At 72.0% G+C, this 56,770-nt stretch carries 50 protein-coding genes and 7 tRNA genes (1 of these 57 running past the window's edge); 40 read left to right on the top strand and 17 right to left on the bottom strand.

All coding sequences use genetic code 11. The features are described from left to right. From cobT to ACIGQF_RS05295, 3 genes are all read left to right on the top strand, one after another. A protein-coding gene (gene cobT, locus ACIGQF_RS05305) for a nicotinate-nucleotide--dimethylbenzimidazole phosphoribosyltransferase (protein WP_399705742.1) crosses the window boundary here: on the top strand, nt 1–1,457 show its 3' portion. It extends 2,893 nt beyond the left edge of the window; 1,457 of the gene's 4,350 nt are visible here — the last part of the coding sequence; its start codon lies off the left edge, out of view; it ends in the stop codon at nt 1,455–1,457. 416 nt (nt 1,458–1,873) lie between these two features. Next, the gene (gene cobA, locus ACIGQF_RS05300) at nt 1,874–3,115 is read left to right on the top strand and encodes a uroporphyrinogen-III C-methyltransferase (protein WP_399705740.1); all 1,242 of its coding nucleotides are present in this window, start codon (nt 1,874–1,876) and stop codon (nt 3,113–3,115) included. A 335-nt stretch (nt 3,116–3,450) separates the two neighbouring features. Beyond that, a complete protein-coding gene (locus ACIGQF_RS05295; protein ID WP_399705738.1) occupies nt 3,451–4,272 on the top strand; it encodes a TrmH family RNA methyltransferase in 822 nt (273 codons plus the stop codon). A 108-nt stretch (nt 4,273–4,380) separates the two neighbouring features. Here the strand turns inward: ACIGQF_RS05295 and ACIGQF_RS05290 are convergent, their stop codons facing one another. Continuing rightward, nucleotides 4,381–6,144 (bottom strand): protein kinase, encoded by a 1,764-nt coding sequence (locus ACIGQF_RS05290; protein ID WP_399705735.1) that lies wholly within the window; start codon nt 6,142–6,144, stop codon nt 4,381–4,383. A 713-nt stretch (nt 6,145–6,857) separates the two neighbouring features. Between ACIGQF_RS05290 and ACIGQF_RS05285 the strand changes: the two genes are divergently transcribed. From ACIGQF_RS05285 to ACIGQF_RS05275, 3 genes are all read left to right on the top strand, one after another. Next, nucleotides 6,858–7,067 (top strand): hypothetical protein, encoded by a 210-nt coding sequence (locus tag ACIGQF_RS05285; RefSeq protein ID WP_399705732.1) that lies wholly within the window; start codon nt 6,858–6,860, stop codon nt 7,065–7,067. Between the two features lie 261 nt (nt 7,068–7,328). Then, complete coding sequence (locus tag ACIGQF_RS05280) at nt 7,329–8,315, top strand: phosphotransferase family protein (RefSeq protein WP_399705730.1); 987 nt, start codon at nt 7,329–7,331, stop codon at nt 8,313–8,315. A gap of 114 nt (nt 8,316–8,429) precedes the next feature. Continuing rightward, nucleotides 8,430–8,723: a zf-TFIIB domain-containing protein gene (locus ACIGQF_RS05275; RefSeq protein ID WP_399705727.1), complete on the top strand. Its 294-nt coding sequence runs from the start codon at nt 8,430–8,432 to the stop codon at nt 8,721–8,723. A gap of 101 nt (nt 8,724–8,824) precedes the next feature. Here ACIGQF_RS05275 and ACIGQF_RS05270 read toward each other — a convergent pair. The 5 genes from ACIGQF_RS05270 to ACIGQF_RS05250 all read right to left on the bottom strand — a co-directional run bounded on the left by ACIGQF_RS05270 (nt 8,825) and on the right by ACIGQF_RS05250 (nt 9,334). Beyond that, nucleotides 8,825–8,896: transfer RNA gene (locus tag ACIGQF_RS05270), tRNA-Val, on the bottom strand. Nucleotides 8,897–8,939: 43 nt separating this feature from the next. After that, nucleotides 8,940–9,011, bottom strand: a tRNA-Val gene (locus tag ACIGQF_RS05265). A gap of 68 nt (nt 9,012–9,079) precedes the next feature. Beyond that, nucleotides 9,080–9,151, bottom strand: a tRNA-Val gene (locus ACIGQF_RS05260). A 1-nt stretch (nt 9,152) separates the two neighbouring features. After that, nucleotides 9,153–9,226, bottom strand: a tRNA-Cys gene (locus tag ACIGQF_RS05255). Nucleotides 9,227–9,261: 35 nt separating this feature from the next. Then, nucleotides 9,262–9,334, bottom strand: a tRNA-Gly gene (locus ACIGQF_RS05250). 188 nt (nt 9,335–9,522) lie between these two features. Here ACIGQF_RS05250 and ACIGQF_RS05245 point away from each other — a divergent pair. The 3 genes from ACIGQF_RS05245 to ACIGQF_RS05235 are packed head-to-tail and all read left to right on the top strand — an operon-like array spanning nt 9,523 to nt 12,286. Beyond that, nucleotides 9,523–10,578, top strand: a complete 1,056-nt coding sequence (locus ACIGQF_RS05245; protein WP_399705725.1) for a chorismate-binding protein — start codon at nt 9,523–9,525, stop codon at nt 10,576–10,578. After that, complete coding sequence (locus ACIGQF_RS05240; protein WP_399705723.1) at nt 10,575–11,399, top strand: aminotransferase class IV; 825 nt, start codon at nt 10,575–10,577, stop codon at nt 11,397–11,399. Before ACIGQF_RS05245 ends, ACIGQF_RS05240 begins: the two co-directional genes overlap by 4 nt. A gap of 56 nt (nt 11,400–11,455) precedes the next feature. Next, the gene (locus tag ACIGQF_RS05235) at nt 11,456–12,286 is read left to right on the top strand and encodes a GNAT family N-acetyltransferase (protein ID WP_399705721.1); all 831 of its coding nucleotides are present in this window, start codon (nt 11,456–11,458) and stop codon (nt 12,284–12,286) included. Nucleotides 12,287–12,304: 18 nt separating this feature from the next. Here the strand turns inward: ACIGQF_RS05235 and ACIGQF_RS05230 are convergent, their stop codons facing one another. Then, complete coding sequence (locus ACIGQF_RS05230; protein WP_399705718.1) at nt 12,305–12,832, bottom strand: DsbA family protein; 528 nt, start codon at nt 12,830–12,832, stop codon at nt 12,305–12,307. 176 nt (nt 12,833–13,008) lie between these two features. Between ACIGQF_RS05230 and ACIGQF_RS05225 the strand changes: the two genes are divergently transcribed. Then, the gene (locus tag ACIGQF_RS05225) at nt 13,009–13,455 is read left to right on the top strand and encodes a hypothetical protein (protein ID WP_399705716.1); all 447 of its coding nucleotides are present in this window, start codon (nt 13,009–13,011) and stop codon (nt 13,453–13,455) included. A 69-nt stretch (nt 13,456–13,524) separates the two neighbouring features. Further along, nucleotides 13,525–13,695 (top strand): hypothetical protein, encoded by a 171-nt coding sequence (locus tag ACIGQF_RS05220; RefSeq protein ID WP_361565174.1) that lies wholly within the window; start codon nt 13,525–13,527, stop codon nt 13,693–13,695. A 63-nt stretch (nt 13,696–13,758) separates the two neighbouring features. On the opposite strand, the gene ACIGQF_RS05215 is transcribed toward ACIGQF_RS05220, so the two are convergent. Further along, a complete protein-coding gene (locus tag ACIGQF_RS05215) occupies nt 13,759–14,325 on the bottom strand; it encodes a CGNR zinc finger domain-containing protein (protein ID WP_361565176.1) in 567 nt (188 codons plus the stop codon). Between the two features lie 336 nt (nt 14,326–14,661). Further along, nucleotides 14,662–15,075 carry an SsgA family sporulation/cell division regulator gene (locus ACIGQF_RS05210; RefSeq protein WP_003959770.1) on the bottom strand — a complete coding sequence of 138 codons (414 nt, stop codon included), beginning with the start codon at nt 15,073–15,075 and terminating at the stop codon, nt 14,662–14,664. Nucleotides 15,076–15,261: 186 nt separating this feature from the next. On the opposite strand from ACIGQF_RS05210, the gene ACIGQF_RS05205 reads away from it, so the two are divergent. The 4 genes from ACIGQF_RS05205 (at nt 15,262) to ACIGQF_RS05190 (ending at nt 16,515) form a co-directional block, all read left to right on the top strand. Next, nucleotides 15,262–15,693 (top strand): TIGR02611 family protein, encoded by a 432-nt coding sequence (locus tag ACIGQF_RS05205; protein ID WP_399705713.1) that lies wholly within the window; start codon nt 15,262–15,264, stop codon nt 15,691–15,693. 70 nt (nt 15,694–15,763) lie between these two features. Continuing rightward, nucleotides 15,764–15,835: transfer RNA gene (locus ACIGQF_RS05200), tRNA-Val, on the top strand. Between the two features lie 77 nt (nt 15,836–15,912). Continuing rightward, entirely contained in the window at nt 15,913–16,383 is a 471-nt protein-coding gene (locus tag ACIGQF_RS05195) for an SRPBCC family protein (RefSeq protein ID WP_399705710.1), read from the top strand. 60 nt (nt 16,384–16,443) lie between these two features. After that, nucleotides 16,444–16,515, top strand: a tRNA-Val gene (locus ACIGQF_RS05190). 162 nt (nt 16,516–16,677) lie between these two features. Here ACIGQF_RS05190 and ACIGQF_RS05185 read toward each other — a convergent pair. Then, entirely contained in the window at nt 16,678–17,403 is a 726-nt protein-coding gene (locus tag ACIGQF_RS05185; RefSeq protein WP_399705709.1) for a 3'-5' exonuclease, read from the bottom strand. Nucleotides 17,404–17,635: 232 nt separating this feature from the next. Here ACIGQF_RS05185 and ACIGQF_RS05180 point away from each other — a divergent pair, with 232 nt between their 5' ends. Both ACIGQF_RS05180 and ACIGQF_RS05175 read left to right on the top strand, forming a co-directional pair. Next, nucleotides 17,636–18,229: a DUF4365 domain-containing protein gene (locus ACIGQF_RS05180; protein WP_399705706.1), complete on the top strand. Its 594-nt coding sequence runs from the start codon at nt 17,636–17,638 to the stop codon at nt 18,227–18,229. Further along, a complete protein-coding gene (locus tag ACIGQF_RS05175; RefSeq protein WP_399705704.1) occupies nt 18,229–19,404 on the top strand; it encodes a hypothetical protein in 1,176 nt (391 codons plus the stop codon). Before ACIGQF_RS05180 ends, ACIGQF_RS05175 begins: the two co-directional genes overlap by 1 nt. An 82-nt stretch (nt 19,405–19,486) precedes the next feature. On the opposite strand, the gene ACIGQF_RS05170 is transcribed toward ACIGQF_RS05175, so the two are convergent. Continuing rightward, nucleotides 19,487–19,915, bottom strand: coding sequence for a DinB family protein (locus ACIGQF_RS05170; protein ID WP_399705702.1), 429 nt, complete (start codon nt 19,913–19,915; stop codon nt 19,487–19,489). 159 nt (nt 19,916–20,074) lie between these two features. Here ACIGQF_RS05170 and thrS point away from each other — a divergent pair, with 159 nt between their 5' ends. After that, on the top strand, nt 20,075–22,054 hold the full coding sequence (thrS, locus tag ACIGQF_RS05165; RefSeq protein WP_399705699.1) for a threonine--tRNA ligase: 1,980 nt from the start codon (nt 20,075–20,077) through the stop codon (nt 22,052–22,054). 99 nt (nt 22,055–22,153) lie between these two features. Continuing rightward, the gene (locus ACIGQF_RS05160) at nt 22,154–22,714 is read left to right on the top strand and encodes an HIT family protein (RefSeq protein ID WP_399705698.1); all 561 of its coding nucleotides are present in this window, start codon (nt 22,154–22,156) and stop codon (nt 22,712–22,714) included. Between the two features lie 77 nt (nt 22,715–22,791). Here ACIGQF_RS05160 and ACIGQF_RS05155 read toward each other — a convergent pair whose 3' ends face one another. After that, entirely contained in the window at nt 22,792–24,444 is a 1,653-nt protein-coding gene (locus tag ACIGQF_RS05155; RefSeq protein ID WP_399706372.1) for a hypothetical protein, read from the bottom strand. 205 nt (nt 24,445–24,649) lie between these two features. After that, entirely contained in the window at nt 24,650–26,857 is a 2,208-nt protein-coding gene (locus tag ACIGQF_RS05150; protein ID WP_399705695.1) for an elongation factor G-like protein EF-G2, read from the bottom strand. Between the two features lie 364 nt (nt 26,858–27,221). Between ACIGQF_RS05150 and pgsA the strand changes: the two genes are divergently transcribed. The 15 genes from pgsA (at nt 27,222) to ACIGQF_RS05075 (ending at nt 43,506) form a co-directional block, all read left to right on the top strand. Beyond that, nucleotides 27,222–27,872, top strand: a complete 651-nt coding sequence (pgsA, locus tag ACIGQF_RS05145) for a phosphatidylinositol phosphate synthase (RefSeq protein ID WP_361565203.1) — start codon at nt 27,222–27,224, stop codon at nt 27,870–27,872. Further along, nucleotides 27,872–28,795 (top strand): phosphatidylinositol mannoside acyltransferase, encoded by a 924-nt coding sequence (locus ACIGQF_RS05140; protein ID WP_399706370.1) that lies wholly within the window; start codon nt 27,872–27,874, stop codon nt 28,793–28,795. Before pgsA ends, ACIGQF_RS05140 begins: the two co-directional genes overlap by 1 nt. Then, entirely contained in the window at nt 28,792–29,952 is a 1,161-nt protein-coding gene (locus ACIGQF_RS05135) for a glycosyltransferase family 4 protein (protein WP_399705692.1), read from the top strand. Before ACIGQF_RS05140 ends, ACIGQF_RS05135 begins: the two co-directional genes overlap by 4 nt. Before the next feature lie 738 nt (nt 29,953–30,690). Next, a complete protein-coding gene (locus tag ACIGQF_RS05130) occupies nt 30,691–31,233 on the top strand; it encodes a hypothetical protein (protein ID WP_399705690.1) in 543 nt (180 codons plus the stop codon). 156 nt (nt 31,234–31,389) lie between these two features. Beyond that, a complete protein-coding gene (gene pdxS, locus ACIGQF_RS05125; RefSeq protein ID WP_361562191.1) occupies nt 31,390–32,301 on the top strand; it encodes a pyridoxal 5'-phosphate synthase lyase subunit PdxS in 912 nt (303 codons plus the stop codon). Between the two features lie 49 nt (nt 32,302–32,350). After that, nucleotides 32,351–32,947: a pyridoxal 5'-phosphate synthase glutaminase subunit PdxT gene (gene pdxT, locus ACIGQF_RS05120; RefSeq protein WP_399705687.1), complete on the top strand. Its 597-nt coding sequence runs from the start codon at nt 32,351–32,353 to the stop codon at nt 32,945–32,947. A 64-nt stretch (nt 32,948–33,011) separates the two neighbouring features. After that, nucleotides 33,012–33,770 carry a YebC/PmpR family DNA-binding transcriptional regulator gene (locus tag ACIGQF_RS05115; protein WP_361562193.1) on the top strand — a complete coding sequence of 253 codons (759 nt, stop codon included), beginning with the start codon at nt 33,012–33,014 and terminating at the stop codon, nt 33,768–33,770. A 234-nt stretch (nt 33,771–34,004) separates the two neighbouring features. Beyond that, entirely contained in the window at nt 34,005–34,634 is a 630-nt protein-coding gene (ruvC, locus tag ACIGQF_RS05110) for a crossover junction endodeoxyribonuclease RuvC (RefSeq protein WP_399705685.1), read from the top strand. Then, nucleotides 34,631–35,251, top strand: a complete 621-nt coding sequence (gene ruvA / locus ACIGQF_RS05105; protein ID WP_399705683.1) for a Holliday junction branch migration protein RuvA — start codon at nt 34,631–34,633, stop codon at nt 35,249–35,251. Before ruvC ends, ruvA begins: the two co-directional genes overlap by 4 nt. 67 nt (nt 35,252–35,318) lie before the next feature. Next, complete coding sequence (gene ruvB / locus ACIGQF_RS05100) at nt 35,319–36,419, top strand: Holliday junction branch migration DNA helicase RuvB (protein ID WP_399705680.1); 1,101 nt, start codon at nt 35,319–35,321, stop codon at nt 36,417–36,419. 163 nt (nt 36,420–36,582) lie between these two features. Continuing rightward, nucleotides 36,583–37,119 (top strand): preprotein translocase subunit YajC, encoded by a 537-nt coding sequence (gene yajC, locus ACIGQF_RS05095; protein WP_399705679.1) that lies wholly within the window; start codon nt 36,583–36,585, stop codon nt 37,117–37,119. Between the two features lie 151 nt (nt 37,120–37,270). Beyond that, a complete protein-coding gene (gene secD, locus ACIGQF_RS05090; RefSeq protein WP_399705676.1) occupies nt 37,271–39,028 on the top strand; it encodes a protein translocase subunit SecD in 1,758 nt (585 codons plus the stop codon). Between the two features lies 1 nt (nt 39,029). Continuing rightward, on the top strand, nt 39,030–40,172 hold the full coding sequence (secF, locus tag ACIGQF_RS05085) for a protein translocase subunit SecF (protein ID WP_399705673.1): 1,143 nt from the start codon (nt 39,030–39,032) through the stop codon (nt 40,170–40,172). Next, entirely contained in the window at nt 40,169–40,717 is a 549-nt protein-coding gene (locus ACIGQF_RS05080; protein WP_399705671.1) for an adenine phosphoribosyltransferase, read from the top strand. The genes secF and ACIGQF_RS05080 overlap by 4 nt, the downstream gene beginning before the upstream one ends. A 257-nt stretch (nt 40,718–40,974) precedes the next feature. Beyond that, nucleotides 40,975–43,506: a RelA/SpoT family protein gene (locus ACIGQF_RS05075; RefSeq protein ID WP_399705669.1), complete on the top strand. Its 2,532-nt coding sequence runs from the start codon at nt 40,975–40,977 to the stop codon at nt 43,504–43,506. Between the two features lie 70 nt (nt 43,507–43,576). Here the strand turns inward: ACIGQF_RS05075 and ACIGQF_RS05070 are convergent, their stop codons facing one another. Both ACIGQF_RS05070 and ACIGQF_RS05065 read right to left on the bottom strand, forming a co-directional pair. Next, complete coding sequence (locus ACIGQF_RS05070) at nt 43,577–44,806, bottom strand: DUF349 domain-containing protein (protein WP_399705667.1); 1,230 nt, start codon at nt 44,804–44,806, stop codon at nt 43,577–43,579. A gap of 231 nt (nt 44,807–45,037) precedes the next feature. Beyond that, nucleotides 45,038–45,862, bottom strand: a complete 825-nt coding sequence (locus tag ACIGQF_RS05065) for a peptidylprolyl isomerase (protein ID WP_399705664.1) — start codon at nt 45,860–45,862, stop codon at nt 45,038–45,040. Between the two features lie 181 nt (nt 45,863–46,043). On the opposite strand from ACIGQF_RS05065, the gene ACIGQF_RS05060 reads away from it, so the two are divergent. From ACIGQF_RS05060 to ACIGQF_RS05040, 5 genes are all read left to right on the top strand, one after another. Next, a complete protein-coding gene (locus ACIGQF_RS05060) occupies nt 46,044–46,760 on the top strand; it encodes an MBL fold metallo-hydrolase (protein WP_399705662.1) in 717 nt (238 codons plus the stop codon). 11 nt (nt 46,761–46,771) lie between these two features. After that, nucleotides 46,772–48,034: a histidine--tRNA ligase gene (hisS, locus tag ACIGQF_RS05055; RefSeq protein ID WP_399705660.1), complete on the top strand. Its 1,263-nt coding sequence runs from the start codon at nt 46,772–46,774 to the stop codon at nt 48,032–48,034. Nucleotides 48,035–48,216: 182 nt separating this feature from the next. After that, nucleotides 48,217–48,864, top strand: coding sequence for a vitamin K epoxide reductase family protein (locus ACIGQF_RS05050; RefSeq protein WP_399705658.1), 648 nt, complete (start codon nt 48,217–48,219; stop codon nt 48,862–48,864). 65 nt (nt 48,865–48,929) lie between these two features. Continuing rightward, nucleotides 48,930–50,297 carry a replication-associated recombination protein A gene (locus ACIGQF_RS05045; protein ID WP_399705655.1) on the top strand — a complete coding sequence of 456 codons (1,368 nt, stop codon included), beginning with the start codon at nt 48,930–48,932 and terminating at the stop codon, nt 50,295–50,297. A gap of 114 nt (nt 50,298–50,411) precedes the next feature. Beyond that, nucleotides 50,412–52,634 carry an NADP-dependent isocitrate dehydrogenase gene (locus tag ACIGQF_RS05040; RefSeq protein WP_399705653.1) on the top strand — a complete coding sequence of 741 codons (2,223 nt, stop codon included), beginning with the start codon at nt 50,412–50,414 and terminating at the stop codon, nt 52,632–52,634. Between the two features lie 132 nt (nt 52,635–52,766). Here ACIGQF_RS05040 and ACIGQF_RS05035 read toward each other — a convergent pair whose 3' ends face one another. After that, complete coding sequence (locus ACIGQF_RS05035) at nt 52,767–53,519, bottom strand: DUF2470 domain-containing protein (RefSeq protein ID WP_399705651.1); 753 nt, start codon at nt 53,517–53,519, stop codon at nt 52,767–52,769. Nucleotides 53,520–53,707: 188 nt separating this feature from the next. Here ACIGQF_RS05035 and rpsD point away from each other — a divergent pair, with 188 nt between their 5' ends. Then, entirely contained in the window at nt 53,708–54,319 is a 612-nt protein-coding gene (gene rpsD, locus ACIGQF_RS05030) for a 30S ribosomal protein S4 (protein ID WP_052868130.1), read from the top strand. 80 nt (nt 54,320–54,399) lie between these two features. Here rpsD and ACIGQF_RS05025 read toward each other — a convergent pair whose 3' ends face one another. After that, nucleotides 54,400–56,583: an ATP-binding protein gene (locus tag ACIGQF_RS05025; protein ID WP_399705649.1), complete on the bottom strand. Its 2,184-nt coding sequence runs from the start codon at nt 56,581–56,583 to the stop codon at nt 54,400–54,402. Nucleotides 56,584–56,770 lie beyond the last annotated feature (187 nt).

Raw genomic sequence — 56,770 nt, 5'->3', positions numbered from 1 at the left:
AGTTCCGCGAGCTGAAGATCGAGGCGATCCTCGACACCCCGGTCAACATCGTCGTCACGGCCGACCCCACCCGTGGCGGCCGCCACACGCTCGGCCGGTACACCCAGCCGCAGATGGCGCCGTACAGCTCCGCGCTCGCCGTGGAGAACCTCTGGCTCGCCGCCCGTGCCGAGGGCCTCGGCGTCGGCTGGGTCAGCTTCTTCGACGAGCGCGAGATGGTCCGAGAGCTGGGCCTGCCCGACCACCTGGAGATCGTCGCGTACCTGTGCGTCGGGTACGTCGACGAGTTCCCGGAGGAGCCCGAGCTGATGCAGGCCGGGTGGTCCAAGCGCCGCCCGCTGTCCTGGGTCGTGCACGAGGAGACGTACGGGCGCCGCGCGCTGCCCGGCGCCGAGCCGCACGACCTGCTCCAGGAGACCCTGCAGGGCATCCGCCCGCTGGACGCCAAGGCGCTCGGCGAGGCGTGGGAGCGGCAGAAGCGGATGACCAAGCCGGCCGGCGCGCTCGGCATGCTGGAGATCATCTCGGCGCAGCTGTGCGGCCTGTCGCGGAAGTGCCCGCCGCCCATCCCGGAACCCGCCGCCGTGGCGATCTTCGCGGGCGACCACGGCGTACACGCCCAGGGCGTCACCCCGTGGCCCCAGGAGGTCACCGGCCAGATGGTGGCCAACTTCCTCGGCGGCGGCGCGGTCTGCAACGCCTTCGCGAACCAGGTCGGCGCCGAGGTCTGCGTCGTGGACGTCGGCGTGAAGTCCGAGCTGCCGGCCACCCCCGGCCTGCTGCCGCGCAACGTGCGCCCCGGTACGGACGACATGACCGCCGGGCCCGCGATGTCCCGCGAAGACGTGCTCAAGGCCATCGAGGTCGGCATCGAGACCGCCCGTGACCTGGTGTCGGCCGGGAACAAGGCGCTGCTCACCGGCGAGATGGGCATCGCGAACACCACCGCGTCCGCGGCGCTGATCTCCGTCTGCACCGGCAGCGACCCCGCCGAGGTCACAGGGCGTGGCACGGGCATCAACGACGAGACGCACGCCCGCAAGGTCGACGTCGTCCGCCGCGCCCTCGAACTGCACCAGCCGGACCCGGCCGACCCGATCGGCGTCCTCGCGACCGTAGGCGGCCTGGAGCACGCCGCGATGGTCGGCCTGATCCTCGGCGGCGCGTCGCTGCGTACGCCGGTGATCCTGGACGGCGTGAGCGCCGGCGCGGCCGCGCTGGTGGCGCGGGCCGTGGCGCCCGAGGCGCTGGCCGCCTGCATCGCGGGCCACCGCAGCGCCGAGCCGGGGCACGTCGCGGCCCTGACCAAGCTGGGCCTGCGTCCGCTGGTCGACCTCGACCTGCGTCTCGGCGAGGGCACGGGCGCGCTGCTCGCCCTGCCGATCGTGCAGAGCGCGGCGCGTGCGATGCACGAGGTGGCCACGTTCGACGCCGCCGGAGTCACCGAGAAGGGCTGACGGCCCGCGGGGAGGGGCGACGGCCCGCCGGTACGGAGCTCACCGAGACCCGCACCGAGCCGGGTCGCCGCCCCTCACCACCGCCACAGGCGCAGGGCGTGCCCGTTCGGCCGTGCCCTGCCGGCCCTGGCGCCGTCCCGCCCCGGAATCTCGTTCCTCCGGGCCCGCCGACGCACCCACAGGGCCCGTCGGCACTCCCACAGGCCCCGTGCCCCGTGGGGGTGCCGGGCATTCCCACGGGGCCCGTCGGCACACCCATGGACCCGTCTCAGGGCCGCCCGCGCATGACCCCGGGCCCGCGGCCAAATAGGCTGTGGGCCGGAACGCGTGGCCGCCCGTACCGGCCGCACCACCACCCTCACGCCGCTCCAGTGCCGAAGCGGCCCCGCATCACCCGCACAAGGAGCCGTACCGCCATGGCCGTTCCCTCCGAGCACGCCGCCTATCCCGTCGGCCTGCGCCTGACCGGCCGCCGGGTCGTGGTGCTGGGCGGCGGCCAGGTCGCCCAGCGCCGGCTGCCCGCGCTGATCGCCGCAGGCGCCGACGTCCTGCTGATCTCGCCGTCGGCCACGCCCTCCGTCGAGGCCATGGCCGACGCGGGCGAGCTGGCCTGGGAGCGGCGTACGTACCGGCCCGGTGACCTCGCGGCCGCCTGGTACGCGCTGATCTCCACCGACGACGACGCGGCCAACGCCGCTGCCTCCCAGGAGGCCGAGGAGCACCGCGTCTGGGCCGTACGCTCCGACGACGCCGAGGCGGCCACCGCCTGGACGCCGGCCACCGGCCGCAGCGAAGGCGTCACCGTCGCCGTCCTCAACACCGACGCCGCCGGCCGCGACCCGCGCCGCGCCGCCGCGGTCCGGGACGCCATCGTCGAGGGCCTGCGGGACGGCACGATCGCCGCGCCGCAGCACCGGCGGCGTACGGCGGGCGTCGCCCTGGTCGGCGGCGGTCCCGGCGACCCCGACCTGATCACGGTGCGCGGCCGCCGGCTGCTGGCCGAGGCCGACGTGGTGATCGCCGACCGGCTCGGCCCCCGCGACCTGCTGGACGAGCTGCCGCCGCACGTCGAGGTCATCGACGCGGCGAAGATCCCGTACGGCCGGTTCATGGCTCAGGAGGCCATCAACAACGCGCTCATCGAGCACGCCAAGGCCGGCAAGGCCGTGGTGCGCCTCAAGGGCGGCGACCCGTTCGTCTTCGGGCGGGGCATGGAGGAGGCCGAGGCACTGGCCGCCGAGGGCCTCACCTGCACGGTGGTGCCGGGCATCTCCAGCTCCATCAGCGTCCCCGGCGCGGTAGGAGTGCCCGTCACCCACCGCGGCGTCGCGCACGAGTTCACCGTGGTCAGCGGCCATGTCGCGCCCGACGACGAGCGTTCGCTGGTCGACTGGGCGGCGCTGGCGAAGCTGCGCGGCACGCTGGTGATCCTGATGGGCGTGGACAAGATCGGCGCCATCGCCGCGGCCCTCGTCCAGCACGGGCGCGGCGCCGACACGCCGGTCGCCGTGATCCAGGAGGGCACGATGGCGACCCAGCGCCGCGTCGACGCCACGCTGGAGACGGTCGGGGCGCGGGTCAAGGAAGAGGACGTCCGCCCGCCCGCCGTCATCGTCATCGGCGACGTGGTGAACGCCGCGAAAACCTTCAAGCCGTGAGGCGCGAGGGCCGTCGAGCCCGGGACCTCCGAGCCGGGACCTCCGAGCCCTGCGCCTTCGCTCTGTGGCCAGGTACGCCGTGAAGTGACGCTTCGCCACCTGGCCCCCCTTTGTTGGGGTTATACAGGGGTGTGGCGGACGGCGGCGGGTTGTCCACAGGCCGACCCGCCGCCGTCCGCCGAGCCGACCGGTCCGGCACCGGTGAGTCTCCCGGTCCGGCACCGGCGAGCCGTACAGTGAGCCGCCCGCCCTCCCCGTACCGATGGCCGTAACCGTAGGTAACAAAACCGGCTCCCGGCATGGGAACCACAACGACGACAAGGCACCATCGACCCGTGGCAGACATCATCACCGTCGACGACCCCGACGACCCCCGGCTGCGTGACTACATCGGCCTCACCGACGTGGAACTGCGCCGCAGGCGCGAACCGGCCGAGGGGCTCTTCATCGCCGAGGGCGAGAAGGTGATCCGGCGCGCCAGGCACGCCGGGTACGAGATGCGGTCCATGCTGCTCTCCGCCAAGTGGGTCGACGTCATGCGGGACGTCATCGACGAGGTGCCGGCCCCGGTGTACGCGGTGGACCCCGAGCTCGCCGAGCAGGTGACGGGCTATCACGTACACCGTGGCGCGCTCGCCTCGATGCAGCGCAAGCCGCTTCCGGAGCCCGGCGAGCTGCTCGCGTCCGCGCGCCGCGTCGTCGTCATGGAAGCGGTCAACGACCACACCAACATCGGCGCGATCTTCCGCAGCGCCGCGGCCCTCGGCATGGATGCCGTGTTGCTCTCGCCGGACTGCGCCGACCCGCTCTACCGGCGGTCGGTGAAGGTGTCGATGGGCGCGGTCTTCTCCGTGCCGTACGCGCGCCTGGAGCACTGGCCGCGGAGCCTGGAGACCGTACGGGAGGCCGGCTTCAAGCTGCTCGCGCTCACCCCCGACGACAAGGCCACCGCCATCGACGAGGCGGCGCCGCACCGGCTGGAGCGGGCCGCGCTCATGCTCGGCGCCGAGGGCGACGGACTGTCCCGGCAGGCCCTGGTCGCGGCGGACGAATGGGTGCGCATTCCGATGGCGCACGGCGTCGACTCGCTGAACGTCGGCGCGGCCGCGGCGGTCGCCTTCTACGCGGTCGCCACGGGACGCCCGGGCACGGCCTGAGAAGGGGCAGGGCCCGGGAACGGGCGGGACCTGAGAACGGGCGGGACCTGAGAAGAGGCAGGGCCTGAGAACGGGGCGGGGCCTGAGAGCGGGGGGCGCGGTCCGGTTCTACGGGCGTTCCTCGGCCCCCGTCGAAGCCCCCGCCACGTCGCCCGCGCCCGTCCCACGAGACTCATGCGCGTGGGCGTCGTGCGCGCGGGCCTCATGCACGTGCGCGGCCGCCTGCGTACCCGCCGCCCGCGCGCCCACCGTGTGCGTCCCCTGCGCCGCCCGGTCGTGGGCCGAGCCGAGTACGCCCAGGCCGCGGGTGGGCCCCTGGCAGCCTTGGGCGGCGGCGATGCCCAGGGCCACGAGCAGCGTCACCGTCACGAACACGATGAGCCGCTGACGGAGCAGCCGGCGGTCCGGGCCCGCCGGGCGGCGGCCGCCCGACGTGGAGCGCGCGGCCGGGCGTGAACCGTTTCGCCCAGTCGAACGCGCGCCCGGCACGCGCCCCGAAGCGCGGCCCCCCGAGCGCCCCTCGGAGTGCGGCCCGGCGGACCTGCCGTGGGAACCGGAACCGGACCCGGAGGCCGAACCGGCGCCGGACCGGCCCTGAGAAGCGGACGCCGACCGGCCGTTCGGGCCTGCCGGCGCGGAGCGGCCGTTCGACCCGGCGGCCGAGCGCCCGTTGCTGCTCGCGGGCGCCGACCTGCCGTTGGAGCCCGACGCCGCGGCACCGGAACGCCCGTTGGAGGAGGACGGGGGAGCGGCGGACGCGGAACGCGCACCGCTGCCGCCCGTCGCGGGCCGCCCGCCGCTCTGGCCCGGGGCCGACGGCCAGCCGCCACCCGTGCCCGCCGAGCGGGAACCGGCCGGGCGGGACACGGAAGGCCGGGAGGAGGACTGCGGACGCGGCGTACTGTGCCCCTGGCCCGGCGTGCGCCGCTCGTCCCCGCGCTGGCGTGCGAACTCCTCCGCCCGGCGGCCCGAGGAGCGGTCCGGCGTGCCCCGGTCCGTCCGTACCAGCGCCTCACCCGGCAGCCCGTCCACCGGACCGTCGGTCAGCCCGTGCGCCTCCCGCGCGGCGATCTCCTTCAGCCGCAGCGAGAGCGACAGCGTGCTGGGACGCTCGGCCGGGTCCTTGGCCAGGCACGACTCGATCAGCGGCACCAGCGCGTCGGGCACCCCGGCCAGCTGCGCCTCCTCGTGGACCACGCGGTAGAGCATGACCTCGGAACTGCCGTGCCCGAAGGGTGAGTCCGCGGTACAGGCGTACGCCAGCGTCGCGCCGAGCGCGAAGATGTCCGTCGAGGGCGTGACGGCCGCGCCGCGCACCTGTTCGGGCGCGAGGAAGCCGGGCGAACCGACGGCCGTGCCGACGTGCGTGAGCGTGCTCGCGCCGGTCGCCCAGGCGATGCCGAAGTCGATGATCCGCGGGCCCTTCGGGGACAGCAGGATGTTCGACGGCTTCAGGTCACGGTGGACCACGCCCGCGTCGTGCACGGCTAGCAGCCCCTCGGAGAGCGCCGCGCCGATCGTGGCGACCTGCGCCGGCGGCAGCGGGCCCTCGTCGTTGACCTTGTCGTGCAGCGAGGGGCCGGGGACGTACTGGGTGGCGAACCACGGGCGGTCCGCGTCCAGGTCGGCCGCCACCAGCCGCGCCGTACAGCCGCCCCGGATCCGCCGTGCCGCCTGCACCTCGCGCGCGAAGCGGGAGCGGAATTCGTGGTCCTCGGCCAGATCGGGGCGGATCACCTTGAGGGCCACCCGCTGGCCGCGCTTGTCGGACCCGAGGTAGACCACGCCCATCCCGCCGGCGCCCAGCCGCCGGTGCAGCCGGAACGAGCCGACGACCCGCGGATCCTCGCGCCGGAGCCGCATCATCGCCATGTCCGTCCCCTACCTGCGGTGGGGAGGCCCCACTCCGCTGCATCCGTCTGACGTGCCACAGCTTACGGATTGCCGGCGCGCTGCGCTGTCAGGCCGCGCATGCGTCGGCCATGGATTGTCGGCGGCGCGGGTACGGCGCTGGCCGCACAGCCGGAATGTGCCTGCGTACGTGCGGAGTTCCGCGGCCCGGGCCCAAGGGTCGGCGACGGCAGGGGGTTTGGCGGCCAGCGGGCGGCGTCGCGCGGGCGGCGTCCCCAGCAGCGGAACCGGGGCGGGCGCCGCGGCGTCCCGAGACGGCCCGCCGACCGGCCCCGGCCGGTGGCGGGCGGGAGAGTGGCGGAAGTGACCGAAGTCACGCGAAGCGGTGGTCCCGGGACACAGTCGGGCATCCGGGAACGGGGGCGGGCGTACCGGCACCCCGGCCTCGGGCCGGGCGTACGGACAGCCGGGCGGCATCCGGCGGTACCCAGTGGCATTCAGGGAGATCCCGGTGGGCCGTCCCGTCCGGGATCTCCCTGAATGCCGGTGCCGGGTCTCCACCCAGGGGAGTAGACGCCGGGGTCTCCCGTCATCCTCCTGGAGGCCGGTGGATCAGTACGTCGGGCTGACGCCTCGCGGCCGCTCGCTGCCTAATGTGGAGGTCAAGCGGTGGGCGCGGTACTCGTCCCCCGAGGTCGGACGCCCACCGCTTTCGGAACGAGGGGAGCGGGGCGATGGCCGACACGGCGGGACGGACGGTTCTCCGTACGCAGGGGCGCAGGGCGGCCGCCGCGTTCGGCGGGCACCGGCCCTCCGGCACCCGCCACCCGCTGGTGGCGGTGGCCATGGTGCTGCCGCTGGCGGTGCTGCTGGCCGTCGTCTTCGGCGGCTGGGAAGCCGTCGTCACACAAGCGTCGTCCGTGGCCGGATTGCTGGGGTACTGAGGCCCGGGTCCCGGAAGAGCGGTCCGGGACCAGGGTGCTCACAGCGCTCCGGGAACAAGTCTCCGGCCGATTGACCCCGTGGGGACGGGGGTACGGCGGACGGCACGAATGGCCGGGCATCTGGGGAGATGCCCGGCCTTCGCGCGTCCGGGGCACGTCGGGGCGGGTCGGGGAGTCGCGCGGGCGGTGCGTACGATCCGAGCGGCGGAGCCGGCCGGTGCGCTCTGCGCCAGCCGGGTCCGTACGAACCGAGGGGGAACGATGTCCCGCGCCCTGATACGCCGCCTGGCGGCACTCTCCGAGGAGTCCACGGCGCCCGCCGCTTCCCGAACCCCCGAGGCCCCCGATGACCCAGACGCCTCCCACACCCCCTCACCCCCCACAGTCCTCGCCGACCGTCCCGACGGGACCGTGGTGCGCGGCGGGCGGGCCGTCGCCAAGGCGCACGCGGCCGACTGCGACGCCGCCGCGCTCGCCGTCCGGCTGCGCATCGCCGCCCATCCGAGCCTGCACGGCACGCTGCTGCCCCCGTTGCCGGTGACGGGCCCCGACGGCTACCTCGTCCGGCACGACGACGGCCGCCCACTCACCCGCTGGCCGTACGGCCTCCCGGTCGCGCCGGACGACCCGGACGGTGCGCCCTGGGAGGACGCGGCCCGGCTCCTCGCCCGGTTGCATGCCGTGGACCCGGCGACGCTGCCCGGCCCGGTGCCGCCGATGCGCGGTCCCGCCAAGGCCGCCCGCGCGCTGGCCCGGATGCGGGCCGCGCCGACCGGCGCCGTGCCGTCGCTGGCCGCCGCGGCCCGCACGGTGGCGGCCGGCTGGGCCGCGCTGCCGGCCTGGGCGCGCGACGAGGCGCCCGCGCCGGGGCCCGAGCTGCTCTGCCACGGCGACCTGCACCTGGGCCAGCTCGTGCGGTACCCCGTGCCCGACGGGCGCTGGCTGCTCATCGACGTCGACGACCTCGGTCTGGGGGAGCCGGGGTGGGATCTCGCCCGGCCCGCGGCCTGGTTCGCGAGCGGGCTGCTCGCCGGGGACGTCTGGGCGCGCTTCCTCGGCGCGTACCGGGCCGCCGGCGGCCGTGCCGTACGGCCCGAAGGTGATCCATGGCCGGAACTGGACGTGCCCGCCCGCGCCCTGACGGTCCAGACCGCCGCCCTCGCCATCGCCAAGGCCGCCCCGGAGGGCCGTCAGCTGGACGAGGTGGAGAGCGCTCTCGTCGAGTCCTGTGCGCGGATGGTCTGGTGACAAGCTGTTACGTACCGGGGCAGTTGAGGTGCGTTTTTGCGTCGTAGGGTGAACACACCAACGGTGGACGGAGGTTCGTTGCCGCCGCCGTGCGATCACAGGAGTTGAGCCGACATGCAGTGTCCCAAGTGCCATGCGCCGATGCATACGTACAACCGGAACGGGGTCCAGATCGAGCAGTGCTCCGGCTGCCGCGGAATCTTCCTGGACTACGGCGAGCTGGAGTCGCTGACCCGGCTGGAGTCCCAGTGGTCGCAGCAGGCCCCGCCGCCTCCGCCGGCGCCCGCCCCGCAGGCCTACCCGGCGGCGCCGGCCTGGGGCGCCCCGCACCACGGACAGCACGGTCACCACGGCCACCATGGTCACCATGGCCACCGCAGCTTCGGCCGGATGCTTTTCTCCTCCTGATCGCCGGTGCCCGCCCGGTCCCCGGAGGGCCGGGCGCCCGGCGCGCCGCCACGGCAACGACGAAGGGCCGGAGCTTTCGCTCCGGCCCTTCGTCTGTCGTGTGGACGATACTGGGATTGAACCAGTGACCTCTTCCGTGTCAGGGAAGCGCTCTCCCGCTGAGCTAATCGTCCTCGGGACCATGGTCACTCCGTGAAGTGAGTCATGGGCACTGCGTGCGCGATACTGGGATTGAACCAGTGACCTCTTCCGTGTCAGGGAAGCGCTCTCCCGCTGAGCTAATCGCGCGGGGTGATCGTCATTAGATCATGGTCTTCGGGGGCCGGATCCCGGGGGTTCCGATCCTTGCGGACCAGTGGACGATACTGGGATTGAACCAGTGACCTCTTCCGTGTCAGGGAAGCGCTCTCCCGCTGAGCTAATCGTCCTTGGAGGTGGAGACGGGATTTGAACCCGTGTAGACGGCTTTGCAGGCCGTTGCCTCGCCTCTCGGCCACTCCACCAGGAGCGTAGGGGTTCGGGAAGATCCCCCACTCAGAGCGGACAACGAGGCTCGAACTCGCGACCTCAACCTTGGCAAGGTTGCGCTCTACCAACTGAGCTATGTCCGCAGGTGCCTCCCCCAGACTAACGCCTGAGAGCTGCTGTCTTCGGTCGGCTTCCGCTTTTCGCTTCCGCGTCCCGGCGACGTGTTGAACTCTAGCGGATTCCTGGGCCAGTACAAAAACGCGTTTGTGCAGCGTGCTGCGTACTCGTTCGACCGGGGCGGCGCCGGGGGCGCCGTCCTAGACTCGACGGCGTGCCCGACCTGCCTCCGCTGGCCCGCTTCGGCGGCCTCATCGCCACTGACCTGCGCGACGTCACCAGTGACCCCGCCGCCCTGGACTCCGCGGGCTGGTGGGCCGTGGTCGCCGACTTCGAGGGCCGCCTCGTGTGCGCGCGCTTCGGCGACGTACGGGAGGACCCCGGCAACGGCCCCCGCGGCGCGTGGCGCGGGCCCGCGCGCGAGGCCTGGACCTCCTCGCTGGACCGGGCCGCCTACACCGCGGGCGTCCGCCGGATACGCGAGCACATCGCGGCGGGCGAGGTCTATCAGGCGAACCTGTGCCGAATTCTCTCCGCGCCGCTGCCCGACCCCGAGCGCGCCGACGTCGACGCGCTGACCGCATTGCTGGCCCGCGGGAACCCGGCGCCGTATGGCGGAACGGTTCGCCTGCCCGCGCACGGCGTCGAGGTCGCCACCGCCTCGCCCGAGCTGTACCTGCGCCGCACCGGCCGCACGGTCGAGTCCGGCCCGATCAAGGGCACCGGGCGCACGGCGGAGGACCTGCTGGAGAAGGACCACGCCGAGAACGTGATGATCGTGGACCTGGTCCGCAACGACATGGGCCGGGTGTGCGCCACCGGCTCCGTGACGGTGCCGGCCCTGTGCGCGGTCGAGCCCCACCCGGGGCTGGTGCACCTCGTGTCCACCGTGCGCGGTGAGCTGGCCGAAGGGGCGGGCTGGCCCGAGCTGCTCGTCGGCACCTTCCCGCCCGGCTCCGTCACCGGCGCGCCCAAGCGCAGCGCCCTGGACATCATCGAGACCCTGGAGACCGCGCCCCGCGGCCCGTACTGCGGAGGCGTCGGCTGGGTGGACGCCGACCGGCGCACCGGCGAGCTGGCGGTGGGCATCCGCACCTTCTGGGTCGACCGGCAGGCCGCCGCGGGCCCCGTCCTGCGCTTCGGCACCGGCGCCGGCATCACCTGGGGCTCCGACCCCGACCGCGAGTGGGACGAGACCGAACTGAAGGCGGCCCGGCTGCTGGCGGTAGCGTCGGAGACGTACGAAACGACTGGAGGAACGACGCGATGAAGATCTGGCTCGACGGGGAACTGCGGGACGCGGACAGCGCCCGGGTCTCCGTTTTCGACCACGGACTGACGGTCGGGGACGGTGTCTTCGAGACCCTGAAGGCCGAGGACGGCCGCGCCTTCGCGCTCACCCGGCACCTCCACCGACTGACCGCCTCGGCCCGCGGCCTCGGCCTGCCCGACCCGGACGAGGACGAGGTACGCCGCGCCTGCGACGCCGTCCTGGCCGCCAACCCCATGCCGCTCGGCCGACTGCGCGTCACCTACACCGGCGGCCACTCGCCGCTCGGCTCCGACCGCGGCGAGGCAGGCCCCACCCTCGTCGTCGCGCTCGGCGAGACCACCCGCCGGCCCGACACCACGGCGACCATCACCGTCCCCTGGACCCGCAACGAACGCGGCGCGCTCACCGGCCTGAAGACCACCTCGTACGCCGAGAACGTCGTCGCGCTGGCCCGCGCACGCCAGCAGGGCGCCAGCGAGGCGCTGTTCGCCAACACCGTGGGGCAGCTGTGCGAGGGCACCGGCTCCAACGTGTTCGTCGTCCTCGACGGCGAACTGCACACCCCGCCGGTGGAGTCCGGCTGCCTGGCCGGCATCACCCGCGCGCTGACCGTCGAATGGACCGGCGCCAAGGAGACCGACCTGCCGCTGGAAGCGCTGGAGCGGGCCGAGGAGATCTTCCTGACCTCCACCCTGCGCGACGTCCAGGCCGTCACCCGCAACGACGGCCGGCAGCTCGGGGACGCCCCAGGGCCGGTCACCGCCAAGGCCATGCGGATCTTCGCCGAACGCGCTGCGGCCGACTTCGACCCGCGCTGAGGCCCGCCTGACCAGGCCGATGTCTGAGCGGGCGCGCGCGGGGACAGAACAACACCGTGACCACAACGCTGCGCCCCACCGGTCCGGACGAGCATCTGAAGGGCGGCGCCCGGGCCCGTACGTTCGACGTCTGCGTCAACAGCCGTCCCGTGGGCCGGCTCCGGCTCGCCACCGACCCGCGGTCGGCGCTGCCCACGGGCCGCCTCGCCGACCTGTGGATCGACGAGCCCGACCGGCGGCGGGGCCGCGCCACCGTCGCCGCCCTGGCCGCCGAGGAAGTGCTGCGCGGCTGGGGCTGCCGGCGCATCGAGTTCTTCGTGCCCGCCGACGCCACGCCCGCGCTGCGGCTCAGCGCGGCGCTCGGCTACACCGAGCGGGCCCGCCGGATGCGCAAGGCGCTCACCACACCGCCCGCGCTGCCGCCCGGCAGCACCGACCGGCCGCTGGACGAGTCGGAGTACCCGGCCTGGCGCGAGGCGGCGCAGGCCGAGTTCGTCCGCGTCATGGCCGCGCAGGGCGAGCCGGCCGGCCGGGTCGCCGAGCTGGCGGCCGACAGCCACCGCCGGCTGCTGCCCGAGGGTGTCCGCACGCCGGGGCAGAGCCTGCGCGTCCTGAGCCACGAGGGGACGGACGTGGGGACGCTGTGGACCGCGCTCGTCGTACCGGGGGAGGCGGGCGGCTACGTGTACGACGTCCAGGTCGCCCCGGAGCACCGCGGCCGTGGCCACGGGCGCACCCTCATGGGCATCGCCGAGCGGGAGTGCCTGGCCGCCGGGCACCGCGTGCTGGGGCTGAACGTGTACTCCGACAACGCGGTGGCACGCCGGCTGTACGAGTCCCTGGGGTACCTGACCACGGACCACCTGCTGTGGAAGCCGCTGCTGTGAGCGGCAGGGCGGCCGGGGCTACTCGGCCGCCGCCAGCAGCCGGTCCGCGATCTCCTCGATGCGGGCACGCAGCCCCTCCTGGCTCTTGCTGCCGTCCAGCCGCTCGCCGCCGATGACGTACGTGGGCGTGCCGGTCACGCCGATCGCCTTGCCCTCGGCCTGGTCCGCGTCGACGATCAGCAGGTGCCGCCCGTCGATCAGCGCGGTGTCCAGCTCCTCGGCGTCCAGGCCCAGCTCCCCGGCCACCTTCACCAGCAGCTTCTCGCCCTGCTTCGCCAGTTCCGCGGTACGGCCGAGCACGGCCTCCACGTACGGCCACCCCTGGCCCTGCTCGATGGCCTCCTCGGCGGCCTGCGCGGCGGCGTAGGCGTGCTTGTGCTTCTCCAGCGGGAAGTGGCGCAGCCGGATGTCCAGCCGGTCGCCGTAGCGCGCACGGAGCGCGTGCAGGTCGGCGAGGGCGGTGTGGCAGTCCGGGCACTGCAGCTCGCACCAGACGTCCAGGACGATGGGGAGGGCGGCCTCGGCGGGGGAGGGGGCGTCGTTCATGGGGCCAGTCTTCCAGCCTCCGCGGCCCCGGCCGCACAGCCCCCGAGGCGGCTGCCCACCGGCACTTGCGGAGGATCCGGACCCCGAGATGTCCCCGAGGACGCCCCGGACCATGGCCGGTACGGCGTGCGAGGGGGCACGATGGAGGGGAAACCGCATCACAGCAGGAGGATCCGATGCTGACCTCGACCGTCTGCGCCGCTCTGTCGGTGGCCGGCCTGGGCATCGCCGCGCTGACCGCCTTCCGCAGGCGCTTCCTGGCCGCGACGCGCATCGCCGCCTTCGCGCTCATCCCCGCCGGGCTGGTCATGACCGGCATCATCGACTGGATCACGGGGCTGGTGCTCAAGCCGACCGTGTGGGCGGGCTTCGGCCTGCTGGCCCTCTCGGTCCTGCTGTTCCTCGTGAGCCGCTTCGCCGAGCGCCGCTCCGGGCGGCGGAGGGAACGCCGGGCGGCCGCCCCGGCGCAGCCCGGTACCGCGGTGGCCCCGGGCGCCTCGGTGCCTTCCTTGGGTGCGGGACGTGAGCCCGCCCGCCGACCCGCCGCCGAGCCGGCCCGGCAGGGCGGCGGCGAGGACGACTTCTCCGATATCGAAGCCATCCTGAAAAAGCACGGGATCTGAGGAAGTCCCCCTCTCCCGGGGGAACCGCCCGCCGCTCGCGGAGACCTGCTGCGTCATGATCTCCGCGAGATGAACGACGAGTGCGCCCTGCCCCGGGAGAACACTCCCCGGGCCACCGACCCTGTTTCTCCGTCCCGCGGCTGCCTGTTCGCGCTGTCCCAGCCGCCCCTGATGCTGTTCCTCACCGTCATCGGTGTCCTGCTCATGATCGGCGCCGTGCACGACCTCTTTTGGCTGTGAGGACGGTGAGCGGACCGTGCCGGGCGGGGCTGCGAGCGGCCGGGTCCCGCCCCCCCCGCCGGCTCAGCCCGCTGCCTCCCGGCGGCGCGCCCGATAGGCGGCGACGTGCAGGCGGTTTCCGCAGGTCCGGCTGTCGCAGTAGCGGCGCGAGCGGTTGCGCGAGAGGTCGACGAAGGCGTGCCGGCAGTCCGGTGCCTCGCAGCGCCGCAGCCGCTCCCGCTCCCCGGCGACGACCAGGAACGCCAGCGCCATCCCGCCGTCGGCCGCGAGGTGGTCGGCCACCGAGGCGCCCGGCGCGAAGTAGTGCACGTGCCAGTCGTACCCGTCGTGGTCGGTCAGCCGCGGTGTGGTCCCGGCCGCCGCGACCAGGGCGTTCAACAGTTCCGCCGCCGACCGGTCGTCGTCGGCCGCGAAGACCTCGGCGAAGCGCGCCCGTACGGACCGCAGGGAAGCGAGGTCCCGTTCGCCGAGCGTGCCCACGTCGCTGATGCTGTTGCGCGCGACGAATTCCCTCAGCTCCGCCACGTCGCTGAGCCTGTCGGGGGCCGCCGGGGCCCCGTCCTCGGGCGCGGTGTTCAGGAGGTCGACGACCGCCTCCAGCGCGCACCGGCTGTCGTGGGTGATCATCACGGTTGCTCCCAGGCCGGGAGGGGCGGGCCCTGCCGCCCCCGGGATCAATGGGCGGTGGCCGGCGATCTGCAGCGATCGGCCGGCCACCCCCTTGTGCCGAATGGTCGCCGACTCTAGCGCTTCCAACAAGGCCGGGCGGACACGGTGGCGGAGGCGTGCGCGGTGTGCGGGGCACGGCGTCCGGGCCGGTCAGCGCGGACGGCGCCGCCGCCACGGTGGATTCCGCGGCGGCGGCGCCGGTGCTTGCCGTATGAACTTGTCCGTCCTGCGCCGTCTCCCCGAGTCGGACGGCGCGAGTGGTGAGCGGGTTGACGCGGTTTGCGGCCGCGGGTCTCCTCAGCTCTCCGCGAGGATGTGGGAGAGCTCCGTGTCGAGATCGAAGTGACGGTGCTCGGTGCCCGGCGGAACCGCGGCATCCGTGCGCTTCAGGAAGGATTCCAGGGCCCGCGCCGGGGCTTCGAGCAGTGCCTCGCCCTCCGGAGAGCTCAGGGCGATGCAGACGACGCCCTGACCATGACTCCGGGACGGCCAGACGCGGACGTCGCCGGTGCCGGTGGGCCGGTGCAGGCCCTCGGCGAGGAGGTCACGGGCGAATACCCACTCGACCGTCTCCTCGGCTCCGGTGTGGAAGGTGGCGTGCACGGCATAAGGATCGGCCGTGTCATACCGCAGGCCCGCAGGTACAGGCAGTGAGGACTCGCTCGACACAACGAGGCGCAGGTGCAGCTCGCAGCTGACCGTGGTGTTCATACGCCAGGGCCTTTCGCTCAGTGTGCGCTCGGGGGTTCGCACGTCGGCGAAATCGACATGCCACCTACGGTGGCGTTGTAAACCCCTCTGACTGTTTTGGGTGGCTTCGAGTACCTCTTACGGCGGAGTCCCGGATCCTCCCGAGCGTTCATGCGGGGGAGTGGAGCGTCGGGTAGGTTTGCGAGTATGAGTGCGGAGAGTGACGGGGGCCGTGGCGCGAGCACCGGAGGTGCGACGGCAGTCCCGCAGAAGCTCGGGTCCAAGGCGCCGCATTTCGTGAAGCGCTCCCGGACCCTCCACATGAGCTGGCAGGTGGCGATCTTCATCGTCGGGCTCGCGGTGGTCGTCGGCGGCATCATCATGCTGCCGCTGCCGGGCCCCGGCTGGCTGGTGATCTTCGCCGGCATGGCGATCTGGGCGACCGAGTTCGTCTGGGCGCAGCTCGTCCTGCGCTGGACCAAGCGCAAGGTCACCGAGGCCGCCCAGCGGGCCCTCGATCCCAAGGTCCGCCGCCGCAACATCATCCTCACCACGGTCGGCGTCGTGATCGTGGTCGCGGCCCTCGCGGTGTACGTGTGGCAGTTCGGCTTCGTCATGCCCTGGAAGATCAGTCGGTGACCGTGGTCATGAGCCCCGCTGACATGCGGTAATGTTGGCGGTGCGCCAGGCCGAGAGGCACCGGCGCCCCGGGCGATTAGCTCAGTGGGAGAGCGCTTCGTTCACACCGAAGAGGTCACTGGTTCGAACCCAGTATCGCCCACCCGGATCAAGAACCCGGAGGTCTCGTACCTCCGGGTTCTCGGCGTTTCCGGACCTCCCGCGCGGCACACTGGTCCCATGTCCGACCGGCCGGTCCGCCCGCATCACTACCGCTTCCGCAGCGTCTGGCTGCTGGACGCGCCGCCCGACGCCGTCCTCGCCGCCCTGGAGCGCCCCGAGACCTACCCGCGCTGGTGGCCCCAGGTCGCCGAGGTGCAGCAGACCGGCGAGCACTCCGGCACCGCCCGCATCCGCTCCGTGCTGCCCTTCAGCCTGCGGATCGCCGCCCGCGAGGCCCGCCTGGACCGGGCGGCCGGCGTCCTGGAGACGGAGCTGCACGGCGACATCGACGGCTGGGCCCGCTGGACGGTCGGCCCGCACGGCTCCGGCACCCGCGCGCTCTACGAGCAGGAGGTCGAGGTGCGTAGGCCGTTCATGCGCCTGCTGGCCTACCCCGGACGCCCGTTCTTCCGCCTCAACCACGCCCTGATGATGCGGGCCGGCCGGCGCGGACTGGCCGCCTGGCTCGACGGCCGGCAAGGAATTTGAACGGAGCCCCCCGCGACCTGTATTGTTCAGCTCGTTCGCGGGGGACACCCCAAGAACCCCGGGCGATTAGCTCAGTGGGAGAGCGCTTCGTTCACACCGAAGAGGTCACTGGTTCGAACCCAGTATCGCCCACAAGTGCGAGGGTGAAGCGTGCTTGCCAACAGTGCAAGCCGCTTCGCCCTCGTCGTGTTTTACATGGCTTCGCCACCCGCACCCCCCGCACATAGGGCCGGACCGGCATCAACGGTCAGGCCTTCTGCATGCGTTCACCCGCGCAAGCTCACTCGCGTACGTTCACGCCGCCGCCGGCAGGTCCGGGCGGAGCGGCCAGTGCGGGTCGACCGGCTCCTCCGTGCCGTTGCGCGCGAACCACGCCTGCAGGCCCCGCGCCTGCGCCGCGTGCCACACCGCCTGCAGCGCGTGCAGCTCCGCCACGCTCAGCCCTTCGAGGCGCGTCGCGAACATCTGCCCCACGGCCCGTACGACCTGCAGCGCCGCCGTCGCGTCCGCCGCCGCCTCGTGCGCCCCCGACAGCTCGACGCCGTACTGCTCGCACAGGTCCGTCAGCGTCCGGCGGCCCTTGCGGTACCGGTCCAGATGCTTGTCCAGCACCCGCGGATCCAGCACGCACAGCGACTGCGTACCGAGATATGTCGCCAGCGACGACGCGCGGTGCCGCCGCAACTCGCGGTCCAGCAGCGTCAGATCGAACGGCGCGTTCATCACGACCAGTGGCCGCCCCGCCATCGCCTGCTCCGCCAGGGACCGCGCTATCTCCTCCATCACCGGCGCAGGCCACCGGCCGTTCATCGCCAGATGCCCGGCCGTCAGGCCGTGCACCGCCGTCGCCGCCTCCGGGATGTCCACACCGGGATTGACCAGCCAGCGCATGACCCGCGGAGTCGAGCGGGGCGTCTCCTGGACGACGAGGGCGGCGGAGACGATGCGGTCCTGCTCCACATCGATCCCCGTGGTCTCCGTGTCGAAGGCGGCAAGTGGCCCGTCGAACCAGCTCGGCATTGTCCCAACTCCTCGCGCTCCTGCGGCGGGTGGCCTGCCCCGGGCCGCCCGAGCTGGTGATACCCGGCCCTCACGGTTGTCGAACCGCCCTTGTTTGCGGACCACTTGACACGGAGACAACACAGAGGAGACCGCCGCCTCAGCCGCGGTCCGCCGGACCGCCGTGCGGCCCGGCCACTCCCTTCCACCCACCCGACCCGCACCACCGCAACGCCCGGAAGGCACAGGAGCGATGACGCTCGCGCAGCCCGAACCGGGTGGGCTGTCAGCCGCAGGCGGGCGGTACCCCCGGTCCGAAGGGGGTCCGGTACCGCTGCGCGGCCAGCTCGCCACCACCGCCTCCATGGAGACCCTCCAGGTGGGCTACCTCCACGCCGTGGCCGCTGCCGCGGGCTGTTCGCTCGCCCAGCCCTTCCCGGACAACGGCATCGACTGGCACGTCAGCCACAGCGCGCCCGGCCACACCATCGACGACGAAGTGACCATCAAGGTGCAGCTCAAGTGCACCTACCAGGTCCGGCCGCGCCCCCCTGGGGCGAGCTTCGGCTTCACGCTGGACAACGAGCACCTCGTGAAGCTGGCCCGGACACCCGTGGCGGTGCACAAGATCCTCGTCGTGATGCTCGTACCGCGCAGCCCCGAGGACTGGCTGCTGGCGAGCCACGACCGGCTCGAACTGCGGCACTGCTGCTACTGGATCAACCTGGCGGGCCGGCAGGCCACCGGCAGGCGCAAGACCACAGTGCGGATCCCGACCACGCGGGTCTTCGACGACCGCGCGCTCAGCGAGATCATGACGCGGGTCGGGGCGGGAGGGAGACCCTGATGTACCGGCCGACCGAAGACCACCCCTTTCCCGTTCCCGACCCCGCCCGGGTCGACCCGGGCGTGCTCACCGCTCTGCTGGCGCGGCACGGCTGGCGGCGCCGGGGCGGCCCCCAGGGCCGGTACGCGCGCTGGACCCCGCCCGGCGGCGCCGGCGGCACCAGCCTCCTCGTGCCCGGGGCGGCCGGCTACCCCGACAGCGCCGATCTGCTCGCCGAGGCACTGGACGCGCTCTCCCGCAGCGCCGCGCCCTCGGCCCGCGAGGTCCTCGTCGGCCTCGCGCTGCCCAGCGACGAGGTGCGCTGGGAGCGCGACACCCCCGACGAGGGCTCCGGCGCGACCCTGTGGACCGCGCAGGAACGGCTGCGCGCCGCGGCCCGCTCCCTGCTGGTCGCCGGCGCGCTCGGCACGTACGGGAAGGCCGGGTACTACGGCGCCCGGCACAAGCGGCAGGCCGAGGCGTTCCTCGACCAGGTGCTGGTCGGCCCGGCCCCCGCCGGCCGCCGGCTCACCGCGTACGTACCGGTCCGCGCGGGCCGCGGCTCGGTCGCCGGACTCCAGCGGGCGCTGCACGCGGCGCGCGACGCCACCGACTACCAGCGCGCGACGGGCGGCATGGAGGCCTACGAGGCGGCCGTGGAGCTGGGCGTCTGCCACGAGCTGACCGAGGCGCTGATCTCCCTGGTGCGCGGCGCCGAAGGGGTCCGTATCTCCCTCGCCTGGTCACCGGCCGAAGGCCCGCCGCCGGGCTGCCCGGCCCGGCCCGAACCGGTCGAGTTCACCCCCGGCGACCTGCCCGCGCTGCAGCAGGCCGCCCAGCGGTACGTACGGGACGAGCCCTCACTGGCCGTGCGGGTGACCGGCACGGTCGTACGGATGCGCCGCGACCGTCCCGACGGCCCGGGCGCGGTACGGCTGCGGGTCCTGGCGGGCGCCGATGTGGCGCAGGTCAGGGTCGCGCTCGGCGAGGAGGACTACCGGATCGCGGGTCATGCGCACCTCCTCGGGCTGCCGGTCCGGGTGACCGGCCGGCTGGAGAGCCGCGGCGGCTTCCGCCGGATAACGGGCGCCCGCGACCTCACGCCCGTCCAGGTCGACGAGGCCGAGCGGGACCGGCTGCTGAAGTCGCTGCAGGAGAACCTGGACCACTTCGAGGAGGCGTGCGGCGGGGAGTGAGCCGGCGGGGCGCGCCGCCCTCGGCCGCGGCGCGCCCCGCTTTCGTGCGCCGGGGTGCGTCGCCTTCGTACGCCGGGCCCCGTCAGCGGTGCGCATACAGGTCGCGCAGCAGGGCGATCTCCGCGCCGTGGTGGATCGCCTCCCGGTTGATGTGGAGCACCGGCTCGGCCGTCGGCGACTCGGCGAACTCGTCCTCCGCCGGGCCGCAGGGCCGCGCCAGCCCCTCCTCGCCCAGCCCGCGCACGCCGTCCCGCCAGGCCGCGTACGCCGCGTCGAGCTGCTCCAGCGCGCCCTGCGCCGAGCCCGCGTACGCGAAGCTCTCGTAGTCCGTTTTCGGCCCGCCGAAGTGGTTCGCGACGCGCATCCCAAAGACCCCGACGATGATGTGGGCGTCCGCCACCGGCTCCCAGAAGTACTCCTCGCCGGTCAGCCCCTCCAGGCGCCCGCGCAGCTGGTGGCGCCAGTGCCGGTCGAGCTGCTCCGTCAACCTGTCGTTCCGGCGGATGGCCATGGCCCGACGGCAGGGGCGCCCCGCCCGGCGCGTGGCGGAACGCGCCGGGCGGGGGAGGCGCCGCCGGAATACCGTTTCGCGAGGCGGCCCGGTGGCTCGGTACGATTCGGGGAGCGCAGCGATCGCTGCCGCCCAGCAGACATACGTCAGGAGAGACCGGTGTCAGACGTCCGTGTGACCATCCAACGCGATTCCGAGCGGGAAGAACGCGTGGTGACCACGGGCACTACGGCCGCCGACCTCTTCCAGGGCGAGCGCAGCATCGTCGCGGCGCGGGTGGCCGGAGAGCTCAAGGACCTCGCGTACGAGGTCGCCGACGGCGAGACCGTCGAGCCCGTGGAGATCACCTCCGAGGACGGTCTGAACATCCTGCGGCACTCCACCGCGCACGTGATGGCGCAGGCCGTGCAGGAGCTGTTCCCGGACGCCAAGCTCGGCATCGGCCCGCCGGTCAAGGACGGCTTCTACTACGACTTCGACGTCGAGACCCCGTTCACCCCCGAGGACCTCAAGCGCATCGAGAAGAAGATGCAGGAGATCCAGAAGCGGGGCCAGCGTTTCTCGCGCCGGGTCACCACCGACGAGGACGCCCGCGAGGAGCTGGCGGCCGAGCCGTACAAGCTGGAGCTGATCGGCCTCAAGGGCAACGCCGGCGAGGCCGCCGAGGGCGCGGACGCCGAGGTCGGCGCCGGCGAGCTGACCATCTACGACAACCTCGACGCCAAGACCGGCGAGCTGTGCTGGAAGGACCTCTGCCGCGGTCCGCACCTGCCCACCACCCGGAACATCCCGGCATTCAAGCTGATGCGCTCCGCCGCCGCCTACTGGCGCGGCAGCGAGAAGAACAAGCAGCTGCAGCGGATCTACGGCACCGCCTGGCCGACCAAGGACGAGCTCAAGGCGTACCTGGAGTTCCTCGCCGAGGCCGAGAAGCGCGACCACCGCAAGCTGGGCGCGGAGCTGGACCTGTTCTCCATCCCGGAGGAGATCGGCTCGGGCCTGGCGGTCTTCCACCCCAAGGGCGGCATCATCCGCCGGGTCATGGAGGACTACTCCCGGCGGCGCCACGAGGAGGCGGACTACGAGTTCGTCTACAGCCCGCACGCCACCAAGGGCAAGCTGTTCGAGAAGTCGGGCCACCTGGACTGGTACGCCGACGGCATGTACCCGCCCATGCAGCTCGACGAGGGCATTGACTACTACCTCAAGCCCATGAACTGCCCGATGCACAACCTGATCTTCGATGCGCGCGGCCGCTCGTACCGTGAACTGCCGCTGCGCCTCTTCGAGTTCGGCACGGTGTACCGGTACGAGAAGTCCGGCGTGGTGCACGGCCTGACCCGCGCCCGCGGCTTCACCCAGGACGACGCGCACATCTACTGCACCAAGGAGCAGATGGCGGACGAGCTGGACGCCACGCTCACCTTCGTCCTGGACCTGCTGCGCGACTACGGCCTGACCGACTTCTACCTGGAGCTGTCCACCAAGGACCCGGAGAAGTTCGTCGGCTCGGACGAGGTCTGGGAAGAGGCCACCGAGACGCTGCGCAAGGTCGCCGAGAAGCAGGGCCTGCCGCTGGTCCCGGACCCGGGTGGCGCCGCGTTCTACGGCCCGAAGATCTCCGTGCAGACCAAGGACGCCATCGGCCGTACCTGGCAGATGTCCACGGTCCAGCTGGACTTCAACCTGCCGGAGCGCTTCGACCTGGAGTACACCGCGCCGGACGGCTCCAAGCAGCGGCCCGTCATGATCCACCGTGCCCTGTTCGGCTCCATCGAGCGGTTCTTCGCGGTGCTGCTGGAGCACTACGCGGGTGCGTTCCCGGTCTGGCTGGCCCCGGTCCAGGCGACCGGCATCCCGATCGGCGACGCGCACGTGCCGTACCTGGAGGAGTTCGCGGCCGAGGCCAAGAAGAAGGGCCTGCGCGTCGAGGTCGACTCCTCCTCGGACCGGATGCAGAAGAAGATCCGCAACGCGCAGAAGTCCAAGGTCCCGTACATGATCATCGCGGGTGACGAGGACGTCGCGAACGGCGCGGTCTCCTTCCGCTACCGCGACGGCTCGCAGGAGAACGGCATCCCGAAGGACGAGGCCATCGCCAAGATCCTCAAGGCGGTCGAGGAGCGGGCCCAGGTCTGATCCGCAACCGCCGCCGACGGCCCCCGGAGCGCGCCCCGCGTCCTCCGGGGGCCTTCTGCTGTCCGGACCCGCCGACGTCAGGTCGACGGGTGAAGTCATATGCTGCTCAACATGACGACTGAGCCGGAGCAGCAGATCGGAGTCGGGACCCAGGACGCCTTCCAGCGCCTGTGGACGCCGCACCGGATGGCCTACATCCAGGGTGAGAACAAGCCGACCGGCCCGGGTGCCGACGACGGCTGTCCGTTCTGCACGATCCCCGCGAAGTCGGACGAGGACGGGCTGATCGTCGCCCGCGGCGAGCACGTTTATGCGGTGCTCAACCTCTACCCGTACAACGGCGGCCACCTGATGGTCGTGCCCTACCGGCACGTCGCCGACTACACCGAGCTGGACGACGCCGAGACGGCGGAGCTGGCGAAGCTCACGAAGCAGGCGATGGCGACGCTGCGCGCGGCGTCGGGCGCGCACGGCTTCAACATCGGGATGAACCAGGGCGGCGTCGCGGGCGCGGGCATCGCGGCGCACCTGCACCAGCACGTCGTCCCGCGCTGGGGCGGCGACACCAACTTCATGCCGGTCGTGGGGCACACCAAGGTGCTGCCGCAGCTGCTGGCGGACACCCGCGCGATGCTGGCGGACGCCTGGCCGGCGGCCTGACGCGGCACCACCGGTCATGAGGGTGGCCGGTACGGATTCCCGTACCGGCCACCCTCATGCCGTGTGTGCCGCCGCGCTCACGCGTCGTACGCGTCCGCCTTCCGCGGCGTCGGGTCCTGCACCGCACCGCTGAGGACCAGCGAGCGGTTGTCGAAGCGGGTGATGTCCACGCCGTTCTCCTGCAGGACGCTCATCGCCGCGGAGTGCACCACGCGCAGGACGGGCGTGGCGGCGCGCAGCGCGTCGTCCGCCATGAAGCGGTGCCGCCAGGGCTTGTCGGCCCAGACGTGGCGCAGCCCGAACGGCTCGGGGAGCGCGAGCTTGCCGCCGAGGAAGTCCAGGACCGGGGGGAACCAGGTCAGCGGGGCGCGGGCGGCGAGGCGGACCACCTCGCTCGTGTCGATGAGCGGCAGTGTGGAGGTCCTGGTCTCCCAGAACTTCACCGTCTTGTTGACCGTGACGGTCTTGGGGCTGGGCTTGCCGAGGAAGAGGCCGTTGACCGGGCCGAGGGCGTGGCCGGTGACCTCGATGCGCAGCGTCTCGTGCAGCACGGTGACGGTGATCAGCAGGGTCAGTACGAGCTGGCCGTCCCAGAGGACGAACTGCACGCCGAGGTAGTGGCGGTTGCCGGCGCCGAACTGCTGCTCGTTGCAGATCCGCTCTATCTCGTGCGGGCGGATCTGGTACGCGTCGGTGTCGGTGCCCTCGGGGCGGGCGACCGTGTCGGCGCCCTCGGCGACGGGGACGACGACCCAGTGGCGTACGGAGGGGGCCTGGCCGAAGCCGCCGGTGTGCAGCGGGCTGCGCTCCAGGAGCTTGAGCCGGTCGTGGATGACGCGGATGACGTCCCAGCTGCGGAAGGGGTGGATCTCGGAGCCCTCTTCGGCGGGCCGCAGCTCCTCGGCGAGCTGCCAGCTGCCCCAACGGGTGCCCATGCCGAGTATGCCCTTGGGGCCGGCGTAGAAGACGACGTTGCTGTTCTGCTCGGCGCTGAGCTTGGCGAGGTTCTGGCGGAGCTGTTCGGCGGCGGTCTGGGTGGGGTCCTGGGGCACCGCCTCGGGGATCTTCGCGCCGATGCCGCCGCCGCCCAGGATGCCGCTCCAGGCTTCGCGGAGGTCGACCGCGGTGCGCTCGCAGATCCGCTTGGCCCACCACCAGCCTATGACGGGGGCGACGAGCATCAGCCGGACGTAGATCATCCAGAAGCTGTCGAAGGGCAGCTTGATCAGGAAGATCAGGATGATGCCGCCGAGCGCGACGAGCAGCACCGTGCCGAGCGCGCTCTTGCCCTTGTGGGTGGACTTGTCCAGGATGCGCTTGAGCTGGAAGAGGCCGAGCCAGAGCAGGACACCGGGCAGGAAGAGCAGCCCGAAGACGACCATGAGGATCGTCAGCTTGGTGTCCCGCTCCTTGCGGATGCGGCTGGCGGCGAGGCAGTGCTCGACGACGGTCTGCGGCTCTATGCCGAAGGACTGGATCAGCGCCTTGCGGCCGCCGCCGAGCATGCGGACCTGGACGGCGCGGGAGAACGCCTCGCCGAGGTTCGGTTCGAACAGCGAGAGCTTGGGCTTCTTGATGTCCGACGTGGCGGTGTCGGAGTCGGCCTTGGAGATGTCCGAGAGCGGACTGTCCCGGTAGGCGGCCGAGGCCAGCGCCTGGGTCGCGGCGGTCTGGCCCGCGCCGCCGGCGATCGGTACCTGTGCTCCCGGACTGAAATCGAAGCCGTCCATCGTCGTCACCAAGGCCCCCTCGCCGCCGTCTGCCCCTGCCGTGGGCGCGCTTCCCGGAGGACGCCCCTAGGCGCCCTTCCCACCGGCCGCCCCCGGCACACCTGCTGAGCTGGACCTCAGCGTACAGCCGGCGTGCTGCCCAAGGGAGTTGAGCGTACGCCCCGGGGCAGGACGCCGGCCGTTCCGCCGGCCTCGGACGTGCGAACTAGCCGCCGTTCTCCTGCTTTTCGCGCTCCTCCCGGATCCTGGCCGCGAGCTGCGGCGGCATCGGTTCGTGCCGGGCGTAGCGGCGCTGGAAGCGGCCGGTGCCGTGCGAGAGTGACCGGAGATCGACGGCGTAGCGGCCGATTTCGTACTCCGGGACCTCGGCGCGCACCACGGTGCGGCCCGCGCCGGACTGCTCGGTGCCCACGACGCGGCCGCGCCGCCCGGACAGGTCGCTCATCACCGGGCCCACGTAGTCGTCGGCGACCAGGACGGTGACCTCGGCGACCGGCTCCAGGAGGTGGATGCGCGCCTCGGCGGCGGCTTCGCGCAGCGCGAGGGCGCCCGCGGTCTGGAACGCGGCGTCGGAGGAGTCGACGGAGTGCGCCTTGCCGTCCAGCAGCGTCACCCGTACGTCGACGAGCGGGTACCCGGCCGCGACGCCGCGCGTCGCCTGGGCCCGTACGCCCTTCTCCACGGACGGGATGAACTGGCGGGGCACCGCGCCGCCCACGACCTTGTCCACGAATTCGATGCCGCTGCCGCCGGGCAGCGGCTCCACCTCGATCTCGCAGATCGCGTACTGGCCGTGGCCGCCCGACTGCTTGACGTGCCGGCCGCGCCCGGCGGCCTTGGCGCCGAACGTCTCCCGCAGCGAGACCTTGTGCGGTACGGCGTCGACCTGCACCCCGTACCGGGAGCGCAGCCGCTCCAGCGCCACGTCCACGTGGGCCTCGCCCAGGCACCACAGGACGACCTGGTGGGTGTCCTGGTTCTGTTCCAGGCGCATCGTGGGGTCCTCGGCGACGAGCCGTGCCAGGCCCTGGGAGAGTTTGTCCTCGTCCGCCTTGCTGTGCGCCTGGATGGCGACCGGCAGCAGCGGGTCGGGCATGTCCCAGGGCGCCATGAGCAGCGGCGCCTCCTTGGCGGAGAGGGTGTCGCCGGTCTCGGCGCGGGTGAGCTTGGCGACGCAGGCCAGGTCGCCGGCGACGGCCTTGGTGAGCGAGCGCTGCTGCTTGCCGAAGGGCGCGGACAGCGCGCCGATGCGTTCGTCGACGTCGTGGTCCTCGTGCCCGCGGTCGGCGAGCCCGTGCCCGGAGACGTGCACGGTCCGGTCCGGGAGGAGGGTGCCGGAGAAGACCCGTACGAGCGACAGCCGGCCGACGTACGGGTCGGACGAGGTCTTGACGACCTCGGCGACCAGCGGGCCCTCGGGGTCGCAGGTCAGGGCGGGCCGGGGCGCGCCCTCGGGGGTGGTGACGGCGGGGGCCTCCCGCTCGGCGGGGGTGGGGAACCCCCGGGTGATCAGCTCCAGCAGCTCGACGGTGCCCAGTCCCTCCTTGCTGCCCTCGGCGGCGGGCGCGGCGGCGAGCACCGGATGGAAGCTGCCGCGTGCCACGGCGGTCTCCAGATCACCGATGAGCGTCTTGATGTCGATGTCCTCGCCGCCGAGGTAGCGGTCCATCAGGGACTCGTCCTCGCTCTCGGCGATGATCCCCTCGATCAGACGGTTCCTGGCCTCCTCGATGAGGGGCAGCTCCTCGGGCTCGGGGTCACGCTCCTTCCGGACGCCGGTGGAGTAGTCGTACACCCGCTGCGTGAGCAGCCCGATCAGGCCGTGCACGGGGGCGTGGCCGTCGGCACCGGCCGCGCCGTACAGCGGGAGGTACAGCGGCAGTACGGCGTCGGGATCGTCGCCGCCGAAGGACGTGCCGCAGGTCCCGGTCATGCTGTCGAAGTCGGCGCGGGCCGCTTCGAGGTGGGTGATCACTATGGCGCGGGGCATGCCGACCGCCGCGCACTCGTCCCAGACCATGCGGGTGGCGCCGTCCACGCCGTCCGCAGCGGAGACAACGAAGAGGGCCGCGTCCGCTGCCCGCAGACCGGCCCTCAGCTCCCCGACGAAGTCGGCGTATCCGGGGGTGTCCAACAGATTGATTTTGATGCCGTCCCATTCGACAGGGACCAGGGAGAGCTGTACCGAGCGTTGCTGGCGGTGCTCGATCTCGTCGTAGTCGGAGAGGCAGCCGCCGTCCTCCACCCGGCCCGCCCTGTTGACCGCGCCCGACGCCAGCGCTAGGGCTTCGACCAGGGTCGTCTTCCCCGATCCGCTGTGGCCGACCAGCACCACGTTCCGTACGGAGGAGGGGTGGTCGACCGCCGCTGCCCTGCCGGCGGCTCCTGGATGTGTGCTCGTCTTGTCGCCCATGTGTCTCGCCTCCAGGTCGACACTCTGCGGTGCTCCGAGCTTTCCACCGAGGTCATGGTGCGTCCATACATCGCACAAGGGACGATGAGGGATCTTGGGGGTGTCCAGGGATCATGCAGGACAAGCCCGAACGAGTGGTCCGGGCATGTGTGTGCGGCCGCCAACTTCCGCCGCCAGCTGTGCTCATGGCCCTCGGGCCGGTCCCGGGCGACTGCGCCGGGCGGGTGGCGGGGGAGACCCCGGCGGGTGCGCGGGTCGTCCGCGAGCCGTGGTGCGTTCGCAAAGCGCCGAGGACGGCTGGCTACGATGGGCCAGCCGGTGGCCCCATTGACCGCGCGGCCCGCACACAACCTCCGGGAAGGCCATGCTGAACAAGTACGCGCGTGCGTTCTTCACGCGTGTTCTCACGCCGTTCGCCGCCCTGCTCATCCGTCTCGGCATCAGCCCCGACGTGGTCACCGTCCTCGGCACCGCCGGGGTGGTCGCCGGAGCCCTGGTCTTCTATCCGCTCGGCGAGTTCTTCTGGGGCACCGTCGTCATCACCCTGTTCGTCTTCTCGGACCTGGTCGACGGCAACATGGCACGGCAGCTGGGCCGGTCCAGCCGCTGGGGCGCGTTCCTGGACTCCACCCTGGACCGGGTCGCCGACGCGGCGATCTTCGGTGGGCTCGCCCTCTGGTACGCGGGCCGCGGCGACGACCTGCTGCTCTGCGCCGTGACGATCTTCTGCCTCGCCTCCGGCCAGGTCGTCTCGTACACCAAGGCCCGCGGCGAGAGCATCGGCCTCCCGGTGAACGTCAACGGCCTCATCGAACGCGCCGAACGCCTGGTCATCTCCCTGGTGGCCTGCGGCTTCTCCGGCCTGCACAAGTTCGGCGTGCCCTGGATCCAGAACCTGCTCCCGATCGCCCTGTGGATCGTGGCCGTCGGCAGCGCGGTCACCCTCGGGCAGCGGGTGGTCACCGTACGCCGGGAGTCCGCCGAGGCGGACACCGTGGGGGGAGAGAGCGCGTGATCAACAGGGAACGGCTCACCGACGCCCTGTACGGACTGGGCTGGGCCACGGTCAAGAAGCTCCCCGAACCGGTCGCCGTACGGCTCGGCGAACGCATCGCCGACACCGTCTGGAAGAAGCGCGGCAAGGGCGTGCAGCGCCTGGAGGCCAACCTCGCCCGCGTCGTCCCGGATGCCACCCCGCAGGCCCTCACGCGCCTGTCCCGGACCGGCATGCGCTCGTACATGCGGTACTGGATGGAGTCCTTCCGCCTCCCGGCCTGGAGCCTGGACCGGGTCCGCGACGGCGTGGACGTCCAGGAGGTCCACCGCCTCACCGAGGCCCTGGACAGCGACCGCGGCGTCATCCTCGCGCTGCCCCACATGGGCAACTACGACCTCGCCGGCGTCTGGGTGACCCGAGCCCTCGGCGTTCCCTTCACCACCGTCGCCGAGCGCCTGAAGCCCGAATCCCTCTACGACCGGTTCGTCGCCTACCGCGAGAGCCTGGGCATGGAGGTCCTGCCGCACACCGGCGGCGCGGCCTTCGGGATACTCGCCCGGCGGCTGCGCGCCGGCGGCCTGATCTGCCTGGTCGCCGACCGCGACCTGTCCGCATCCGGCATCGAGGTGAAGTTCTTCGGCGAGGCCGCCAAGATGCCCGCAGGACCCGCCATGCTCGCGCTCCAGACCGGCGCGGTACTGCTGCCGGTCACCCTGTGGTACGACGGTACGCCCGTCATGCGGGCCCGTGTGCACCCCGGGATCGAGGTACCCGAGACCGGTACACGTACGGAGAAGGCCGCCGCGATGACCCAGGAGTTGGCCGACGCCTTCGCCGCGGGCATCGCCGAGCACCCGGAGGACTGGCACATGCTGCAGCGTCTGTGGCTCGACGACCTGGAGCCGCGCGGTGCCGGCGACCGCGGGACGGAGGCCTCGTGAGGATCGGCATCGTCTGCCCCTACTCGTGGGACGTCCCCGGCGGCGTCCAGTTCCACATCCGCGACCTCGCCGAGCACCTCATCCGGCTCGGCCACGAGGTCTCCGTACTCGCCCCGGCCGACGACGAGACCCCGCTTCCGCCGTACGTCGTCTCCGCCGGACGTGCCGTCCCCGTCCCGTACAACGGTTCGGTTGCCCGGCTCAACTTCGGCTTCCTCTCCGCAGCCCGGGTACGGCGCTGGCTCCACGACGGCGCGTTCGAGGTCATCCACATCCACGAACCGGCCTCCCCCTCGCTCGGCCTCCTGGCCTGCTGGGCGGCGCAGGGCCCCATCGTGGCGACCTTCCACACCTCCAACCCGCGCTCCCGCGCCATGATCGCCGCGTACCCGATCCTCCAGCCGGCCCTGGAGAAGATCAGCGCCCGCATCGCGGTGAGCGAATACGCCCGCCGCACCCTCGTCGAACACCTCGGCGGTGACGCGGTCGTCATCCCCAACGGCGTCGACGTCGACTTCTTCGCCCGCGCCGAGCCGAAGGAGGAGTGGCAGGGGCGGACCATCGGCTTCATCGGCCGCATCGACGAGCCCCGCAAGGGCCTCCCCGTCCTCATGAAGGCCCTCCCCGAGATCCTCGCCGAGGTCCCCGACGCGCGCCTCCTCGTGGCCGGCCGCGGTGACGAAAAGGAAGCGGTCGCGGACCTTCCTGCGGAGTTCCGCGACCGTGTGGAATTCCTCGGCATGGTCACCGACGAGGACAAGGCGCGGCTCCTTCGCAGCGTTGACCTCTACGTCGCCCCCAACACCGGCGGCGAGTCCTTCGGCATCATCCTCGTCGAGGCGATGTCGGCGGCGGCCCCCGTCCTGGCCAGCGACCTCGACGCCTTCGCCCAGGTCCTGGACCAGGGAGAGGCGGGCGAACTCTTCACCAACGAGGACGCGGGTGCGCTCGCCGCTTCGGCCGTACGGCTGCTGCGTGACCCGGCCCGGCTCGCGGAGCTCCGCGTACGCGGCAGCCGCCACGTACGCCGCTTCGACTGGTCGACGGTCGGCGCGGACATCCTCGCCGTGTACGAGACGGTGGCGGACGGCGCGGCTGCCGTGGACACGGACGAGCGCGTGGGGCTGCGGGCGCGGTGGGGGCTGGCGCGCGACTAGTGTCTGCGCGACCGGCGTCTGCGCGACCGGCGTCTGCGGGACCAGCGTTTCGCGGGTGTGCCGTGTTGCCGCCGGGGGCGGCGCCGTTGCGCCTGCGGCGGGCGGTGCCGCTGCGCGGGGCTTTCGGGTGCGGTGACGGACCTCCGCGGGGGGGGGGGGGGGGGGGGGGGGGGGGGGGGGCGCGCCCCCCCCCCCCCCCCCCCCCCCCCCCCCCCCCGGCGGGGGGGGGGGGGGGGGGGGGGGGGGGGGGGGGGGGGGGGGGGGGGGGGGGGGGTGGGGGGGGGGGGGCGCCCCCGGGGGGGGGGGGGGGCGGGCGGGGCCGGGGGCCCCCCCCCCCCCCCCCCCCGCTACGGCCCGCCCCCTCCCGTTGTGGTGGGTGGGAAAGACAGGTCGCGCGGGGCGACGGGACGCGCCGAACGCGATAGGGGCCGCCACCCCGACGGCCCCCGGCTCTTGTCGTTCCACCATCCACCGACGGGAGGGGACGGGCCGGATCGGGTGGGGTACCGGACGTCAAGCGAAGCAGTCCGGTACCCCACCCGCGGAGGCCCGGCACCGTGACGCCGAGCCCCGCGCAGCGGTAACCGCCCGCCGCAGGCGCAACGGCGCCGCACCCGGCAACGTACGGGCACCCCCGCACCCGGGGGCGTACGGGCACCCCCGCACCCGGGGGCGTACGGGCACCCCCGCACCCCGGCAGCACAAGCGCCCCTGCGAGGACCGGTAACGTGACGGCCCGTGACCACACTCATCTGGGTCGTCGTGGCCCTCGTCGTCATCGGCGTGTACCTCAGCTGGACAGCCGGCAGGCTGGACCGGCTGCACGCGCGCATCGACGCAGCCCGCGCCGCGCTGGACGCGCAGCTGCTCCGGCGCGCGTCCGTCGCGCAGGAGCTCGGTACGTCCGGCGTCCTCGACCCCGCCGCCTCGATCGTGCTGTACCAGGCCGCGCACGAGGCACGGCAGGCCGAGGAGGATCAGCGGGAGGTCGCCGAGAGCGCGCTCAGTCAGGCGCTGCGCGCGGTCTTCGACGAGGCCGAACAGGCCGACGCCGTACGGGAGGCCCCCGGCGGCGAGCAGACGCTCACGGAACTGACCGCGGCCGTGCGGCGCGTCCCCATGGCCCGCCGCTTCCACAACGACGCCGTGCGCGCGGCCCGCGCCGTCCGCCGGCACCGCGTCGTACGCTGGTTCCGCCTCGCGGGCCACGCCCCGTTCCCGATGGCGTTCGAGATGGACGACGAGGCCCCGGCGGCACTGGGGGAACGCGCGGCGGCCTGAGCGCCGCGCCGGTGCAAGCGGCCGGCGCGGGCCCGTACAGAACCCCTGGTGGGGCCGCCAAGAGCCACCGCCCTGCAATTGGCCCTTTTCACCTGCCGTACACAAACGGTTCTCTAGGTGCAGCAGCACAACCACCCGCACTTAGTGAGGTCAATCGTGTCCACCACGCCCACCACGCCCCAGACCCCGGAGACCGGTACCGCCCGCGTCAAGCGCGGCATGGCCGAGCAGCTCAAGGGCGGCGTGATCATGGACGTCGTCACGCCGGAAGAGGCGAAGATCGCCGAGGACGCCGGCGCCGTCGCGGTCATGGCCCTGGAGCGCGTCCCCGCGGACATCCGCAAGGACGGCGGCGTGGCGCGGATGTCCGACCCTGACATGATCGACGGCATCATCAACGCCGTCTCCATCCCCGTCATGGCCAAGTCCCGCATCGGCCACTTCGTCGAGGCCCAGGTCCTCCAGTCCCTCGGCGTGGACTACATCGACGAGTCCGAGGTCCTCACCCCCGCCGACGAGGTCAACCACTCCGACAAGTGGGCCTTCACCACCCCCTTCGTCTGCGGTGCCACCAACCTCGGTGAGGCCCTGCGCCGCATCGCCGAGGGCGCGGCCATGATCCGCTCCAAGGGCGAGGCCGGCACCGGCAACGTCGTCGAGGCCGTCCGCCACCTCCGCCAGATCAAGGGCGAGATCGCCAAGCTGCGCGGCTGCGACAACAACGAGCTGTTCGCCGCCGCCAAGGAGCTGCGCGCCCCGTACGAGCTGGTCAAGGAGGTCGCGGAGCTGGGCAAGCTGCCCGTCGTCCTCTTCTCCGCCGGTGGCGTCGCCACCCCCGCCGATGCCGCGCTGATGCGCCAGCTCGGCGCCGAGGGCGTCTTCGTCGGCTCCGGCATCTTCAAGTCCGGCGACCCCGCCAAGCGCGCCGCCGCGATCGTGAAGGCCACCACCTTCTACGACGACCCGAAGGTCATCGCGGACGCCTCCCGCGACCTGGGCGAGGCCATGGTCGGCATCAACTGCGACACGCTCCCCGAGGCGGAGCGGTACGCCAACCGCGGCTGGTGAGCAAGGAGCCGGTGAGTACGTACACGAGCGAGCGAAGCGAGGCCGGTGCATGAGTGACCGCACTCCCACCATCGGCGTGCTGGCGCTCCAGGGCGACGTTCGCGAGCACCTCACGGCGCTCGCGACCGCCGACGCCCTGGCGCGGCCGGTGCGCCGCGCCGAGGAACTGGACGGCATCGACGGCCTGGTCATCCCCGGCGGCGAGTCCACGACCATGTCCAAGCTGGCGGGCGTCTTCGGCATGCTGGAGCCGCTGCGCGCCTTCATCCGCGCGGGCAAGCCGGTCTACGGCACCTGCGCGGGCATGATCATGGTCGCGGAGAAGATCCTGGACGGCCGTGACGACCAGGAGACGTTCGGCGGCGTCGACATGATCGTGCGCCGTAACGCCTTCGGGCGGCAGAACGAGTCCTTCGAGGCGGCCGTCGACGTCGCCGGGATCGACGGCGGACCGGTCGAGGGCGTCTTCATCCGCGCGCCCTGGGTCGAGTCGGTCGGCGCCGAGGTCGAGGTACTGGCCGAGCACGGCGGTCACATGGTGGCCGTCCGGCACGGTAACGTCCTCGCCACGTCCTTCCACCCGGAGCTCACCGGCGACCACCGGGTCCACGCGTTCTTCGTGGACATGGTGCGTCGGGCGGCGTGACGGCGTCTGGGTAGGATCTAGGGCGTTCGTTTTCAGAAGTTGGTTACGCGAAGGAGACAGGCGGATGTCCGGCCACTCTAAATGGGCTACGACGAAGCACAAGAAGGCCGTGATCGATGCCAAGCGCGGCAAGCTCTTCGCGAAGCTGATCAAGAACATCGAGGTCGCGGCGCGCATGGGCGGCGTCGACATCGAGGGCAACCCGACCCTCTACGACGCCATCCAGAAGGCGAAGAAGCAGTCGGTCCCGAACAAGAACATCGACTCCGCGGTCAAGCGCGGCGGCGGCCTCGAGGCCGGCGGCGCCGACTACGAGACGATCATGTACGAGGGTTACGGCCCGAACGGTGTCGCGGTGCTCATCGAGTGCCTCACCGACAACCGCAACCGTGCCGCCTCGGACGTGCGCGTCGCCATGACCCGCAACGGCGGCTCCATGGCCGACCCGGGTTCGGTGTCCTACCTGTTCAACCGCAAGGGCGTCGTCATCGTCCCCAAGGCCGAGCTGACCGAGGACGACGTGCTGGCCGCGGTCCTGGACGCGGGGGCCGAGGAGGTCAACGACCTCGGCGAGTCCTTCGAGGTGCTCAGCGAGGCCACCGACGTGGTCGCGGTCCGTACCGCGCTGCAGGAGGCCGGCATCGACTACGACTCGGCCGACACCAACTTCGTCCCGACCATGCAGGTTGAGCTGGACGAGGAAGGCGCGAAGAAGATCTTCAAGCTGATCGACGCGCTGGAGGACAGCGACGACGTCCAGAACGTCTTCGCCAACTTCGACGTCTCGGACGAGGTCATGGCCAAGGTGGACGCGGACGCGTAAGCGCCGTACACGGCCGCGTAAGCCACGCTCGGCCGCGGTACTGGCCGACACGGCCGGGGTTTCGGCCGACGTGACGGGCCGGCAGGGAACACGCCCTGCCGGCCCGTCACGCGTTGTCAGTGCCACCCGATACTGTGCTGAGCAGGGGATCTCCGCTCCCCCGTGGTGGGGGTGGAGGGCCGAAACGGTACGGCGGCGGTGGCGGCAGCGCGGCATGAGGGGAGGGGATCACTCGTGAAGGTGCTGGGCGTGGACCCGGGGCTGACGCGCTGCGGTGTCGGTGTGGTCGACGGCGTGGCCGGACGGCCGCTGACGATGGTGGGTGTCGGGGTGGTCCGTACCCCCTCCGACGCCGACATCGCGCACCGCCTCGTCCTCATCGAGCGCGGCATCGACGAGTGGCTCGACGAGCACCGCCCCGAGTACGTGGCCGTGGAGCGCGTCTTCAGTCAGCACAACGTCCGTACGGTCATGGGGACGGCCCAGGCCAGCGCGGTGGCCATGTTGTGTGCCGCCCGTCGCGGCCTGCCCGTCGCGCTGCACACCCCCAGCGAGGTCAAGGCCGCCGTCACCGGCTCGGGCCGCGCCGACAAGGCCCAGGTCGGCGCCATGGTGACCCGGCTGCTGCGGCTGTCGGCGCCCCCGAAGCCGGCCGACGCCGCGGACGCGCTGGCGCTGGCCATCTGCCACATCTGGCGCGCCCCCGCCGTCAACCGACTTCAACAGGCCCAGGCGCAGGCCCGGACCGCGCCCCGGCGCACCCCGCCCCCCGCGCGCTCCGCCGGTACGCCACGTGCCGCCGGTGCCTCCCGCACCCCCGCCCCCGTACGCAGCACCACCCGTATCCCGAAGGGCACGTCATGATCGCCTTCGTTTCCGGCCCGGTCGCGGCCCTCGCCCCCGATGCCGCCGTCGTCGAGGTCGGCGGCATCGGCATGGCCGTCCAGTGCACCCCCGGCACCCTGTCGGGGCTGCGCATGGGGGAGCAGACCCGGCTCGCCACCTCCCTCGTCGTACGGGAGGACAGCCTCACGCTGTACGGCTTCGCGGACGACGACGAGCGGCAGACCTTCGAGCTGCTGCAGACGGCGAGCGGCGTCGGGCCGCGGCTGGCCCAGGCCATGCTCGCGGTGCACTCCCCGGACGCGCTGCGCCGCGCGGTCTCCACGGGCGACGAGAAGGCGCTCACCGCCGTGCCCGGCATCGGCAAGAAGGGTGCGCAGAAGCTGCTGCTGGAGCTGAAGGACCGTCTCGGCGAGCCGGTCGGCAGCGCCGGGCCCGCGATCGGCAGCCCGGTCACGGCCGGCTGGCGCGACCAGCTGCACGCCGCGCTGATCGGCCTCGGGTACGCCACCCGCGAGGCCGACGAGGCGGTCGGCGCGGTCGCCCCGCAGGCCGAGGCGGCCGTGGCGGACGGCGGTACCCCGCAGGTCTCGCAGCTCCTGAAGGCGGCGCTGCAGTCGCTGAACCGGGCGCGCTGACCGGCCGCCTTACCGGGTACCTCTACGATCCGGCACTCCACCCACCGACGACGCGAGGCAGTACGCAGTGAACTGGGACGACAGCACCGACACCGCGGACGGACAGGACCCCGGCCTGCCGCCGGGCGGCGCCGACCGGCTGGTGGGCGCGGACGCCGATGGCGAGGACACCGCCGTCGAGGCCGCGCTGCGCCCGAAGGACCTGGAGGAGTTCGTCGGCCAGGAACGGGTGCGCGAGCAGCTGGACCTGGTGCTGCGGGCGGCCCGGGCGCGCGGCGCCACCGCCGACCACGTGCTGCTCTCCGGCGCGCCGGGGCTCGGCAAGACCACCCTGTCGATGATCATCGCGGCGGAGATGGGCGCCCCCATCCGGATCACCTCGGGCCCCGCCATCCAGCACGCCGGCGACCTCGCCGCCATCCTCTCCTCGCTCCAGGAGGGCGAGGTGCTCTTCCTCGACGAGATCCACCGGATGTCACGGCCCGCCGAGGAAATGCTGTACATGGCGATGGAGGACTTCCGGGTCGACGTGATCGTCGGCAAGGGGCCGGGCGCGACCGCCATTCCGCTGGAGCTGCCGCCGTTCACGCTGGTCGGGGCGACGACGCGGGCCGGCCTGCTGCCGCCGCCGCTGCGCGACCGTTTCGGGTTCACCGGGCACATGGAGTTCTACGCGCCGGTCGAGCTGGAGCGGGTCATCCACCGTTCGGCGGGCCTGCTGGATGTCGAGATAGAGGCCGAGGGCGCCGCCGAGATCGCCGGGCGGTCGCGCGGTACGCCCCGTATCGCCAACCGTCTGCTGCGCCGCGTACGGGACTACGCCCAGGTCAAGGCGGACGGCCTGATCACCCGGGAGATCGCGGCGCAGGCCCTGGATGTGTACGAGGTGGACCAGCGCGGCCTGGACCGGCTGGACCGCGCGGTGCTCACGGCGCTGCTCAAGCTGTTCAGCGGCGGTCCGGTGGGCCTGTCGACCCTGGCGGTGGCCGTGGGGGAGGAGCGTGAGACGGTCGAGGAGGTCGCGGAGCCGTTCCTCGTCCGTGAGGGCCTGCTCGCGCGCACCCCCCGTGGCCGCATCGCCACCCCCGCCGCATGGACGCACATGGGGCTGGTGCCGCCGCAGCAGATGACGGGCGGAAACGGACAGCAGGGGCTGTTCGGGGCGTGACGGCGCGGGGACTCGCCGGGTCAGGAACTGCGGTGGGATGCTGGGCGTTGTTCCACTGGTGCGGACTCGCTTAGACTCCGCCGATGCCGTCCGTACGGTCCGGCATACCAACCCCCGTATACCAGGCCGCGCCTCCGCGGTCGTGCGAAGGAATGTCCGTCCCGTGAATATCATGACTCTCCTCCCGTTCATCGTGCTCATCGGGGCCATGTTCCTGATGACGCGCTCCGCCAAGAAGAAGCAGCAGGCGGCAGTGCAGATGCGGAATGAAATGCAGCCCGGCACCGGCGTCCGCACGATCGGGGGCATGTACGCCACCGTCAAGGAGATCCACGACGACTCGGTCCTCCTGGAGGTCGCGCCCGGCGTGCACGCGCTGTACGCGAAGAACGCCGTCGGCGCCGTGCTGCCCGACGACGAGTACAACCGCATCATCGACGGTGCCGAGAAGGGCACCGTCGTTCCGGACGACGTTTCTTCCCTGACCGGCGCCTCCGCCGTCAACGCCGCCGACGACGACACCACCGAGAAGGGTGACGCCGGCGAGAAGATCGACCTGGGCAAGGAAGCTCCCGCGGAGAAGGCCGCCGAGGCCGACGCCGACGAGCCGAAGGCCGACGCGGCCCCGGCCGAGGACGCCGACGCCAAGGCCGCCGAGGCCAAGGACGCCAAGAAGGACGGCGGCGCCGACGCGAAGTAGGCCCGCCTCTCAGGGAACCGCGGTGCGCGCCGAGTGCGGTGCACCGCGGTTCCTGGACCGTCTAGGCTCCGGCGGGGGCACGTCCCCACAAGACTTCGTGGCCGTCCGGCACTGACCTGACTCGGGCGGTTGGACAGGGAGATACGAGAAGGTGGCAGCACCGAACAAGGGCCGAAGGTCGCCTGCGACCCAGGGCAGGCCGGGGCGCGCCCTGGTCCTGATCCTGGTCGTCATCGCGGCGCTGGTCGGGGGGATGTTCTACTCCGGCACGATGACGCCGAGGCTGGGCATCGACCTCGCGGGTGGTACGAGCTTCACGCTGGAAGCCCAGAACATGCCGGGCAAGCCCAACGCGATCAACGAGACCAACATGAAGACCGCGTCGGGGATCATCGAGCGCCGGGTCAACGGTCTCGGTGTCTCCGAGGCAGAGGTCCAGACGCAGGGCACGAACCACATCATCGTGAACATCCCCAAGGGGACGGACGCGAAGCAGGCCCGCCAGCAGGTGGGCACCACCGCCCAGCTCGGCTTCCGTACGGTGCTGACGGCCGCGGCCGGGACGAAGACGCCCACGCCGGGTGCCTCCGAGAGCCCCAAGGCCGGCAGTGGTGAGAAGGAGAAGGGCGACAGCGGCAGCTCCGCTTCGGGTACCCCCTCCGGCAAGCCCACCACTCAGGGCCGGGCCGTCAGCGACGCGCTGAAGAAGGACGACGCCCCCTCGAGCTCCGCCACGCCGTCCGCCTCCAAGACGCCCAGCATGCCGCCGGCCCAGCAGCAGCCCCAGGGTGCCGATATCCCCGCGGCGCTGCAGAAGAAGCTCGCGGCGCTGGACTGTTCCACGAAGGCGAGCCGTTCGGAGGCCGCCGAGCAGGCCGCGCGGGCCAAGCCCAGCGACTCGATCGTGGCCTGTGAGGACGACGGCAAGACCAAGTACGTGCTCGGCCCGGTCAAGGTCGAGGGCACGGACGTGGACGACGCGAAGGCCACCTTCGACCAGCAGGGCGGCCAGGGCTGGCTCGTCCAGATGAACTTCACCTCCGCCGGCGGCAAGAAGTTCGCCGACGTGACCGGTGACATCGCCACCAAGACCCCGCCGCAGAACCAGTTCGCGATCACCCTGGACGGCGAGGTCGTCTCGGCTCCGCAGGTGAGCAGCGCGATCGCGGGCGGCAACGCCCAGATCACCGGCGGCTTCACCCAGCAGTCCGCCGAGGACCTGGGGAACATGCTGTCCTACGGTGCGCTGCCGCTCTCCTTCAAGATCGCGGACGAGACCACCGTGACCGCGGCGCTGGGTGGCGAGCAGCTGAACGCCGGCCTGATCGCGGGCGCCATCGGCCTCGCGCTGGTCATCATCTACCTCATCGCGTACTACCGCGGCCTGTCCCTGGTGGCGCTGGCCAGCCTCGTGGTCTCGGCGGTGCTGACGTACACGCTGATGACCCTGCTCGGTCCCGCCATCGGCTTCGCGCTGAACCTGCCGGCCGTCTGCGGTGCGATCGTCGCGATCGGTATCACCGCCGACTCCTTCATCGTGTACTTCGAACGCATCCGGGACGAGATCCGCGAGGGCCGTACGCTGCGGCCGTCCGTCGAGCGGGCCTGGCCGCGTGCCCGGCGCACGATCCTGGTCTCGGACTTCGTGTCGTTCCTGGCCGCCGCCGTGCTCTTCATCGTCACGGTCGGCAAGGTCCAGGGCTTCGCGTTCACCCTTGGCCTGACGACCCTGCTGGACGTCGTGGTGGTCTTCTTCTTCACCAAGCCGCTGATGACGCTGCTGGCCCGGCGGAAGTTCTTCTACTCCGGCCACCCCTGGTCGGGCCTGGACCCCACGCGCCTCGGCGCGAAGCCGCCGCTGCGCCGCGGCCGGCGCACCTCCGCCCCCATCGAGACGAAGGAGGCGTGAGATGTCCAAGCTCGGAAATCTCGGCGCCCGGCTGTACCGCGGCGAGGTCGGCTACGACTTCATCGGCAAGCGCAAGATCTGGTACGGCGTCTCGATCCTGATCACCGTCGTGGCGATCGTGGGCCTCGCGGTGCGCGGCCTGAACATGGGCATCGAGTTCTCCGGCGGCGCGGTCTTCACCACCCCGAAGACCACCGTGTCGGCGAGCCAGGCCCAGCACCACGCCGAGTCCGCCTCCAACGGCCACCAGGCCGTGGTCCAGAAGCTCGGCAACGGCGGTCTGCGGATCCAGATCAGCGAGCTGGACACCAAGGAGGCCGTGCCGGTCCAGGAGGAGCTGGCCAAGGACCTGAACGTCCCGGTCAAGGACGTCAACACCCAGCTGGTCGGCCCGAGCTGGGGCGAGGAGATCGCGAACAAGGCCTGGCTGGGCCTGGGGATCTTCATGGTCCTCGTGGTCATCTACCTCGCCATCGCCTTCGAATGGCGGATGGCGCTGGCGGCCCTGATCGCGCTGATCCACGACCTCACGATCACGGTCGGTGTGTACGCACTGGTCGGCTTCGAGGTCACGCCGGGTACGGTCATCGGTCTGCTGACCATCCTCGGTTACTCGCTGTACGACACGGTGGTGGTCTTCGACAGCCTCAAGGAGGCGTCGCGGGGCATCACCAAGCAGTCCCGGTACACCTACGGCGAGGTCGCCAACCGCTCGATCAACTCCACGCTGGTCCGGTCGATCAACACCACGGTCGTGGCGCTGCTCCCGGTGGCCGGTCTGCTCTTCGTGGGCGGCGGCTTCCTGGGCGCGGGCATGCTGAACGACATCTCGCTCGCCCTGTTCGTGGGTCTCGCGGCCGGTGCGTACAGCTCGATCTTCATCGCCACCCCGCTGGTCGCCGACCTCAAGGGCCGCGAGCCGCAGATGAAGGCGCTCGCTCGCCGGGTCCGCAGCAAGCGTTCCGCGGCGGCGGCCAAGGGCGACTCCCAGGAGGGGGCGGCCGAGGGAGCGGCGGAGACCGACGAGGAACCGCGGGACGACGCCGGTGACCCGGCGGCGGCCGGCAGCTCGGCGGCCGGTCCGCGCAGCCGGCCCGCTGACCGCAGCCGCGGCCGCGGCCGTCCGTCGGGCAAGCGCCGATGAGCGCCCCCGCGGAGCTGCGCGAGCTCCTGCTCAGCAGGATCGCCGACGTGCCGGACTACCCGCAGGCGGGTGTGGTCTTCAAGGACATCACCCCGCTGCTGGCCGACCCGGACGCCTTCGGGCGGCTGACCGAAGCGCTGGCCGGGATCTGCGGCGAGTTCGGCGCGACGAAGATCGTGGCGCTGGAGGCCCGCGGGTTCATTCTCGCGGCGCCGGTCGCGGTGAAGGCGGGCGTGGGCTTCGTGCCCGTACGCAAGGCCGGCAAGCTCCCCGGGGCGACCCTCGGCCAGAGCTACGCGCTGGAGTACGGCCACGCCACGATCGAGATCCAGGCCGACGCGCTGGCCCCGGGGGACCGGGTGCTGGTGATCGACGACGTGCTGGCCACCGGCGGTACGGCGGATGCCTCGCTGACCCTGATCCGCCGTTCCGGTGCCGAGGTCGCGGGCGTGGCGGTCCTGCTGGAGCTGGGCTTCCTGGACGGCCGCGAGAGGCTGACGGCCGGCCTGGACGGGGCCCCGCTGGAGGCGCTGATCACGGTCTGAGGCGGGGCCCGAGCGACCCCGGGATCGTGGCCGCGGGCCGCGTCCGACGCTCGAAAGCCAAGCAAAGTGCAGGTAAAAGGGCATCCGGCATAAATGCGGATGCCCTTTTGCTGTGTCCACAGGAGCACCGGCCCGCGGAGGAGCCGTGGCTGCCGGCATGGATACCATGGCAGCCCGGCCACTCCGTGGACCGGTGGTCCGGCACCGCTCTTTTCCGCCCGTTCGCCGGTGGGAAAGGTCCCAGCGAGGAGTTGCTCTTGCCAGACGAGGCCCAGCCGCTCTCCCCCCGCACGCCGGGGGGCGGCGCCGCCGCGCATCCGGACGACCGGCCCGCGGGCGGCACCGCGGACGCGTCGAAGAACGGCGGGAAGGAAGCACCGGCAGGGCCCGGCCCGACGGCTGCCCGGCCCGCAGCGCCGGCGCCCAAGCCCACCCCGCCGCCCTCGGCCCCCAAGCCGCTGCCGCCGGGGTACACCGGCCAGTCCGGCAGCCGGTCCGGTTCGTCCAACCGGGTGAGGGCCCGCCTGGCCCGGCTCGGCGTGCAGCGCCAGAGCCCGTACAACCCGGTCCTGGAGCCGCTGCTGCGCATCGTGCGCAGCAACGACCCCAAGATCGAGACGGCCACCCTGCGCCAGGTCGAACGGGCCTACCAGGTCGCCGAGCGCTGGCACCGCGGCCAGAAGCGCAAGAGCGGCGACCCGTACATCACCCATCCGCTGGCCGTGACGACGATCCTCGCCGAGCTGGGCATGGATCCGGCGACGCTGATGGCCGGGCTGCTGCACGACACGGTCGAGGACACCGAGTACGGGCTGGACACCCTCCGCCGGGACTTCGGCGACCAGGTCGCGCTCCTCGTCGACGGCGTCACCAAGCTGGACAAGGTCAAGTTCGGCGAGGCCGCGCAGGCCGAGACCGTGCGCAAGATGGTCGTGGCGATGGCCAAGGACCCCCGGGTCCTGGTGATCAAGCTCGCGGACCGGCTGCACAACATGCGCACGATGCGTTACCTCAAGCGGGAGAAGCAGGAGAAGAAGGCCCGCGAGACGCTGGAGATCTACGCCCCGCTGGCGCACCGGCTGGGCATGAACACCATCAAGTGGGAGCTGGAGGACCTCGCCTTCGCGATCCTCTACCCCAAGATGTACGACGAGATCGTGCGGCTGGTCGCCGAGCGGGCGCCCAAGCGCGACGAGTACCTGGCCATAGTCACCGACGAGGTACAGGCGGACCTCCGCTCGGCGCGCATCAAAGCCACCGTCACGGGACGGCCCAAGCACTACTACAGCGTCTACCAGAAGATGATCGTCCGCGGCCGGGACTTCGCGGAGATCTACGACCTGGTGGGCATCCGCGTCCTCGTGGACACGGTGCGGGACTGCTACGCGGCGCTGGGCACTGTGCACGCGCGATGGAATCCGGTCCCGGGCCGGTTCAAGGACTACATCGCGATGCCCAAGTTCAACATGTACCAGTCGCTGCACACGACGGTCATCGGTCCCAACGGCAAGCCGGTCGAGCTGCAGATCCGCACCTTCGACATGCACCGCCGCGCCGAGTACGGCATCGCCGCGCACTGGAAGTACAAGCAGGAGGCGGTGGCCGGCGCCTCCAAGGTCCGTACCGACGTGCCCAAGGGCAAGGCCGGCAAGGACGACGCGGTCAACGACATGGCGTGGCTGCGGCAGCTGCTGGACTGGCAGAAGGAGACCGAGGACCCGGGCGAGTTCCTGGAGTCGCTCCGCTTCGACCTCTCCCGCAACGAGGTCTTCGTCTTCACCCCCAAGGGCGACGTCATAGCGCTGCCGGCCGGTGCCACCCCGGTGGACTTCGCGTACGCCGTGCACACCGAGGTCGGCCACCGCACGATAGGCGCGCGCGTCAACGGCCGCCTGGTGCCGCTGGAATCGACCCTCGACAACGGCGACCTGGTGGAGGTCTTCACCTCCAAGGCGCCGGGCGCCGGCCCCTCCCGGGACTGGCTCGGCTTCGTCAAGTCGCCGCGGGCCCGCAACAAGATCCGTGCGTGGTTCTCCAAGGAGCGCCGCGACGAGGCGATCGAGCAGGGCAAGGACGCCATCGCGCGGGCCATGCGCAAGCAGAACCTGCCGATCCAGCGCATCCTGACCGGCGACTCCCTGGTCACGCTCGCGCACGAGATGCGGTATCCGGACATCTCGTCGCTGTACGCCGCGATCGGCGAGGGGCACGTCACCGCGCAGTCCGTCGTGCAGAAGCTGGTGCAGGCGCTCGGCGGCCAGGACGAGGCCACCGAGGACATCGCCGAGTCCACGCCGATCCGCCGCTCCAAGCGGCGCTCCAGCGCGGACCCGGGCGTGGTCGTCAAGGGTGTCGAGGACGTCTGGGTCAAGCTCGCGCGCTGCTGTACGCCGGTGCCGGGCGACCCGATCATCGGCTTCGTCACCCGCGGGTCCGGCGTCTCGGTGCACCGCGCCGACTGCGTCAACGTGGACTCGCTGTCCAAACAGCCGGAGCGGATCCTGGAGGTCGAGTGGGCGCCGACCCAGTCCTCGGTCTTCCTGGTCGCCATCCAGGTCGAGGCGCTGGACCGGTCCCGGCTCCTCTCGGACGTCACACGGGTCCTGTCCGACCAGCACGTCAACATCCTGTCGGCGGCCGTGCAGACCTCCCGTGACCGGGTGGCCACCTCCCGCTTCACCTTCGAGATGGGCGACCCCAAGCACCTCGGGCACGTCCTGAAGGCGGTACGGGGCGTGGAGGGCGTCTACGACGTCTACCGCGTCACCTCGGCCCGCCGGCCCAACTAGCCGCCGTACGCGACGAGGAGGGCCCCGGTACGCGGTACCGGGGCCCTCCTCGCGTGCGTTCCGCCCGGCGTCAGCCGCCGAACTCCTGGAGGCCCTTCTGGGCCTGGTCCAGCAGGGCCTGGCGGCCCTCCAGCTCACGGGCGAGCTTGTCGGCCTTGGCGTCGTTGCCCGCCGCACGGGCCGTGTCGATCTGCTTCTGGAGCTTGTCGACGGCGTCCTGGAGCTGGCCGGTCAGCCCCGCGGCACGCGCCCGCGCCTCGGGGTTGGTCCGCCGCCACTCGGCCTCCTCGGCCTCCTGGATGGCGCGCTCGACGGCGTGCATCCGGCCCTCGATCTTCGGGCGGGCGTCCCGCGGCACATGGCCGACGGCCTCCCACCGCTCGTTGATCGAACGGAACGCGGCCCGGGCAGCCTTCAGGTCCGAGACCGGGAGCAGCTTCTCCGCCTCGACGGCCAGCTCCTCCTTCTTGGTGAGGTTCTCCCGCTGCTCGGCGTCCCGCTCCGCGAAGACCTCGCTGCGGGCCTGGAAGAACACGTCCTGGGCGCCGCGGAAGCGGTTCCACAGGTCGTCCTCGTGCTCGCGCTGGGCGCGGCCCGCGGCCTTCCACTCCTGCATCAGCTCGCGGTACCGGGCGGCGGTGGGGCCCCAGTCCGTGGAGTTCGACAGCGCCTCGGCGTCCGCGACCAGCTTCTCCTTGGTCTGCCGGGCCTGCTCGCGCTGCGCGTCCAGCGACGCGAAATGCGCCTTGCGCCGCTTGGAGAACGCCGACCGGGCGTGCGAGAAGCGGTGCCACAGCTCGTCGTCGGACTTGCGGTCCAGACGCGGCAGCCCCTTCCAGGTGTCGACCAGGGCGCGGAGCCGCTCGCCGGCCGCCCGCCACTGCTCGCTCGCCGCCAGCTCCTCGGCCTCGGCGACCAGCTTCTCCTTCGCCGTCCTGGCCTCGTCCGCCTGCCGGGCCTTGGCCACCTTGCGCTCCTCGCGGCGGGCCTCGACCGTCTGCACGAGCGCGTCCAGGCGCTTGCGCAGGGCATCAAGGTCACCCACCGCGTGATGCTCGTCCACCTGCCGGCGCAGGTGGTCGATGGCGGTCATGGCGTCCTTGGCCGACAGGTCGGTGGTCTTGACCCGCCGTTCGAGGAGGCCGATCTCCACGACCAGGCCCTCATACTTGCGCTCGAAGTAGGCGAGGGCCTCCTCGGGAGATCCCGCCTGCCACGATCCGACGACCTGCTCGCCGTCGGCGGTACGCACGTACACGGTCCCCGTCTCATCGACGCGGCCCCATGGGTCGCTGCTCACAGCGCCTCCTCCACATGATGCCGGCGGGACGCGGAGGCCCCGGGCATCGTCCACAGTTTCTGTCCGGCGGGACTGCGCCCCGGCCGGTCCGACGGACTGTTCTTGCGGGTGAAGGTGGCAGCCGTCGGAGCAGGCACCCTACCCAACGCCAATCTAGGCGACCGGCGGCCCGGCTGTCCGCATCCCGCACGACCGAAATTCCGTGGTCCAGGCAAGGATGGCCGGAGTACGTCAGGTCTTCGTGACGCGGGCGCGGTCGATGACGACGGTGGCGTTCGGCGCGGTGTTGCCGGTCTGCGGGTCGGGCGTGGAGCCGGCCTTCGCGATCTTCTTCAGGACGTCCATCCCCTGGGTGATGGTGCCGAACGGCGTGTAATTGGGCGGCAGCTCGCTGTCCTGGAAGACCAGGAAGAACTGGCTGCCGCCGGTGTTCCGGGTCTTCTCGCTCTGCCCGTCGTACCGGTTGGCCATCGCGACCGTGCCGGCCGGGTAGACGTTGCCCTTGAGCCGCGAGTCCTTCAGGTTCTCGTCCGGGATGGTGTAGCCGGGGGTGCCCTGGCCGGTGCCGGTGGGGTCGCCGCACTGCAGGACGTGCAGGCCGTCGTCGACCAGGCGGTGGCACTTGCTGTGGTCGAAGTACTTCTCGCCCGCCAGGAAGTTGAAGGAGTTGACCGTGTGCGGGGCCTTCTTCGCGTCCAGCTTCAGGGTGATGTCACCGCAGGTGGTGGCGAGCTTCGCGGTGTACGAAGCGGCGGTGTCCACCGTCAGCTCCGGCTCCTTCTTCCACTGCTTCTCGGACGGCTCGCCCTTGGCGGGCGCGGCGCACGGGTCCTTCGGCCGCTTCTCGGCCGAGGCCTTCGCGTCGTTGTTGTTGTCCGCGCCGACCAGGCCCGCCGTCGCGTACACCGTCGCGCCGGCGGCCAGCACCACCGCGAGAGCCGACGCGATGACGACGTTGCGGCGCTTGGTCTTCCGCCGGGTCTCGACCCGCCGCTGGGCCTGCCGCTCGTACTTCTGGCGCGCGAGCTGCTTGCGCCGCTGTTCCCCCTTGACCACCGGGCCGTCTCCTTGGTCTGTGTGCTCTGCCGTGGCCGTACCGTATACGGGTTCGCTCCTGCGGGAGTCCCGCCGGTAGGCTCTGAACAGCAGAGATCTTGCAGCATGTTTCTGTGAGATCCGCCAGGGCCGCATGCCGGGGCCCGTCAGGATCTGTCCGCCGGACGATAGAAGGACGAACGTGCTGATTGCCGGGTTCCCCGCCGGGGCCTGGGGCACCAATTGCTATTTGGTCGCCCCCGCCGCGGGTGAGGAGTGCGTGATCATCGATCCGGGCCACCAGGCCGCCCAAGGGGTCGAGGAAGCGGTGAAGAAGCATCGCCTCAAGCCCGTCGCCGTCGTCCTCACCCACGGCCACATCGACCATGTCGCCTCGGTGGTCCCGGTCTGCGGCGCGCACGACGTCCCCGCCTGGATCCACCCCGAGGACCGCTACATGATGAGCGACCCGGAGAAGGCGCTGGGCCGCTCCATCGGGCAGCAGCTGATGGGCGAGCTGACCATCGGGGAGCCGGACGACGTCAAGGAGCTGGCCGACGGGGGCACGCTGTCGCTCGCCGGGATGGAGTTCTCCGTCGCGCACGCGCCGGGCCATACCAAGGGGTCGGTGACCTTCAGGATGCCCGAGCAGGCCGACATCCCGCCGGTCTTCTTCTCGGGCGATCTGCTCTTCGCCGGCTCCATCGGACGCACCGACATGCCCGGCGGTTCCCACGCCGAGATCCTCCGGTCGCTGGAGCGCGTATGCCTCCCGCTGGACGACTCGACCGTGGTGCTGTCGGGACACGGCCCCCAGACCACCATCGGCCAGGAGCGCGCCACCAACCCCTTCCTCCGGGAAGTGGCCGCCGGCCTCGGAACGGGCCCCCAGAGCCCGGCTCCGCGACGAGGAATGTGACGAAAGCTTCCGTGAGCACCTTCAAGGCCCCCAAGGGCACCTACGACCTGATCCCGCCGCAGTCCGCGACCTACCTGGCGGTCCGTGACGCGATCTCCGGACCTCTCAAGCGCTCCGGCTACGGCTACATCGAGACGCCCGGCTTCGAGAACGTCGAGCTGTTCGCGCGCGGCGTCGGCGAGTCCACCGACATCGTCACCAAGGAGATGTACGCCTTCGAGACCAAGGGCGGCGACAGGCTCGCGCTGCGCCCCGAGGGCACCGCCTCCGTGCTGCGCGCCGCGCTGGAGGCCAACCTCCACAAGTCCGGCAACCTCCCCGTCAAGCTCTGGTACAGCGGCTCGTACTACCGCTACGAGCGACCGCAGAAGGGCCGTTACCGGCACTTCTCGCAGGTCGGCGCGGAGGCCATCGGTGCCGAGGACCCGGCGCTGGACGCCGAGCTGATCATCCTGGCGAACGACGCGTACCGCTCGCTGGGCCTGCGGAACTTCCGCATCCTGCTCAACAGCCTCGGCGACAAGGAGTGCCGCCCCGCCTACCGGGCCGCGCTGCAGGACTTCCTGCGCGCCCTGGACCTGGACGAGGACACCCGCCGCCGGATCGAGATCAACCCGCTGCGGGTCCTGGACGACAAGCGCCCGGACGTGCAGAAGCAGCTGACCGGCGCGCCCCTGCTGCGCGACCACCTCTGCGAGAACTGCAAGGCGTACCACGAGCAGGTGCGCGAGCTGCTGACCGCGGCGGGCGTGGCCTACGAGGACGACCCCAAGCTGGTGCGCGGCCTGGACTACTACACCCGTACCACCTTCGAGTTCGTCCACGACGGGCTCGGCTCGCAGTCCGCGGTGGGCGGCGGCGGCCGGTACGACGGCCTGTCGGAGATGATCGGCGGCCCCGCGCTGCCGTCCGTCGGCTGGGCGCTCGGCGTGGACCGCACGGTCCTGGCGCTGGAGGCCGAGGGCGTGGAGCTGGAGATCCCGGCCAGCACCGCCGTCTTCGCGGTGCCCCTGGGCGAGGAGGCCCGCCGGGTGCTCTTCGGCACGGTCACCGAGCTGCGCCGGGCCGGTCTCGCGACCGACTTCGCGTACGGCGGCAAGGGCCTCAAGAACGCCATGAAGTCGGCGAACCGCTCGGGCGCGCGCCTGGCGATCGTCGCAGGCGAGCGTGACCTGGCCGAGGGCGTGGTCCAGCTCAAGGACCTGGAGAGCGGCGAGCAGGCGCCGGTCGCGCTGGACGCGATCGTCGAGGAGGTCCGGCGAAAGCTGGGCTGATAGATCGTTTCTATGTGCGAAGGGTCCGGTGGCCGAGGGGCTGCCGGGCCCTTCGTCATGGGCCGGAAGGGCGTTCGCCGGCGTTCGGTTTTATGCGCAGCGAACGGTGCCCGGTGCACCGGGTGGGGCACAATGTGAGGCTCGAACGGGCGGATTCACCAAGGGACCGACGGAACGGCGATATGACGACGACTACGCTTGATGACGTGTCCACCACCGACCACGGCCGTACGGACGGCGACGGCACCATCGGAGCGGGTCGCCCCTTCGCGCTGCTCCTGGTGATCACCAGCGCGCTCGGTCTCCTTGCCGCCTGGGTCATCACCCTCGACAAGTTCAAGCTGCTGGAGGACCCGACCTTCAAGCCGGCCTGCAGCATCAACCCGATCATTTCCTGCGGCAACATCATGAAGAGCGCGCAGGCCGAGGTCTTCGGCTTCCCGAACCCGATGGCCGGGCTCGTCGGCTTCGGCGTCGTCATGGCGATCGGCGTGGCCGTGCTCGCCGGTGCCCGCTTCAAGGCCTGGTACTGGATCGGCCTGAACATCGGCACGCTGCTCGGCACGGTCTTCTGCATGTGGCTGATGAGCCAGTCGCTGTACGTCATCAACTCGCTGTGCCTGTGGTGCACGCTCACCTGGCTCGTGACGATCCTGATGTTCTGGTACACGACCGTGCACAACATCAAGCACGGCATCATCAAGGCGCCCGCGGGTCTGCGCAACGCGGTCCTGGAGTTCCACTGGGTCGTCCCGGTGCTCTGGTACGGCGTGATCGCGCTGCTCGTCCTCACGCGCTGGTGGACGCAGTACTGGAGCACGCTGCTCTGAGCCGGGGCCGTCCCGGAGGCCGGGGCCCGGAGGCGTTGTCAGTGGGGTGACATAGGCTCGGGAGCGTGGAGCCCGACCTGTTCACCGCCGCTGCCGAAGACCGCCAGGAGAAGGACCCCGCGGGGTCCCCGCTCGCCGTACGGATGCGTCCGCGCACCCTGGACGAGGTGGTCGGCCAGCAGCATCTGCTGAAGCCCGGATCGCCGCTGCGGCGGCTGGTGGGCGAGGGGGAGGGCGGCCCGGCGGGGCCGTCCTCGGTGTTCCTGTGGGGCCCGCCCGGCATCGGCAAGACCACCCTCGCGTACGTCGTCAGCCAGGCGACCAACAAGCGCTTCGTGGAGCTCTCCGCGATCACCGCGGGGGTGAAGGAGGTGCGGTCCGTCATCGACGGTGCCCGCCGCGCCTCCGGCGGGTACGGCAAGGAGACCGTCCTCTTCCTGGACGAGATCCACCGCTTCAGCAAGGCCCAGCAGGACTCCCTGCTCCCCGCGGTCGAGAACCGCTGGGTGACGCTCATCGCCGCGACCACCGAGAATCCGTACTTCTCGGTGATCTCCCCGCTGCTCTCCCGCTCGCTGCTCCTCACGCTGGAGCCGCTGACCGACGACGACCTGCGGGGGCTGCTGAAGCGCGCGCTGACCGACGCGCGGGGGCTGGCGGGCGCGGTGACGCTGCCCGAGGACACCGAGGCGCATCTGCTGCGGATCGCGGGCGGGGACGCGCGCCGGGCGCTGACGGCCCTGGAGGCCGGCGCCGGCTCGGCGATCTCCAAGGGGGAGAAGGAGATCTCCCTCCAGACGCTGGAGGAGTCCGTCGACCGGGCGGCCGTGAAGTACGACCGGGCCGGTGACCAGCACTACGACGTGGCCAGCGCGCTGATCAAGTCCATCCGCGGCTCGGACGTGGACGCGGCGCTGCACTATCTGGCCCGGATGATCGAGGCGGGCGAGGACCCGCGGTTCATCGCCCGCCGGCTGATGATCTCCGCGAGCGAGGACATCGGACTGGCCGACCCCTCCGCGCTGCAGACGGCGGTGGCCGCCGCGCAGGCCGTCGCCATGATCGGCTTCCCGGAGGCCCGGATCACCCTCAGCCAGGCGACGATCGCGCTGGCCCTCGCGCCGAAGTCCAACGCGGCGTACATGGCCATCGACGCGGCGCTGGCGGACGTGCGCGCCGGGCTGGCGGGGCCGGTGCCGCAGCATCTGCGCGACAGCCACTACCAGGGCGCGAAGAAGCTCGGCCACGGCAAGGGCTACCAGTACCCGCACGACCTCCCCGGCGGCATCGCGGCCCAGCAGTACGCGCCGGACGAGGTGCACGGCAAGCGGTACTACACCCCCACGCGGTACGGCTCCGAGGCGCGGTACTACGACGTGGTGGAGCGGGTGCGCGGCAGGCTGGCGGGGGAGGCGGGGCCGGCGGGGGAGTGAGGCGCACGCGGAAGGCCGCCTTCCGCCGCCGTACGGGCAGGGCCCTGTCGAGCGGGGGCCCGTCACGAGATATCTTGATGTCGAGCAATGTTGCAGACGTGGAGCGGAGCACCGGTGACTGACTCGACCATCATCTATACGCACACCGACGAGGCCCCGGCCCTGGCGACGTATTCCTTCATGCCGGTGATCGAGGCCTACGCCTCGACGGCCGGTGTCGCCGTGGAGAGCCGTGACATCTCGCTGGCGGGCCGGATCATCGCCAGCTTCCCCGAGCGTCTTCGGGAGGACCAGCGCATCGACGACGCGCTGGCCGAGCTCGGCGAGCTGGCGAAGACGCCCGAGGCGAACATCATCAAGCTGCCGAACATCTCGGCCTCGATCCCGCAGCTCAAGGCGGCCGTCGCCGAGCTGCAGGAGCAGGGTTACGCGCTGCCGGACTACCCGGACGACCCGAAGACCGACGAGGAGCGCGACATCCGCGCCCGCTACGACAAGGTCAAGGGCTCGGCCGTCAACCCGGTCCTGCGCGAGGGCAACTCCGACCGCCGTGCCCCCGCGTCGGTCAAGAACTACGCCAAGGCCAACCCGCACCGCATGGGCGCCTGGACGGCCGACTCCAAGACGAACGTCGCGCACATGACCGGCGACGACTTCCGCTCCACCGAGAAGTCGGTCGTCATCGCCGAGGACGGCGCGCTGAAGATCGAGCTGGTCGGTGACGACGGCTCCACCACCGTGCTGCGCGAGTCGGTACCGGTGCTCGCGGGCGAGGTCGTGGACGCCTCCGTCATGCGCGTCGGCGCGCTGCGCGAGTTCCTCAAGGAGCAGGTCGCCCGCGCCAAGGCCGAGGGCGTGCTGTTCTCGGTGCACCTCAAGGCCACCATGATGAAGGTCTCCGACCCGATCATCTTCGGCCACGTGGTGCGCGCCTTCTTCCCGAAGACCTTCGCGAAGTACGCGGACGTGCTCGCCGGCGCCGGCCTGACCCCGAACGACGGTCTCGGCGGCATCTGGAAGGGCCTGGAGTCCCTGCCCCAGGGCGAGGAGATCAAGGCCTCCTTCGACGCCGAGCTCGCCGAGGGCCCGGACCTGGCCATGGTCGACTCCCACCGCGGCATCACCAACCTGCACGTTCCCAGCGACGTCATCGTCGACGCCTCCATGCCGGCCATGATCCGCACCTCCGGCCACATGTGGAACAAGGACGACCAGGAGCAGGACGCCCTCGCGGTCATCCCCGACAGCTCGTACGCCGGCATCTACCAGGCCGTCATCGAGGACTGCAAGGCCAACGGCGCGTACGACCCCTCGACCATGGGCTCGGTGCCGAACGTCGGCCTGATGGCGCAGAAGGCCGAGGAGTACGGCAGCCACGACAAGACCTTCGAGGTCCCCGCCACCGGCACCGTGCGGGTCGTCGACGGCAACGGCACCGCGCTGCTGGAGCAGACGGTCAGCGCCGGCGACATCTTCCGCGCCTGCCAGACCAAGGACGTGCCGATCCGTGACTGGGTCAAGCTGGCCGTCACCCGCGCCCGCGCGACCGGCGACCCGGCCGTGTTCTGGCTGGACGAGGGCCGCGCGCACGACGCGAACCTGATCGCCAAGGTCAAGCAGTACCTCCCGGAGCACGACACCGAGGGCCTGCAGATCGAGATCATGTCCCCGGTCGAGGCCACGAAGTTCTCGGTGGAGCGCATCCGCCGCGGCGAGAACACCATCTCGGTGACCGGCAACGTGCTGCGCGACTACCTCACCGACCTGTTCCCGATCCTGGAGCTGGGCACCAGCGCCAAGATGCTCTCGGTCGTGCCGCTCATCAACGGCGGTGGTCTCTTCGAGACCGGTGCCGGCGGCTCCGCGCCCAAGCACGTCCAGCAGCTGGTCAAGGAGAACTACCTGCGCTGGGACAGCCTGGGTGAGTTCCTCGCGCTCGCGGTGAGCTTCGAGCACCTCGCGCAGAAGACGGGCAACGCGCGTGCCCAGATCCTCGCCGACACCCTGGACCGCGCCACCGGCACGTTCCTGGCCGAGAACAAGTCGCCCAGCCGCAAGCTCGGCGGTATCGACAACCGCGGCAGCCACTTCTACCTGGCTCTGTACTGGGCCCAGGAGCTGGCCGAGCAGACCGACGACGCGCCGCTCGCCGAGGCGTTCGCGGCCCTCGCCGCGACGCTGGCCGAGCAGGAGCAGACGATCGTCGACGAGCTGATCGCCGTCCAGGGCAAGCCGGCCGACATCGGCGGCTACTACCAGCCCGACCCGGCGAAGGCCGCGGCCGTCATGCGTCCGTCCGGCACGCTGAACAAGGCCCTCGCCGCGCTCAGCGCCTGACGCGCCCCGGCGGCCCGCCGCCGTAAGCGCACCGCCCCTCCCGGCTTCGTGCCGGGAGGGGCGGTTCTTTCTGCGGGGCACGGCGCCGCGCGGACGCGGTGACCGGGACGGCGCCGTTGCCGTCGCGGGCACTCACGCCGCGGCGTCGAAGAGGTGGTGCATCGCCCGCCGGAGCTCCATCAGGTCCCGTACGGGCGTGGGGAAGTCGAAGCGGGCGTCGAAGGTCTGCGTGCCGGGGTCGGAGAAGCGGACCCGCAGGCCGAAGCGGTCCAGCGCCACGGGGACGACGGAGCCGCGCGCCGCGCAGATCTGCTCGGCCCGGTCGCCGAGCAGCCCGCACAGGTCGCGTACCTGCTCGCCGTGGGCGGTGTGCAGATGCTGCAGAAGCTCGGCCTCGTGGCCCGCCACGGGGTCCGGAGCGGCCTGGGCGAACTCTTCCGGCTCGACGGAGTCGGCGCCCCACAGATCGTCCACAGTGGCCTCGCCGACCTCCAGGCGGAGCATCATCCACGGGGCGCGCTGGACGGCGCCGGGGGCCGGGTCGGGGCGCAGCGCCTCGCCGATGCCCAGCAGCTCCCCGACGGGGTGCCGCTCGGCGAGCAGCCGGGCTGCCTGGGCCCGGTCCTCGCCCCGTACCGGGGTGAGCCAGCCGGCCACCCAGGCCCGTCCGCGGATGCGATGAGGCACCGAAACGGGTGCGACATCCGTGAGTTCCATCACGGCGGTGACGTCGTCGTCCTGTGCGTGTGCGGCGGCACGTGCGGCCGCGGAATCGCCAGGAACCAGCAACAGCACGTCTCCTGAGCTGTCGACGGTTCTGCAGGTGGGCGCGGCGAAACCGGCTTCGTCGAGATCGTGGACTCCGGGAATGGTCAGCGACGCCATAGCATGGGAATCCACGAGGGTTCGCACACGCTCGGCGGCGGATGGCTGCTGGGCGTCTTCCGTGGGACGCGGCTGACCCGCCTCTGTGCTCTGGTCTGCACTGGGCAGGGGGTTCCCAGGTCGAAACATGCGGTCTCCTCGCGCTGCTAAGGTAAGCCTCACCTAACTTACATGGAGGTCCGTTCCACGTGAACCAGTCGCGTCCCAAGGTCAAGAAGTCCCGCGCGCTCGGCATCGCCCTGACGCCGAAGGCCGTCAAGTACTTCGAGGCCCGTCCCTACCCGCCCGGCGAGCACGGCCGTGGCCGCAAGCAGAACAGTGACTACAAGGTCCGCCTGCTCGAGAAGCAGCGTCTGCGTGCGCAGTACGACATCAGCGAGCGCCAGATGGTGCGCGCCTACGACCGCGCTCGGAAGGTCGACAGCAAGACAGGCGAAGCGCTGATCATCGAGCTTGAGCGCCGTCTGGACGCGCTCGTCCTGCGTTCGGGTCTGGCCCGGACGATCTACCAGGCCCGCCAGATGGTGGTCCACGGCCACATCTCGGTGAACGACCGCAAGGTCGACAAGCCGTCCTTCCGCGTCCGCCCCGGCGACGTGGTGATGGTCCGCGAGCGCAGCCGCGAGAAGCACCCCTTCCAGGTCGCCCGTGAGGGTGGCTACGCCGGCGAGGGCGAGACCCCCCGCTACCTGGAGGTCAACCTCCAGGCCCTGGCGTTCCGCCTGGACCGGGACCCCAACCGCAAGGAGATCCCGGTCATCTGCGACGAGCAGCTGGTCGTCGAGTACTACGCCCGCTGAGCGAGCCCCGTACTCCGCCCGCCGGTCGGATCCCGCCCGGCAGTGCACGGGCAGCGCGCCGTACTGCGGCGCGCCGCCCCTCAGCCCGCCGTCTCCCCGCCGTTCGCGGCCGGTGAGATGGCGGGTTCGCCCGTTCCCGGGGCCGTACTGCTGCCCGCGGACCCGCGCGGCCGCGGCAGGCCGCCCAGCACCCGCGTGACGGCCGCGTCCAGGTCCAGCGCCCCGCCCCGCCGCACGGCCGCCTCGTACCCCGCGTCGCCCAGCTGCTCGCGGGCCAGCCGCGCGCACAGCTCGTGCGGTCGGTTGAAGCTCCGGGAGCCGAACAGCTGCGGCCCGACCGCGGGCCAGATCCGCGCCGCGACACCCTGCAGCACCGCCGCCTCCGCCGCGTCCCCCTCGTCCACCGTGACCAGCGCCAGCAGCTCCACCGCCAGCACCGCGCCCAGCAGGTCGTGGAAGACGTGGTCGATCACCAGGCACTCGGTCAGCAGCTGCCGGGCGCCCGCCAGGTCCCGCCGCGTCCAGGCCGCGTAGGCCAGCACGTACAGCGCGTACGCCCGAGCCCAGCGCTCGCCGTGGTCGGCGCACACCTCGCGCACCTCGACGCACAGCTCCTCCGCCGTCGCCAGGTCGCCGCCGAACGCCACCGCCATCGCCAGCTCGATCTGCGCCATCAGCACGTTGCTGTTCAGTTCGCCGACCTCGCGGTAGGCGGCCAGCGCCGCCCGCAGCAGCCTCTCGGCGCGCGGCACGTCGTCCCCGGTCAGCGCCAGGCAGCCCAGCCGGTGCTGCGCGTACGCCGCGGCCCGTGCGTTGCCCGCGTACCGCGCCTCCGACCGGCACTGCTCCAGCGCGCGCCGGGCGCCGGCCGGATCGCCCTGGAGGACCGCGACGTAACCGGTCACCCACAGCGCCTTCAGCCGTGCGTCGTGATGGTCGGCGGGCATGGCCAGGGACCGCTCCAGCCAGTGCCGGCCCTCCGAGAGCCGGCCGCAGCCGACCCAGAAGAACCACAGCGTCCCGGCCAGGAACTGCCCCAGGTACGCCTCCTCCGGCACCTCCAGGCTGTGCTCCAGCGCCAGCCTTACGTTGGGCAGCTCCACGTCGATCCGCGCTGCCACCTCGTCCTGGCGCGGCCCGAACCAGTCCAGCTCGCACCAGGTGGCCAGGCCCACGTACCAGTCGCGGTGCCGCCGCCGCAGCCGCTCGGTGTCGCCCAGCGCCGCCAGCCAGTCCGCGCCGTAGGCCCGTACGGTGTCCAGCATCCGGTACCGCACCCCGGCCCGGGTCTCCTCGCGGACCACCACCGACTGCGCGACCAGCTCGGACAGCACGTCCAGCAGGTCCTCGGCGGGCAGGTCGCGCCCCGAGCACACGTACTCGGCCGCCTCCAGGTCGAACTGGCCGCCGAACACCGACAGCCGCGCCCACAGCAGCCGCTCCGCCGGCGTGCACAGCTCGTGGCTCCAGCCGATGGCCGTGCGCAGCGTCTGGTGGCGGGGGAGGGCGAGCCGGTCGGTGCCGGTCAGCAGCCGGAAGCGGTCGTCCAGGCGGTGCACCACCTGCTCCACGGAGAGCACCCGCAGCCGGCCGGCGGCCAGCTCCAGGGCCAGCGGGATGCCGTCGAGCCGGTGGCACAGCTCGGCCACCGCGGCACTGTTCGACCCGTCGACGGCGAACCCGGCGACGACGCAGCCCGCCCGGTCGGCGAACAGCTCTCCGGCGTCCGCGTCGGGCAGCGGCAGCAGCGGGAGGTTCCGCTCCCCGGGCAGGCCCATCGGGCGCCGCCCCGAGGCCAGCACCCGGAGGCCGGGTGCCCGGCGCAGCAGCCGCGCCACCAGCGGCGCGCACGCGTCCACCAGGTGCTCGTAGCCGTCCAGGATCAGCAGCAGCTCACGGCCTGCGAGGTCGTCGCAGAGCGCGTCCCGGGTCGGGCGGCCGCTGTGGTCGGCCAGCTCCAGCGCCTCGGCGACGGCGTGGTCCAGCAGATGCGGCTCCCGCACGTCGGACAGCTCGACCAGCCACACCCCGTCGCGGAAGCGGTCCCGGAGCGCCCGGCCGGCCTGCACGGCGAGCCGTGTCTTGCCGACCCCGCCCATCCCCGTGAGCGCCACCAGCCGCGCCTCGGCCACCCTTCCGGTCAGCGCGGCCAGTTCGTCCGCACGTCCGATGAACCGGTTCAGTTCCGCGGGCAGATTGCCCGGGCCCGGCAGGCGGACGCGGTGGTCTCGGAAGGCGGGATCCGGTCCCCGGGAGCGTCGCATGGCACACGGAGCGTACTCGCCGGTGTGCGGACCGTACAATCGCGCCGCACCGGCCCGGGTACGCGGTCCGCCGCGTCGCTGCTGCCCCCGGAACCGGCCGTGGCACACGGGAACACGGTGCGGACGGGGAGCCCCGGCGCGATAGGGTCGACACCTGCCGATCGAGCAGGACGAGACAAGCAGAGAA

The organism is Streptomyces sp. NPDC053560, from assembly GCF_044544605.1.
Lineage (GTDB): Bacteria > Actinomycetota > Actinomycetes > Streptomycetales > Streptomycetaceae > Streptomyces.
Note: the sequence above shows the minus strand (reverse complement) of the source record. Positions and strands in the feature narration are given on the sequence as shown.

Excerpts from the sequence above, each read along its gene's own strand:
- cobA (WP_399705740.1), top strand. The coding sequence starts at position 1,874 with ATGGCCGTTCCCTCCGAGCACGCCGCCTATCCCGTCGGCCTGCGCCTG.
- ACIGQF_RS05290 (WP_399705735.1), bottom strand. The coding sequence starts at position 6,144 with ATGGCGATGATGCGGCTCCGGCGCGAGGATCCGCGGGTCGTCGGCTCG.
- ACIGQF_RS05285 (WP_399705732.1), top strand. The coding sequence starts at position 6,858 with ATGGCCGACACGGCGGGACGGACGGTTCTCCGTACGCAGGGGCGCAGG.
- ACIGQF_RS05280 (WP_399705730.1), top strand. The coding sequence starts at position 7,329 with ATGTCCCGCGCCCTGATACGCCGCCTGGCGGCACTCTCCGAGGAGTCC.
- ACIGQF_RS05275 (WP_399705727.1), top strand. The coding sequence starts at position 8,430 with ATGCAGTGTCCCAAGTGCCATGCGCCGATGCATACGTACAACCGGAAC.
- ACIGQF_RS05240 (WP_399705723.1), top strand. The coding sequence starts at position 10,575 with ATGAAGATCTGGCTCGACGGGGAACTGCGGGACGCGGACAGCGCCCGG.
- ACIGQF_RS05230 (WP_399705718.1), bottom strand. The coding sequence starts at position 12,832 with ATGAACGACGCCCCCTCCCCCGCCGAGGCCGCCCTCCCCATCGTCCTG.
- ACIGQF_RS05225 (WP_399705716.1), top strand. The coding sequence starts at position 13,009 with ATGCTGACCTCGACCGTCTGCGCCGCTCTGTCGGTGGCCGGCCTGGGC.
- ACIGQF_RS05220 (WP_361565174.1), top strand. The coding sequence starts at position 13,525 with ATGAACGACGAGTGCGCCCTGCCCCGGGAGAACACTCCCCGGGCCACC.
- ACIGQF_RS05210 (WP_003959770.1), bottom strand. The coding sequence starts at position 15,075 with ATGAACACCACGGTCAGCTGCGAGCTGCACCTGCGCCTCGTTGTGTCG.
- ACIGQF_RS05205 (WP_399705713.1), top strand. The coding sequence starts at position 15,262 with ATGAGTGCGGAGAGTGACGGGGGCCGTGGCGCGAGCACCGGAGGTGCG.
- ACIGQF_RS05195 (WP_399705710.1), top strand. The coding sequence starts at position 15,913 with ATGTCCGACCGGCCGGTCCGCCCGCATCACTACCGCTTCCGCAGCGTC.
- ACIGQF_RS05185 (WP_399705709.1), bottom strand. The coding sequence starts at position 17,403 with ATGCCGAGCTGGTTCGACGGGCCACTTGCCGCCTTCGACACGGAGACC.
- ACIGQF_RS05180 (WP_399705706.1), top strand. The coding sequence starts at position 17,636 with ATGACGCTCGCGCAGCCCGAACCGGGTGGGCTGTCAGCCGCAGGCGGG.
- ACIGQF_RS05175 (WP_399705704.1), top strand. The coding sequence starts at position 18,229 with ATGTACCGGCCGACCGAAGACCACCCCTTTCCCGTTCCCGACCCCGCC.
- ACIGQF_RS05170 (WP_399705702.1), bottom strand. The coding sequence starts at position 19,915 with ATGGCCATCCGCCGGAACGACAGGTTGACGGAGCAGCTCGACCGGCAC.
- ACIGQF_RS05160 (WP_399705698.1), top strand. The coding sequence starts at position 22,154 with ATGCTGCTCAACATGACGACTGAGCCGGAGCAGCAGATCGGAGTCGGG.
- ACIGQF_RS05155 (WP_399706372.1), bottom strand. The coding sequence starts at position 24,444 with ATGGACGGCTTCGATTTCAGTCCGGGAGCACAGGTACCGATCGCCGGC.
- ACIGQF_RS05150 (WP_399705695.1), bottom strand. The coding sequence starts at position 26,857 with ATGGGCGACAAGACGAGCACACATCCAGGAGCCGCCGGCAGGGCAGCG.
- pgsA (WP_361565203.1), top strand. The coding sequence starts at position 27,222 with ATGCTGAACAAGTACGCGCGTGCGTTCTTCACGCGTGTTCTCACGCCG.
- pdxT (WP_399705687.1), top strand. The coding sequence starts at position 32,351 with ATGAGTGACCGCACTCCCACCATCGGCGTGCTGGCGCTCCAGGGCGAC.
- ACIGQF_RS05115 (WP_361562193.1), top strand. The coding sequence starts at position 33,012 with ATGTCCGGCCACTCTAAATGGGCTACGACGAAGCACAAGAAGGCCGTG.
- ruvA (WP_399705683.1), top strand. The coding sequence starts at position 34,631 with ATGATCGCCTTCGTTTCCGGCCCGGTCGCGGCCCTCGCCCCCGATGCC.
- secF (WP_399705673.1), top strand. The coding sequence starts at position 39,030 with ATGTCCAAGCTCGGAAATCTCGGCGCCCGGCTGTACCGCGGCGAGGTC.
- ACIGQF_RS05080 (WP_399705671.1), top strand. The coding sequence starts at position 40,169 with ATGAGCGCCCCCGCGGAGCTGCGCGAGCTCCTGCTCAGCAGGATCGCC.
- ACIGQF_RS05050 (WP_399705658.1), top strand. The coding sequence starts at position 48,217 with ATGACGACGACTACGCTTGATGACGTGTCCACCACCGACCACGGCCGT.
- ACIGQF_RS05035 (WP_399705651.1), bottom strand. The coding sequence starts at position 53,519 with ATGGCGTCGCTGACCATTCCCGGAGTCCACGATCTCGACGAAGCCGGT.
- ACIGQF_RS05025 (WP_399705649.1), bottom strand. The coding sequence starts at position 56,583 with ATGCGACGCTCCCGGGGACCGGATCCCGCCTTCCGAGACCACCGCGTC.